Here is a 53,982-nt window from a genome sequence, read left to right on the forward strand (position 1 = left end):
ATATTACTTGCTCGGCAAAAATATATTCTAGGAAGTACTATACAAATAGCCGGTGTGATGGTTAGAGCTGCCATCACTGTTTACGTATTAATATTTATCTCCGCTTCTGTCGAAGCGTTTGTCCTGACTCAAGCAGTATTGGCATTCATTCATTTCTTGGTATCGCGTGCTTTTTGTCTAGGTGAGCTTTCTTCAATCTGGCCTACTGGGGGCGCCAAAGTCAGCGTCGCCGAAATTTTATCAGTGGCAAAAACAGGAGGAGCACTGGTGCTCTTTTCTGCTGCTGGAGCAGCAGTGTTGCAATTGGATAAGCCCATAATATCTGCTTTGTCTTCTACAGCTAGTGTTGCTCCCTACTATCTTGCTAGCTTGTTATGCATGACTCCGATATCGATATTGGCAAGTCCGATAAGCCAGTATTTCCAGCCTATGGTCATTCGTGAAATGACGATGGGGCAGGATGGAAGTGCTATGCGAGTAATTAGAAAATTTGTTCTGTCGACATTTCTTATAGTTGCGCTTCCGACTTTGGTATTATGGCTGTTCAGAGAACAGATCATAGGTGTATGGCTGGGGGAAAACCCTTCTAACGTTCTAGTTTCCAGGTATCTAGAAATTTTGTTACCAGGTGTGGCTATCGGAGCGCTGGGGTTTATTCCGTATTGTCTTCTGCTTTATGCAAGAGATTTTCGCTTTCAAGCCACGCTGTCTGCAACTTTGACTGTGGTCACGTTGATGCTAACCGCGATGGCAGCGGTTAATAAGAATATAGAGGCAATATGTTTTGTGTATTCGGCATACCATGTGCTCTCTACTTTATCTTCGTGGATTAGAGCTGCTAGGCTTCCAGAAACAAAAATCAGTGCGCGGAACTCTGCGATAACAACATTTAAGTTGCTTTTGCTATTTTCTTTGCTGTTTTCAGTGGTTGGCTTCATGTTTTTCGAGAGGTAGTTATATGTTTGATGATAAAGTATTGATGATTACAGGTGGTACCGGTTCTTTCGGTAATACTGTTCTTAATAGGTTCTTAGATACCTCTGTTAGAGAAATTATAGTATTTAGCCGAGATGAAAAAAAGCAAGAAGATATGCGTATCGCGCTGAATAATCCCAAGGTAAAATTTCATATTGGCGATGTGCGGAATTTTGAAAGCATTCGCCGTGCAATGGTAGGGGTAGATTACGTATTTCATGCGGCCGCGCTCAAGCAGGTTCCTTCTTGTGAGTTCTATCCAGTTGAGGCCGTACTCACAAATATAATGGGAACTGAGAATGTCTTGAACGCAGCTATTGATAATAATGTCAAAAGAGTTGTTTTGCTTAGCACTGACAAGGCCGTTTATCCAATTAATGCGATGGGTATATCTAAAGCCATGGGTGAAAAAGTACTCATTGCCAAGTCTCGTACAATACGTGGTAATGGCCCGATTTTATGTGCGACCCGTTATGGGAATGTGATGGCTTCACGTGGTTCGGTAATACCCTTATTTGTCGATAAGATTAAATCTGGATTGCCTTTAACCGTTACAGATCCAAAAATGACACGTTTTCTAATGAGTCTTGAAGACTCTGTTGATCTGGTCCTACACGCTTTCGAACATGGTGAGCAGGGAGATATCTTTGTTCAAAAAGCTCCATCGAGCACCATTGGTGACTTGACAGTTGCCTTGAAAGAACTTTTTAACAGCGATGCTCCTGTTAATGTTATTGGGACAAGGCACGGAGAGAAACTTTACGAGTCTCTGGTTTCTCGTGAAGAAATGGTAAAAGCAAAAAACATGGGGCGTTATTATAGGATCCCGGCAGATAATAGGGATCTAAATTATGATAAATATATTCTTGAGGGACAGCCAGAAGCGAACCTTGTGGATGATTACACTTCACATAATACTGACTTGTTGAATGTTGAAGAGATAAAGTCACTGCTACTTACCTTGCCCTTTATTAGGGACTCACTTGGCCTGTAATCTCATGATTAAGTTAAGTATTATTATTCCTACTCATAATCGTGCAAAATGCGCGATTGAAACAGTCGCCTCTATTTTAGAGTTGCTGGAGGATGTTCAAGTAGTTGTTTGTGACTCTAGTGATGAGGATTTTCTTTCTCATCATTTTTTAGGAGAGTCTTTTGCGTCAAAGGTAAAATATGTCAGAACAGCTAAAAGTATTAGTGTTGTAGACAATTTTAACTTGGGTCTTCGTTCTGCCGACGGAGAGTACCTTGTTTTTCTCGGGGATGATGATTTTGTCTCGCGGGAAATTATGGATGTAGTTAACTGGGCTTCGGAACATGCCGTCGATTCGGTAAAGTTTAATTTCCCGGCCTTATACTACTGGCGTGACTTTTATCACGCGACGAGAGGCGATGTATATTCTGGAACTCTACATGTTGGTGAATATACGGGCAGTGTCAGCCTGTATGATGCAAAGAAATCAGTTGTTCCGGCATTAAACAATTTTGGTGGTGGTGTATTTGGTATGCCAAGAGCCTATGCTGGGATGATTTCATCTTCCTTGGCTAAAAAAATTGTTGATAAACATGGGGCATTGTTTGGCGGTGTTAGTCCTGATATCTACAGCTCCTTTCTAATTTCAATTGAATCCGAAAAGTGTGTGCTAGTTGATTACCCTGTTATTGTTCCTGGCGCGTCTGGTCTCAGTACAACAGGGCAAAGTAATTCCGGTGCCCACTATGGTAAACTCAGAGAAAACCCACACATTTCGGCATTTCAAAATCTTGTTTGGGATAAAAAGATACCTGAGTTCTATTCGGTGCCTACCGTTTGGTCTTATTCCCTGCTAAAAGCTCTTGAGAAAGTTCAAGAAAATAATCCAAAATTTCAAGGAACTCCTAATTTTGGTCGGCTTTTTCTCAAGTGTTTTATTTACTTTCCATCCTCGAGCAGTGAAACGAAATACGCCCTATGTGAGGCTTTTCGTTCATTTGGAAGAGTTAGGGTTGTTTCGCAGTTAATGGTTGCTGTTGGATCTGAGTTTTACTGGGGAATGTCCCGTATTGTCACTCGTTTAAAGTCCAGGTATATCAAGAAGAGTATTAGTGTAATCGACGCTCTTGATACTAGTCTTGATGGTAGCAGGGCGCTAAAAAAATATTTGCATGAGCATCCTGTAAAGCTAAAGCTTCCATCTTTGTGATTTATTTGTATGGGTTTTTATTTTTTGTGTTTGATATAAGCTTTACTGTGTTAGAAAAGTTTCTAGGGGCATGACATGAAGTCTTCGGTCTCTGTAATCCTACCTCATTATAATGCAGCCGATACAATAGGGCGTAGCATCGACTCTGTTATTGCACAGACTTTGTGTGTTGAGGAGATTATAATTGTAGATGACTGCAGTGTTAGTGTGGAAGAGCTTGTTGATATAGTCTCTGGCTACAAGGCTCTGATTAATATTCGTTTGATTTTTTTAAAGAAAAATCAGGGTGCTGCATATGCAAGAAATATAGCCATAAAGAATGCTACTTGTAAATATATCGCTTTCTTGGATTCAGATGATATTTGGCACCCAGAAAAAATAAAGACTCAATATGAATTCATGGAGAAGAATGAAGCATTTCTATCTGGACATGGCTATCTATTCGATATTTCAAGTCGCTCATTCATTAAGGAAGTGTCCTTAAGTAATCGCTTGGTCATGAAGCGCGAATTTATGTGGGGCAATCCATTTTTTACCCCTACCGTAATGGCCAAGAGAGAAGATTTTATACTTTTTGATGAGCGCTATCGTAGAGTGGATGATTACAAGTGCTGGTATGAGAACATGTCCAATGGACACGTTTATATGCTAACTGAAGCTCTAGCTGCGGGTTTTAAGGCGCCAGTTGGAGAATCGGGCCTCTCTGGGTCATTAAGGCTTATGCATAAGGGCTATCTTGACGTCCTTAAGGCTTTGAGGGCGGAAGGAAATATTAGTAGAGCTTTTTTTATTGCAGCCACAACGTGTGAAATATTGAAGTATCCGTTGAGGTTGTTTTTTTCTAAAATTAGAAAATATAAGAAATGAACGATATCAAGAAGGTTCCTAGTTTTGCTGTTTTGCTTGCAGCATATAACGGGATTCGGTGGCTTCAGTCTCAGGTAGAAAGCATACTTTCTCAAGTTGATGTTCGGGTAACAATTTTTATAAGCATAGACCCCTCCTCGGATGGAACTGAGGATTGGTTTAAAGCTGTGTCAGCTCATGATGATAGATTAATTGTCCTGCCTGTAGGCGAAAAGTTTGGAGGCGCAGCCAAGAATTTCTTCAGATTGATTCGAGACGTAGATTTTTCAAAATTTGATTATGTTTCGTTTGCTGATCAGGATGATGTTTGGCTTCTAGATAAACTGTCTACGGCTCACAAAAAAATTTCCTCGTCTACTGCTTCTGCTTATTCTTGCAATGTTACAGCCTTTTGGCCCGGGGGGCGAAAGTTGCTTTTAGATAAAGCACAAAGGCAGCGCAAGTATGATTATCTTTTTGAGGCTGCTGGTCCTGGGTGTGGTTATGTACTAAAAGTTTCCGAAGCTCTTAGGTTCAAAAAATTTCTAATTGAGAATTGGCAGGACGCCAATGTCGTTTCCCTACATGATTGGCTGGTTTATGCGTGGTTCAGATCGGTAGGATTAGTTTGGTTCATAGATCCGGTGCCGAAGATATTATATCGCCAGCACGAGGCTAATCAGGTAGGTGCCAATAACGGCTTGAGGGCTATTAAGGCGCGCTTGTCATTGTTACGTACTGGCTGGTATCGCAATGAAGTTTCAAAAATCGCCAAATTGATTTGGCCTAATGTTCAGAGCTTGCCTGGAGATTTGGTTGAAAGAGGGGATATATCACGTGATTTCCTTGTTTTTAATTTTAATGAAGTGCGCCGTAGATTTCGTGACCGTATTTTTTTGGTGATCATGGTTTTTCTTGGTATTTATTGAGTCGTGATGTTTTTAATATGTATCTTTAATAAGGCAGCAATGCATGTCTTGATGTTGTTTTAAGTAGGCAGCCGATACGGGCACTGGGTAGGTGATTTTATAATTGAAAGCTTTGCTGAAGGTCTGCGCTTCTTGTGTAATAGAAAGTTATTAGTGTCTGGCGATCAAGAGAAAATCTGGCTGTTCTGCTCTATTAATGGATTGAATAATGAAGTTTAATTTTTCTAATTTTTTTTACAGTTGCATCGATATTGTTTTCGCTATTTGCCTTTTTTCCTTTTATCCTGGAGCAATGACGTGGGATAGCCTGGATCAGTTGCGACAGGCAAGGATGGCCGATTACTCGGATTGGCAGCCGCCCGTAATGGCATTTGTCTGGGGGGAGGCTGCTGAACGTTGCTGATGGTCCTGGTGTTATGCTTTGCTTTCATCTTTTACTGCTGTGGAGCACTGCTCTTTTCTTGTTTAAATGGACTCTTGAAGAGGGATATAAACATGGGTTTCTATTTTTACTGATTCCTGCGTTGCCTTGGGTTTTGAATTTTGAGTTTGTTATTTGGAAAGATGTTGGGATGGCCTATTCTTGGGGCGCGGCAATTGCTCTTTGTTTATGCTATAGATCTCGTGAACGGTTTCCCTTGAGTGTTGCGTTTATAGTTTTGGCCTTGTTTGTATATGGCATGCTCGTACGGAGCAATTCGTTGGGAGCTGCTTTTTTCTTGTTTCCATTTTTGGCCGGCCAAATTTTTAAAAAGAAGAGTGTCAAAAATATTTTGGCATTCATGATGGTGGCGACTTTCGGGTTTTTCGTAATTACATTTCTTGTTAATTCTGCTATAGGAGCAAAAAAGTCAAACTCTGTTAGTTATGTAATGTTCGATGATGTGGTTGCTTTAAAACTGAGAGGGGTGGATGTCTCACTAGATTTCTTGACGCAGGATGAAATTTCTACAATTGCATCATGTGAATATTTGAATGAAAACAAGGTTGGCGCTGCATTCTGCATTGATGGAGATCGATTTAAGGAAGTAACGATAAATAATTATCAAGAGTTGAAACTCTCTTGGGTTAAGAGCGTTTTTGATAATTACCCTACTTATGTTGCCTATAGGCTCTCGGCTTTTTCTCAGCTTGTTCGTTCACCTTGGCAGTCAGTATATTATGAGAGTGAATTTTCGCGTAGTTAAGCCGTCGTATGAACTTGATTCAGGTATTCGTTCGGAGTCTGCTCAGGAGAAATTTTTCAGAAAATACGTTGTTGGATTCAAGAAGCTTTTCCCTGGACTATTCAAACCATATGTCTGGATGGTTTTGCTGACGTGTATTGCGTTTCTATTTTGGTTTGACTCGGCGTTTAAAGGCACTTTGTTCTGGCTTCTTCCTGTTTCAGGGCTTTCATATGTTCTGACATATATACCGATCATTCCTGCTGGTGACTTTAGGTATGTATACTGGTCTTGTTTTGTATGTACAATATCAATTTTTTCTTACATTAATGGGCGGACGCGTGCCAGCAAGGTAAGCTAAAGAAAGCTGGAGCTCGAATAACCCGCATGCGAAGCAGGCATGCGAGGGGTGCCATTCGAGATTGAAAAACTCATATTTGAATTTTTAAATATGAGTTTTCCAGCTTAGTTCTGTTAAATCAGCGGAGAGGTGTCTATGGCCAAGATTCTACTAACAGGAGCGTCTGGTTTTCTGGGGCGATCGATCATAGATCAGTTTTCTAGAAGTACTGATTTTCAGTTAGCTGCTGTTTTTCGTCAGCCACCAGTGGAGCTTCCAGGGACAGTTGCGCTTTGTCAGGTTACTGAAATAATCGGAACTACTGATTGGAACTCGTTTTTACCTGGATGCAGTGTGGTGATCCATGCTGCAGCCAGAGTTCATGTAATGAATGAGACTTCCTCAGATCCGCTGACTGAGTTTCGTAGAGTAAATGTTGAGGGAACACTCAACCTGGCTCGACAGGCAGCTTCCGCCGGCGTTCGTCGCTTTATATTCATAAGTTCTATCAAGGTGAACGGTGAAGGAACAGCTACGGCTGCACCTTATTTTGCAGACGCACAGCCAATGCCTCTTGATCATTATGGAATTTCCAAGATGGAGGCGGAACAGGGTTTGCTTAAGATAGCAGAGCAGACAGGCTTAGAGGTCGTCATTATTCGCCCTCCATTAGTGTATGGACCTGGCGTGAAGGCTAACTTCCTGGCAATGATGCGGTGGTTGCAGAAGGGAGTGCCATTACCCTTCGGTGCCATTGGTAATAAACGTAGCCTAGTGGCCTTGGGTAATCTGGTTGACCTGATCAGGGTTTGCATTGAGCACCCGGCGGCAGCAAATCAGATATTCCTGGTCAGTGACGGCGAGGATCTTTCTACCACTGAGCTTTTACGCCGGATGGCAAGGGCATTGAAGGTTCCCGTTCGTTTGATACCTGTGCCTGTCTGGATCCTCTCTGGGGGGGCAGCTCTGCTTGGAAAAAAATCACTCTCTCACCGTCTATGTGGTTCCCTACAGGTCGATATCAGCAAAACACAGAAGCTGCTCGGATGGACGCCGCCCATAACTGTTGATTCAGCTCTCAACGAGACGGCCAAATACTTTCTGACGTTGCGTGATTGAACAGAAACAGAGGTATCATGACCGGTCATGACCTTCTTTAGTTTCTAAGAGGTGGCTCTGGCATCCGGCCTTCTCTTTTTAGTTTCAGGAATTGGATAGTAGATGGCAATTTGGTTATTTTTCCTGGCGACTGCCGGGGCCTCGGTTTTACTCACTTGGGCTGTTCGCCGTTATGCTTTGGCGCGTAGCTTGGTTGATGTTCCGAATGGACGTAGCTCTCATTCGTTGCCGACTCCCCGAGGTGGTGGAGTGGCAATTGTTCTCAGTTTTGTTTTTGCTTTGCCTGTTTTGACAGCTACTGGTTTGATTCCGTGGAGTTTTATCTGGCCACTACTGGGGGCGGGGATTTTTACTGCGGTGGTTGGTTTCCTGGATGATCATGGCCATATCGCAGCTCGTTGGCGCCTGTTGGCGCATTTTTTGGCTGCTGCGTGGGCAATGTACTGGATGAATGGATTACCTCCGTTGCATGTTCTGGGAGTCGAGTTCAAGCTGGGGTACCTCGGTCATGTTCTTGCTGCGTTCTACTTGGTCTGGATGCTCAACCTCTATAACTTTATGGATGGAATTGACGGAATTGCGAGTGTCGAGGCTGTCTCCGTCTGTCTGGGAGCCTGTCTGATCTACTGGCTGAGCGGAAACCAGTCAATGATCTGGCCTCCGTTGTTATTAGCGATGGCCGTTTTGGGGTTTCTTTACTGGAATTTCCCTCCCGCACGAGTTTTCATGGGGGATGCGGGTAGTGGATTCCTGGGTATAACGCTTGGGATTTTTTCAATACAGGCAGCCTGGAGCTCTCCGCGGTTCCTTTGGGTATGGCTGATATTACTTGCGGTATTTATTGTCGATTCGACTTTTACCCTGATTCGACGTTTGCTGCGGGGCGATAAAGTCTATGAAGCTCACCGTAGTCACGCCTACCAATTTGCTTCTCGGCGGTTTGGCAGGCACTTGCCTGTGACACTGGCTGTGTTAGCAATAAATGTATTCTGGTTGTTGCCAATAGCGGTTGCAGTTGGTTTATTTGGACTTGATGGTATTTGGGGTATTGTTTTGGCCTATGTACCTCTGTTGCTCCTCGCTCTCAAGTTTCGTGCCGGAGACTCGGGGAACGACTGCTGATGTTTATGAAATTATCAATGCAGTCCAGTTTTCAAATATTGTCATATTTGACTTCTGTTGTGGCTAAAAAAGGGAGGGGTTGAAGAGGTGATGGCCAGAATAAGAAAATTTTTATTAGGTCTCTCGCGCCGGAAAAAACGTATTATCCAAGTTGCGACCGATCTTTTCCTGATCTGGGGCGCACTGTGGATGGCTTTCTTCGTCCGATTGGGCTTCGACGATTTGAACAATCCGTTCATCGTCCATCTCTGGCTTTTCCTCAGTGCGCCAGTTATTGCTATTCCCCTGTTTATAAGATTCGGAATGTATCGTGCTGTAATGCGTTATTTCGGTAACGATGCATTAATTTCAATCGTAAAGGCCGTCAGCCTTTCGTCCTTGATCCTAGCCCTGGTTGTTTACCTTTATAGTAACCACCAAACCGTTGTACCTCGTTCAATCGTGTTCAACTACTGGTGGTTGAGTCTAGTGATGATTGGGGGCCTGCGGCTGGCCATGCGTCAATATTTCCTCGGTGACTGGTTTGTCGCTAGCCAGCATGTACCTTTTACCAACCGAGACGATGGTTTGCCCAAGGTGGCAGTTTATGGGGCCGGAGCAGCGGGTAACCAACTGGTCGCGGCGTTGCGCCTGGGGCGCATGATGCGGCCGGTGGCGTTTATCGACGATGATGGCAGTATCGCTGATCGGGTCATTGCCGGACTGCAGGTATACAAGCCAAAGCACCTCCAGCAGATGATCGACGAGACTGGCGCGGAAGAAATCCTGCTGGCCATTCCCTCTTCCAACCGTAGCCGGCGTCGGGAGATATTGGGGTTCCTGGAAGGCTTCCCCCTCCATGTCAGGAGCGTGCCGGGGTTCATGGACCTGGCTAGTGGTCGGGTAAAGGTCGACGATATCCAGGAGGTGGATATTGCCGATCTACTCGGCCGAGACGCCGTTCCTGCACAGGATGATTTGCTGGCTCATTGCATCAAGGGACAAACGGTTCTGGTGACGGGGGCGGGCGGGTCCATTGGCTCCGAGCTGTGCCGGCAGATCCTGAGTCTACGTCCGATCACCCTGATACTGTTGGATCATAGCGAGTTCAACCTCTACAACATCTTGGCAGAGTTGGAGCAGCGCCTGTCCCGGGAGTCCCTAGTGGTGAAATTGCTGCCGATCCTGGGCTCGGTGCGCAACTATGAAAAGCTTTTGAGCGTGATGAGCACTTGGAGTGTCGATACGGTCTATCACGCCGCGGCCTACAAGCATGTTCCGATGGTCGAGCACAACATCGCCGAAGGTGTGCTCAACAATGTCATGGGCACCCTCAATACTGCCCAGGCCGCGTTGCAATCGGGGGTCGCCAATTTCGTGCTGGTTTCCACCGACAAAGCCGTCCGGCCAACCAATGTGATGGGTAGTACCAAGCGCCTGGCGGAACTCACCTTGCAAGCGCTGAGCAAGGAACTGGCCCCCGTACTGTTCAACGACTCATCGAAGATTTCACGGGTCAATAAAACCCGGTTCACCATGGTCCGTTTCGGCAATGTTCTGGGCTCCTCGGGTTCGGTCATCCCGCTGTTCCATAAACAGATCAAGTCAGGCGGGCCGTTGACGGTTACCCACCCGAAGATCACCCGCTATTTCATGACTATTCCGGAAGCCGCCCAGTTGGTTATCCAGGCCGGCTCGATGGGGCAGGGTGGGGATGTTTTCGTGCTGGATATGGGCGAACCGGTAAGAATCGTCGAACTGGCAGAGAAGATGATCCATCTTTCCGGGTTGAGTGTTCGTTCGGAAAAGAACCCCCATGGAGATATTGCTATTGAGTTCACCGGTTTGCGCCCTGGTGAAAAGCTTTACGAAGAGTTGCTGATCGGTGACAACGTAGTGGCCACTCAGCACCCGATGATCATGAGTGCCAACGAGGATTACCTGGCTTGGGATGTACTCAAGGTCAAGCTCGATGAACTCCTTGCTGCGCTTGATTGTGATGATTATTCGCGGGTTCGGCAGTTGCTGCGCGAGACAGTCAGTGGCTACACGCCGGACGGCGAAATTGTCGATTGGGTTTATCAGCAGCGACGACTCAAACCCTGACTCTACACAAGCGGTAACTTTCCCGCTTTTGACTTGCTCCCTGTATCTCCTAGGTTTGGAAGGCAGCTTCGGAAAGCTGCTTTCCTTACTGATGTCATGGAGTGTCATTATGCGTATCCCTTATTTCTCCTCCCTGTTCTTCGCAGCCTTGGCCAGTTTTTCGCTTGCCACCCAGGCAGCACCGATCGCCAAGGTGCAGGAAGCCGCCACCGAAGTGGTAGAGCATTCCACCTCCAATTCAACCAGGCTAGACATCAACACTGCCGATGCCACCCTCTTGCAGCGCGAACTGCTTGGCATAGGCGAGGCCAAGGCCAGGGCGATAGTCAGTTATCGTGAGGCAAACGGTCCCTTCGCTTCAGTGGATGAGCTGCTGGAGGTCAAGGGCATCGGCAAGGCCATCCTCGAGCGCAACCGAGACAAGCTCCAGGTCAACTGAGGCGCCCCGTTCAAGACGAAAGCCGATCATTGATCGGCCTTCGCCTTCAGAAGGGATGGCCTCGAGGTCGAATCTTCATCGGCGAGGTAGATTTTTTCCATGAAATAATGGAAATATTATATGTGTAATATTTAATTCGCCAACCTTGCAAGATCGCGAATGCCCATCAGGTTCATTCATCGTCAGGAGTGCAGCTATGAGTTCGGTTCGTTCCCAAGGCAAGGCCTTGATCACGGGAGCTTCATCCGGTATTGGCGCGGTCTATGCCGAGCGCTTGGCGGCGCGAGGCTTTGACTTGTTGCTGGTGGCCCGGGATGAGGAGTGTCTGCATGTCGCGGCTAATACTCTGCAAGCCAGCCATTCGGTGCAGGTCGAGGTCTTGAAATCCGACTTGACCTCCAGGAGGGATCTGCTTGAGGTGGAGCGTCGCTTGCGCAATGACCGGGACATCAGCCTATTGCTGAACAATGCCGGAGTCGCGGCCGATGGCCCCCTGGCTGCTGCTGACCTGGATCAGATGGAGCAGATGATCCAGCTCAATGTGGTGGCTCTGACCCGTTTGGCGAGCGCCGCAGCCGCCAACTTTTCTGCGGCGGGGCGAGGAGCGATCATCAATATCGCCTCCGTGGTGGCCCTGCTGCCGGAACGTTTCAACGCGACCTACAGCGCCACCAAGGCTTATGTATTGAGCCTGAGCCAATCCCTGCAGGCAGAACTGAAAGACACCGGGGTCCAGGTCCAGGCCGTCCTGCCCGGGGTCACTCGTACCGAAATCTGGCAGCGCGCGGGCTTTGATGTATCGGTTATCCCGGCAGAAATGGTGATGGATGCGGGGGAGATGGTCGATGCGGCCTTGAGTGGTTTCGACCAACGGGAATTGATTACCCTGCCGTCGCTGCCCGATGCCGCGGATTGGCAGGCCATGGTGGCGGCGCGTTTGGCCCTGGCCCCCAACCTCTCACGCAGCAGCGCGGCAGCCCGTTACAAATAAGCACGCAACGGAGCGGTTGCCGTTACCGCTCCTGTTCCTTCAAGCCTTCGCGTACCACTTCAAGTATCTGCGCAGCCAGTTGTGGATTTTCCACACTGCGCGACAACATCAGCGCACCTGCCAGAGTCGACATGATCATCAGGCTGCGCTTGGCCTTGTCTTCGCCTTCCAGGGTCGCTTCCACTTGCGCGAGCCTGGCCTTGAGCACCGCGTCGGTGGTGGCGCTGGGTTGGCCGCGCTGGCCGAGCTCCGAGCTCATGGTCGGGAGCGGACAGCCCAGGTGTGGTGACTCCTGGTGCCATTCGGAGAGGTAGTTGTCGATGAATGCCTGCAGGGGATGTTCCTGGGCGAACAGCTTGGCGCAATGAGCATCGAGGTCCTGGGCGGCAGAGCAGAGTGCTTCTTCCACCAGTTCGTCCTTGGAGCTGAAGTGGGAGTAGAAGCCGCCATGGGTGAGGCCCAGGGCTTTCATCAGGGGTTGCAAGCCTGTTGCCCCTATACCGTCGCGACGAAATCGCTCCGAGGCTTCCTTGATGATGCGTTTATGGGTCTGGGCTTTGTGGTCTGTTGAATAACGCATCTGGGAAACCTCCGCAACAAGGCCACTATTTTAACCAGGGTTCAGCAGATCACATCCACTTCTGCACCTGCTTTGGCTGGCTGCTACAGCTTGGCGACAGGTTTTCATGCCAAGCACAGTCAGGGGAGTTGGCACGATAAGTGGTTACTGATCACTCATCCATTGTTGAACAATGCCGAGGCCTTTTCATGAACGTTGGTTTATCCCTGGCGGATCAGATTCGCCTGGAACTGCGTGCGGACATCATCGGCGGTCGTCTTTTGCCCGGCATGCCCCTGGTGGAGAACGAACTGGCCGGTAGCTACAACGCCTCGCGCAACACCATCCGCGAGGCGTTGCATTGCCTCGGGCAGGAGGGATTGACACGTTATGTGCGCCACAAGGGAGTGATGGTCCGCCGCTTGGAAAGGGACGATCTGCGCGATCTGTTCAGGGTGCGTCGAACCCTGGAGTTACAGGCAATCGCCAGCGCCAGGCCGCTGCGCGAGTGCCAGTCGGGCCATATGCTCGATGCTATCGAGGCGGCCGAACTGGCCAGGGACCGAGAGGACTGGCGCGCCGTCGGTACCCATGGCCTGGTGTTCCACCAGCATGTGGTGGCGTTGCTGGACTCACCATTGCTGGACGAGTTCTTCACCAATGTGGTGGCGCAGCTGCGACTGGTGTTTTGCACCGCGCCAGACGAGGCGCTGTTCCAAGCCCCCTGGCTGGAGCGCGACCGGCAGATCCATGGATGGCTGGCCGACGGCGACACGGCGTCGGCCGGAACGGCCATGGCGTGTTACCTGGATGATTCCGAGCGCCTGTTGCTGAACATGTTCGATCCATCCTTGCGTCATTGAACGAGGAGCATAGCGATGTACAAGGACTATCCCGCGGCCTACCAGGTCAGCAAGGGCTCGGCGTTGCAAGTGGACACGGCCTTCTACGAGCGCATTCGGGCCAACCCTGGCCAGCGCATGTTGATCGAGAGTTTCGAGGTGCCGATCCGCACGGGACGTGCCTGGAAGGTGCCAGCCGGTCATGTGTTCCGGGTCACCACGCCCCATGGTCCGCAGGTGGGCGATTTCAACGTCTGGAACGCCCACGATCCGCGCGAGCGCTTATGGGCGGCCCGAACCCGGCAGTTGCAGGGAGCGCATGTCAGTACTCACGATCGGCTCTGGTCGAACCTGCCGTTCCTGCGGCCGCTGGTGACCATCACCGATGACAGCCTGGCCGATTACGGTATCGATGAGCATGGCGGGCGCCTGCATGACTTGCTGGGAACCCGCTGCGATCCCTATGTGAACCGGATGCTCACCGGCGAGGATTTTCACCACCACTGCCATTCCAATCTGACGCGGGCGGTGCTGCCCCACGGCCTGACTGAGTTCGACGTGCATGATGTGCTGAACATCTTCCAGTGCACAGGGCTGAACCACGACGACCTGTACTTCATGAAGGCCTGCCCGGCGGGCAAGGGCGATTACCTGGAGTTCTTTGCCGAAATCGACCTGCTCTGCGCCTTGTCGACCTGCCCTGGCGGGGATTTGTCCCTGCCGATGTGGGGGCCACAGGCGCAGGACCCGCTCAGCGTATGCCGGCCATTGGGGGTCGAGGTCTATCGCCTGGAGCCAGCGTTACTCGAGGGCTGGAACTCGCCTGAACGGGCGGCCTACCAGGGCCTGCATGGTTTGCAGATCGCCAAGCCCGAGTGGGAAAGTTGAGCCCATGGCCCCCTGCACCAAAGGCGCAGGGGGCCATGGGCTCACCGGTCGCGAGCGTCCCTGGCGTCCGCTTCGGCATTGCGTTCGGCCACACGTCGGCGCTGTTCTTCGGTAAGTTCCACCTTGCTGGCGGTATCGCGTAGCAGCATCAGGCCACCCACGATCGAACCGATAGCGACCACCAGAATCAACCAGGCATACCAGGGCATAGGGCTCTCCTTGATGAGGCCGTCTGCCGGAAGCGAGGTTCGCTCCGCAGCGGCTTGTAACGCTTTGAGTCAAAACGTTTTGCAGGGGTTCCATTGTATGCCTGATCGGCCTGGTCGGCAGCGTCTCTAGAGTCCGGTGAGCATGGCATCGGCCGGCGCATTGGCCCGCGACTGCGCGGTGCACTGGAAGTAGATGAAGCCCAGCCCCATGAGGCCGAGGAAGACCACGCCGATCAGCGTATTGAACCAGGCCATGGCCACCAGGCACACCACGGCCAGCAGCAGTGCCAGGGCCGGGACCAGCGGATAACCGGGAGCGCGGAAGCTGCGTGGCAGGCCGGGCTCGGTCCGGCGTAGCCGGAACAGGCTGAGCATGCTCATGATGTACATCACGATGGCGCCGAACACGGCCATAGTGATCATGGCTGCGGTGAGGCTCAGCCCACCGAGGTTGACCAGGCCATCGCTGTAGATCGCGGCGATGCCCACCAGTCCACCGGCGATGATCGCCCGGTGCGGGGTCTGGAACCGCGACAGCCCGGCCAGGGAGGGGGGCAGGTAGCCGGCGCGGGCCAGGGCGAAGAACTGCCGCGAGTAGCCGAGGATGATCCCGTGGAAGCTGGCTACCAGGCCGAACAGGCCGATCCACACCAGCATGTGCAGCCAGCCGGAGTTATCGCCGACCACCGCCTTCATGGCCTGGGGCAGCGGGTCGTTGATGTTCGCCAAACTGCGCCAGTCACCCACGCCACCTGCGAAGATCATCACGCCCAGGGCCAGCACCACCAGGGTCAGGATGCCGCTGATGTAGGCCCGGGGGATGGTGCGCCTGGGGTCCTTGGCCTCCTCGGCAGCCATGGCCGCGCCCTCGATGGCCAGGAAGAACCAGATGGCGAAGGGGATCGCCGCGAACATGCCGGCAACTGCTGCGCTACCGAACTGATCCGTGCCGGCCCAGCCATTGGCGGCGAAGTGGCTGAAGCTGAACGCCGGGGCCACCACGCCCATGAATACCAGCAGTTCCAGGACTGCCAGGACGCAGACCACCAGTTCGAAGGTTGCCGCCAGCTTCACCCCGAGAATGTTCAGGCCCATGAAGACGACATAGGCCGCCACTGCGGCGTGCTTGGGGTCCAGCGTCGGAAACTGCACGTTCAAGTAGGCACCGATGGCCAGGGCGATGGCCGGTGGGGCGAAGACGAACTCGATCAGGGTCGCCAGCCCGGCGATCAGCCCGCCTTTTTCGCCGAAGGCCCGACGGCTGTAGGCAAAAGGGCCTCCGGCGTGGGGAATCGCGGTGGTCAGTTCGGTGAAGCTGAATATAAAGCAGGCATACATGCAGGCGACCAGCAGCGAGGTCACCAGGAACCCCAGGGTCCCGGCCACGCCCCAGCCATAGCTCCAGCCGAAATACTCCCCGGAAATCACCAGGCCGACAGCGATCCCCCAGAGATGCAGCGTGCCCAGGGTGGGCTTGAGTCTTGTGTTCATCGATAGCGTCCTGAACGATTGGAAAGGTCCGGGACAGGGCGTTGCAGCGGTCGTGCCAGGCGGCCACGGGGCGTCGCAAAGTTCGGAAAACCGTCGTATCGAGGATATTCCCCGACCGCGGCCCGTCTTGGGCGTTGCAATCCGGTGCGCTTGGCAGCCTCGCTTTGGGGCAAGGGCCTAGCGTCCCTCACCCGGGTCAGAGCGGCCATGGCGTGAGTCTTTACGCTTTCTTTATGGCCCACCCACCCCCTCGCTCTCGTTCCTTTACAGGCAGCCTGCGGACAATGTCGCCATTCGCGGCGATCGCCGTACCTCGGAGACATTCCATGAACATACTGGACGCGGTGTCGTTGCTGCTGGCGGTGGGCCTGTTCGTTTACCTGCTGATTGCACTGTTGTGCGCGAATCGGAACTAGGAGCGACGCTGATGCACAGTTATGACTATTGGCTGATCCTCGCCTTCTTCGCGCTGGTGCTGGTGCCCGCACCCCGGCTGGGACGCTTCTACTACAAAGTGATGGAGGGCCAGCGTACCTGGCTGACCCCGATCCTGGGGCCGGTGGAGCGTGTGTGCTACCGCATCGCCGGGGTCGATCCCCAGCTGGAGCAGAGCTGGCAGAAGTACAGCCTGGCCTTGCTGGCGTTCAACCTCGCCGGGTTCGCCCTGTTGTTCCTCATCCTGGTGTTCCAGGACCACTTGCCCCTCAACCCGCAACACCTGCCGGGGCAGGAGTGGACCCTGGCCTTCAACACCGCGGTCAGCTTCATGACCAACACCAACTGGCAGGCCTACAGCGGCGAGGCGTCCCTGAGCTACTTCAGCCAGATGGCCGGCCTGACGGTACAGAACTTCGTCAGCGCGGCCATCGGGCTGGCGGTGCTGGTGGCCCTGTGCCGGGGTATCGGCCGGCGCTCGGTACGCACCCTGGGCAACTTCTGGGCCGACATGACCCGTGCCACCCTCTACGGCCTGTTGCCGCTGTGCCTGCTGCTGGCCTTGCTGCTGGTCTGGCAGGGCGTGCCGCAGACGTTCGCTCACTATGTGGACGCCCTGACCGTGCAAGGTCACGACCAGGTGATTCCCCTGGGGCCAGCGGCCAGCCAGATCGCCATCAAGCAACTGGGCACCAACGGCGGTGGCTTCTTCGGGGTCAACTCGGCGCATCCGTTCGAGAACCCCACGGCCTGGAGCAACCTGTTCGAACTGGTATCGATCATCCTGATCCCGGTGGCGCTGGTCTTCACCTTTGGCCATTACGTCAAGGACATGCGCCAGAGCCGGGCCATCATCGCCTGCATGCTGGCGCTGTTCCTGATTGGCGGCGCCACCTCGCTGTGGGCCGAATACCAACCCAACCCGGCACTGGCCAACCCGGCCGTGGAGCAGGCAGCGCCGCTGGAAGGCAAGGAGACGCGCTTCGGTACCACGGCCACGGTGCTGTGGTCGGTGACCACCACCGCCGCTTCCAACGGTTCGGTCAACGGCATGCACGACAGCCTCAACCCGCTGAGCGGCATGGTGGCGCTGATCAACATGATGATGGGCGAGGTGATCTTCGGCGGCGTCGGCGCCGGGCTCTACGGCATGCTGCTCAACGTGCTGATCGCAGTATTCCTGGCCGGCTTGATGATCGGGCGCACGCCTGAATACCTGGGCAAGAAGCTCCAGGCCAGGGAGGTGCAACTGCTGGTATTGATCCTGATGGTCATGCCCATCGGCGTGCTGGTGCTGGGTGCGCTGGCCGCCAGCTTGCCAGGACCGGCAGGAGCGATCAGCAACCCTGGGCCCCACGGCTTCAGCCAACTGCTGTACGCCTACACCTCGGCCAGCGCCAACAACGGTTCGGCATTCGGTGGTTTCAGCGCCAACACCCCGTTTCATAACCTGATGCTGGGCCTGGGCATGCTGATCGGTCGCTTTGGCTACATCCTGCCGGTGCTGGCGCTGGCTGGCAGCCTGGCCCTGAAAAAAACCGCGCCTGTAGGCCAGAACAGCTTTCCCACCCATGGCCCACTGTTCGTGGCCTTGCTGACCATGACCATCTTGCTGGTAGGTGGCTTGACGTTCCTGCCGACCCTGGCGCTGGGGCCAGTCGCCGAACAACTGAGCATGGGCTTCTGAGGATCCGATGATGAATATGCATGTTCCCGCCTCGAACAAGGTCGCCGATGCGGCGGCCAAGGCCAAGCATTCTCCTGCGCCGTCGTCGGCCACCAGCCTGTCCGCCCTGTGGCGCCCGGCACTTGTCCAGGCTTTCGTCAAGCTCGACCCACGGCAACTGCAGCGCTCGCCGGTGATGCTGGTGGTGGAGCTGACCGCGATCCTCACCACTGTGCTGTGCTTGGTGCCCAACACCGCGGTGCCGACTTTCGTCGCCGCGCAGATCGCCCTGTGGCTGTGGTTCACCGTATTGTTCGCCAACTTCGCCGAGGCCCTGGCCGAAGGGCGTGGCAAGGCTCGTGCCGACAGCCTCAAGGCCGGCAGCGAGGGCCTGAGCGCCCGGCGCCGGGGGGCTGATGGCAGCTTCCAGCTGGTGCCAGCGGCCAACCTGCGCAAAGGCGATGTGGTGCGGGTCGATGCCGGGGAAATGATCCCGGGCGACGGTGAAGTGATCGAAGGCATCGCCGCGGTCAACGAAGCGGCGATCACCGGGGAGTCGGCGCCGGTGATCCGCGAGTCCGGTGGCGATCGCTCGGCGGTGACCGGCAACACCCGCCTGGTGTCCGACTGGTTGCTGGTGCGTATCACCAGCAATCCCGGGGAGTCGACCCTGGACCGCATGATCGCCCTGGTGGAAGGCGCCAAGCGCCAGAAAACCCCCAATGAAGTGGCCCTGGACATCCTGTTGATCGGCCTGACCCTGATCTTCCTGCTGGTGGTGGTGACCCTGCAGCCGTTCGCCCATTTCGCCAATGGCAGCTTGCCGCTGGTGTTCCTGGTGGCGCTGCTGGTGACGCTGATCCCGACCACCATCGGCGGCCTGTTGTCGGCCATCGGCATCGCCGGCATGGACCGCCTGGTGCGCCTGAATGTCATCGCCAAGTCCGGGCGGGCGGTGGAAGCCGCCGGGGACGTGCATGTGTTGATGCTGGACAAGACCGGCACCATCACCTTCGGCAATCGCCGGTGCAGCGCCATCCACCCGGCCCCGGGCATCAGCGCCGGGGACATGGCCGAGGCCGCCTTGCTGGCATCCCTGGCCGACGACACGGCCGAAGGCAAGTCCATCGTCGAATACCTGCGCGAACTTTATCCACAGCCCGAGCCGGGCAGCGAACTGCTGGTGGCCGTGCCTTTCAGCGCAGAGACCCGGCTGTCCGGGGTCGACTATCGCGGCCAGGCCTATCGCAAGGGGGCAGTGGACTCGGTGCTGGATTTCGTTGGCCTCAAGCGCGATGACCTGGCTCCGGCACTGGCCCGCGAGATCGACAAGATCGCCCAGAGCGGCGGCACTCCGCTGCTGGTCTGCGCCGCAGGCCGGTTGCTGGGCGCGATTCACCTCAAGGACGTGGTCAAGCCCGGTATCCGCGAGCGTTTCGCCGAGTTGCGCAAACTGGGGATCCGCACCGTGATGGTCACCGGCGACAACCCGCTGACTGCCGCCGCCATCGCCGCCGAAGCCGGGGTCGACGATGTGCTGGCCGAGGCCACGCCGGAGAAGAAGCTGGCGCGCATCCGTCACGAGCAAAACGACGGACGCCTGGTGGCCATGTGCGGCGACGGTGCCAACGATGCCCCGGCGCTGGCCCAGGCCGATGTCGGCATGGCCATGAACGACGGCACCCAGGCCGCTCGCGAGGCGGCCAACATGGTCGACCTGGACAGCGATCCGACCAAGCTGCTGGACGTGGTGCAGATCGGCAAGGAACTGTTGGTGACCCGTGGCGCCCTGACCACCTTTTCCATCGCCAATGACGTGGCCAAGTACTTTGCCATCCTGCCGGCCTTGTTCGCGGCGATTTATCCACAGCTGGGCGTGCTCAACATCATGCACCTGGCCAGCCCGCAGAGCGCGATTCTCTCGGCGATCGTGTTCAACGCGCTGATCATCGTGGTGCTGATTCCCCTGGCCTTGCGCGGTGTGCGGGTGCAGGCCGCCAGTGCCGCCCACCTGCTGCGGCGCAACCTGCTGATCTACGGCCTGGGCGGCATCGTGGTGCCCTTTGCCGGGATCAAGCTGATCGACCTGCTGCTGACCGCCGCCCACCTGGTGTAGGCGGCCGGGATTGACCCATCGAGGATTGAAAAATGTCTAGCGTATTGCGTCCGGCCTTGAGCCTGATCGTGTTGATGACCCTGATCACCGGCGTGGCCTATCCGCTGGTGGTCACTGGAGTGGCCCAGGTCGCGTTCGCGGACCAGGCCAATGGCAGCCTGGTCCGCGATGACAGCGGCAAGGTGCGGGGCTCGGCCCTGATCGCCCAGGGCTTTGCCGGCGATGCCTGGTTCCACCCGCGCCCCTCCGCAGGTGCCTTTGCCACCGTGGCCAGCGGGGCCAGCAACCTGGCACCGAGCAATCCGGCGCTGGCGACCCGGGTGATCGAGGATGCCAACAAGCTCTTGGTGCCCGGGCAGGGCCCGGTGCCCCTGGCGTTACTGACCACTTCCGGCAGCGGCCTGGATCCGCACTTGCCACCGCAGGCGATTGACTATCAACTGGCGCGAGTTGCAGCGGCACGCAACCTGCCAGCCGACCGGCTACGAGCCTTGGTGGCAGAGCACACCGAACGGCCGCTGATCGGCCCGCCGGTGGTCAACGTACTGGCCCTGAACCTGGCCCTGGAGCGGCTGTAATCTGGCGAGCCTGGAAAAGCCCCGAAAGGGGCTTTTGCGATGCTCGAGCCCCAAGGAGTGACGATTGAAACCTATTGTCTTGTCGCAGAGAGATGCCCCATGAGTGATTCCGGTCGCGCCGACGCGCTGCTTGCCGAGCTGCCCCGGGACGGGCGTGGCCGGCTCAAGGTCTTTCTCGGCGCCGCGCCGGGGGTCGGCAAGACCTACGCCATGCTCCAGGCCGCCCACACTCAGATGCGCCAGGGCGTCAAGGTCCTGGCCGGGGTGGTGCAGACCCACGGCCGGGCCGAGACCGAGGCACTGCTGGGCGGCTTGCCGCAACAGCCCCTGCTGCGCTCGGAGTATCGTGGGGTGCTGCTGGAGGAGATGGACCTGGACGGCCTGCTCAAGGCCCGGCCCAAGCTGGCGCTGGTGGACGAATTGGCCCACAGCAACGCCCCGGGCAGCCGCCATGCCAAGCGCTGGCAGGATATCCAGGAGCTGCTGGCGGCGGGCATCGACGTGTTCACCACGGTCAACGTCCAGCACCTGGAGAGCCTCAATGACCAGGTGCGCGGCATCACCGGGGTCCAGGTCCGCGAGACCTTGCCCGACTGGGTACTGCAGGAGGCCTATGAGCTGCAACTGGTGGACCTTCCGCCCCGGGAGCTGCTGGAGCGCCTGCGCGATGGCAAGGTCTATGTGCCGGAGCAGGCGCGGGCGGCTATCGATGCCTTCTTCAGCCAGACCAACCTCACGGCCCTGCGTGAGTTGGCGATGCAGACCGCGGCGGCCCAGGTGGACAACGACCTGGCCCAGGGTTATCGCCGCCTCGGGCAAGCGGCACCGGCGGTGCGCGGGCGGCTGTTGGTGGGCGTCGACGGTGATCTCCAGGCCGAACGCCTGGTGCGCCATGCCAGCCGGGTTGCGCAGCGTCGGTATTTGCCCTGGAGCCTGGTGCATGTGGATAACGGCCGTCTTGGCGACGAACAGTCGCGCTTGCGTCTGCAGGCGGCCCAGCAACTGGCCGAGCGCCTGGGCGGGGAGGTGGTCCTGCTGCGGGCGGGCGAGGTGGCCAAGACCCTGATCCAGCACGCTACCGAGCGCCGGGCCAGCCTGTTGCTGGTGGGGCAGTCGAGCCGTCGCTGGCGCCGGCGCTGGTTCGGCGGCGGGCTGGCGGCACGTTTGCTGCGCAACGCCGATGGCCTGGAAATCAATGTCCTGGACAGCGAGCCATTGCCTAGCCAGCCGAGGTTGCGGGTCAAGCATCCGCTGATGTGGTTCGACTATGCCCTGGCGCTGTTGGCGACTTTGTTGGCCAGTGCCCTGGCCTGGGGCGTGGCCGGAATCCTGGCGCTGCCGAACATCTCCCTGGTGTTTCTCGCCGCAGTGCTGCTGGTGGCGGTGCGCAGCAGCCTGGGGCCGGCCCTGGCCTGCGCCGCGCTGTCGTTCCTGAGTTACGACTTCCTGTTCATCCCGCCGAACTTCTCTCTTTCCATCCAGCGCGAAGAAGACGTGCTGACCCTGCTGTTCTTCCTGCTGATGGCTGCGCTCACGGGTAATCTCGCGGCCCGCCAGCGCCGGCAATTGCAGGCACTGCGCGATACCCAGGAGGAAACCGGCGAGCTGCTGGACCTGTCGCGCAAACTCACGGCTGCTACCGATCGGCAGGCGGTGATCAGCGCTGCGATCCAGCACCTGAACGGGCGCGAGGAGTTGCGTATCTGTTTGTTCAACCGCGATGAGCAAGGTGCCTGGAAGGTCGAGAGCGGTGGCACGCAGCAACTCTCCGAAGCCGAGCGAGCCGCGGCCGATTGGGCCTGGCAGCACGATCAACCTGCGGGGTTGGGCACCGGGACCCTGCCTTTTGGCCGTTGGTGGTGGTGGCCGCTGTCGGTGGATGACGGCCCCTTGGGCTTGTTGGGGGTGTGCCCCAGGGAGGGCGCGATCTTCAGTGATCAACGTCGGCGCTTGCTCACCGCGCTCAGCCAGCCGTTGGCCCAGGCCCTGGCCCGGGCGCGCCTGGCCGAGGACCTGGAGGCGGCGCGCTTGCACGGCGAAACCGAGCAACTGCGCAGCGCCTTGCTGGCCTCGGTGTCCCACGACTTGCGCACTCCGCTGACGTCGATGCGCGGCAGCATCGATAGCCTGCTGGCCTTGGGCGAGGCGATTCCCCTGGAGGATCGCCAGGAACTGCTGGAGGGTACCCGGGATGAGGCCGAGCGCCTGGATCGGTACATCCAGAACCTGCTGGACATGACCCGCCTTGGCCATGGCGCCTTGAAGCTGGCCCGCGACTGGGTCACCCCGGCGGATATCGTCGGCAGCGCGCTCAATCGCCTGCGGGTGGTGCTGGCGCCATTACAGGTCAGTACGCAGTTGCCCCGGGATCTGCCGCTGCTGTATGTGCACGCGGCGCTGATCGAACAGGCCCTGGTCAATGTGCTGGAGAATGCGGCGCGTTTTTCCCCGGTCCATGGCCGCCTGCACCTGGCGGTTCACGCCGACGAGCAGGAGCTGAGTTTCGCTGTGAGCGACGAGGGGCCGGGTATTCCCGAGGAGGAGCGGGCGAAGATCTTCGACATGTTCTACACCGCCGCCAGGGGCGATCGGGGCGGCCAGGGTACGGGCCTGGGATTGGCGATCTGCAAGGGCATGGTGGGTGCCCATGGCGGGCACATCAGTGTCGCCGATGGCATCGACGGGCGGGGTACCTGCATCACCCTGTACCTGCCCTTGCAGGCTCAGCCGGAGCTTGAGGGTGAGCTGTGACGCGCTTGGCGGCAGGGGCGAGGGCTCCTGCAAAAGCCCTCTGGAGGAGATTGGCGTTGCGCTACTCTCTTGTCTCTTATTTGTCTTGAACTGAACCCATGAGCCGGACCGCGACCATCCTGGTCATCGACGACGAGCCGCAGATCCGCAAATTCCTGCGCATCAGCCTGGCGTCCCAAGGATACAAAGTGATTGAAGCCGGCACCGGTACCGAGGGCCTGGCCCAGGCGGCGTTGAACAAGCCGGACCTGCTGGTGCTTGACCTGGGGCTGCCGGACATGGATGGCCAGCAGGTGCTGCGCGAGTTTCGCGAGTGGTCGGCGGTACCGGTGCTGGTGCTCTCGGTGCGGGCCAGCGAGTTGCAGAAGGTCGAAGCCCTGGACGGTGGGGCCAACGACTATGTCACCAAGCCATTCGGCATCCAGGAGTTCCTGGCTCGCATACGCGCCCTGTTGCGCCAGGCCCCGTCCGGAGAAGTCCAGGAAGCGGCGTTGCAGGTGGGGCCCTTGACGGTCGACCTGGCGTACCGCCGGGTGTTGCTCGAAGGCGTGGAAGTAGCCCTGACACGCAAGGAATATGCGGTGCTGGCCCAGCTGGCTCGCCACCCGGGGCGGGTGATCACCCAGCAGCAACTGCTCAAGGACATCTGGGGGCCGACCCATACCGAAGACAGCCATTACCTGCGGATCGTGGTCGGGCACTTGCGCCAGAAGCTGGCAGACGATCCGACCCGGCCGCGTTTCATCGTCACCGAGGCCGGGGTCGGTTATCGCCTGCTGGCGGGGGAGGCTTGAGCTAGGGCTGCTCCTGTTCGTAGCGGTCGAGGGTGTCGCTGGCGATTTCCCGACCCAGGGCGATCAGTTCCGGCGCCTTGTAGAACTCGAAGAAGCGGCACACCCGCTTGGGTACGTTCACCAGGATATCCGGCGGGTAGCCGGCGATCTTGTACTGGGCCAGGGAGGTCTGCATGACCTCGAAGCTCTGGTTGACCAGGTCCAGCAGCGAGGCGGGGCCGACGTTATCGACGATGAACGAGCCGCTGGCCGACCTTGGGGCACCGTCGGTTTCCGGGGCCGCGGCGGGCTGCTGGGACTCAGGTTCGGCGCCTTCGACCCAGGGATTGATCTGCGCCGCATCGCTCCTGAACGCCTCTTGCTCCAGCAGCAACAGTTGCTCGGCCTGCTTGCGCCGGAATGGCAGGCGCGAGCCCAGCGAGTTGATCAGGCTGTCGAAGCGGCTCTTGAAGGCTGGGGGGCGCTGGATCACCGGCAACTGATAGTGCCGCTGGTTGGTGGAGTTGAGATTGACCGCGATGATCAGGTCGCAGTGGCTGGACACCACCGGAACGATCGGCAGCGGGTTGAGCAGGCCGCCATCCACCAGCATGCGATTGCCCTGCATCACCGGGGTGAACAGGCTGGGGATCGCCGCCGAGGCGCGCATGGCCTGGTGCAGGCAGCCTTCCTGGAACCAGATTTCCTGTTGGTTGGTCAGGTCGGTCGCCACTGCGGTGTAGGGGATGCGCAGGTCCTCGATGTTGATGTCACCGACGATCTTGCGAATCTGGCCGAAGACCTTCTCGCCGCGAATCGCCCCCAGGCGGAAGCTCACATCCACCAGGCGCAGCACATCCAGATAGTCCAGGCTCTCGATCCATTCCCGGTACTGGTCGAGTTTGCCTGCCGCATAGATGCCGCCCACCACCGCCCCCATCGAGCAGCCGGCGATGCAGGCAATCTCGTAACCGCGTTTTTCGATTTCCTCGATGACCCCGATATGGGCGTACCCACGGGCACCTCCCGAACCGAGGACCAGTGCGACACGTTTTTTCATGATTCGTCCTTTCGCCAAGCAGGCTGCCACAATGCACCCTTAGCGCCCCGAGGTTCAATCGCGGCTGGCCCGGGAATGCGCCTCGGCACGGCGTCGCGGACTGACGTCGAGCCTCGCGCCACGGCGCCTGCGGCTATATTTTCCTGGAGGTGGCCTTGGCACTTTTCTTCACCGCCACCGTCTTAACCCGTACGACTGTATTCCCATTCTTGAGGTGTCATTGATGAAAGCCTGGATCTGCTTGCCCCTGATTGCATTGGTTCTGACCGGTTGCGCAGGCAAGACCGCCTACCGTGACAGCTGCGGTACCCAGCTGGATGCCGCCTGGCGTGAGCTGGACCTGGCCAAGGCCGAGGGTTTCGCCGGCACCGTGAGCTACTCCAAGGCGCTGTCGCTGCTGACGGGCGCCAAGACCCAGCAGCAGTTCGAAGCCTTCGAAGGCTGCACCAACAAGGCCGAGAAGGCGCGTTTCTATATTCGCGAATCACGTGCCGGACGTTGAAAGGCGACAAGCGCTACGCTAAGCCGGCAAAATCGAAGATCGCGGGCCGCGGGCCGGACGTAATGCCGGTCACCGGCCCGCGATTTCATTCCGGGGCCGGACGAGACGGCACCGGGTTGGTTGAGTTGTGTTGGGGAATCCTTGATGTCTGCCCTGGTTGATCGATTGGTGGCTCGGATCCTGAGCCTGGACGTGAACTTGCTGGCCTGCCAGGCGCGCCTGGCAGCCGCGACGGACGCCGAGGCGCTGCATGACCTGCGTGTCGGGGTACGGCGCTTGCGCAGCCTGTTGCGGCCGTTGCGCGGCTTGCCGGGAGTCGAGCAGCTGGAGCAGGCCGGTGCGCAAGTAGGGCGCGTGACCACGCCGATCCGGGATCGCGAAGTCCTGGCGGCCTACCTGCATCAGCATGGCCAGCATGCCGCCGGCGACCGCCGCACTGTACTGCTGGCCCAGGAGTATCCTGCCGTGGCGGCGGGGCCTGAGCTGGCGCGCCTGGCCATGGTGCTGGATGCATTCCCGCGATTTCTCAGGGCCGCCCAGCGCCAGGAGTTGCTGGGCGGCTTGCGCCCGCGCATCGAGAAGCGCCTGGGCAAGCAGTGGCAGGCCCTGGGCCAGGCACTGGAGGATCCGGCCCACGACCGCCATCGCCTGCGCTTGCTGATCAAGCGGGTGCGTTATGCCGCCGAGTCCTATCCTGAACTGGACCGTTTGCCTGGCCCGGCCATCAAGCGGCTCAAGGCCGCCCAGGCGGCGCTGGGTGATTGGCATGACTGTTGGCAATGGCTGGCCCAGGCCGAGCAGCAGCCGGACCTGCTGCCTTGCGTGGCTACCTGGCGGCGCACCATGCTCAAGGCCGAGGCGCGTGCCGACCGCATGCTGGACAAGCTGTACGGCGATTGCTTCGGTCATTGAGCATCGGCCAGCGGCCTATCTGTCCGCTGCTTTGGCCGGAATGGTTGCTGTAGAGCCTTGGCTCGCTGGTTAAGATCCTTGGGTTCATTCATTTCCTGTAGAGGTTTTCATGCGTTTCTATGATTTGCTCGAAGCGGTTCGCAAGCAGCCCGAGGCCCTGACCATTCCGGCGCAATGGGCCCAGGGGCGGGCCAGCTTCGGCGGTCTGGTGGTGGCCCTGCAGTACGAGGCGATGCGCGCCAAGGTCCCGGCGGACCGCCCGGTGCGCTCCCTGGCGGTGACCTTCGTCGGTCCTGTGGCTCCCGAGGTGCCGGTGAGTTTCGAAGTGGATGTGCTACGTGAGGGCAAGGCGGTCAGCCAGGTCCTGGGGCGGGTGATGCAGGAAGGCCAGGTCGTGACGTTGGTGCAGGGCAGCTTCGGCGCCTCGCGGGAGTCGGTGGTGAGTGTCGAGGCCTTGCCGGCACCCGAAATGAAGCACTGGGACGATTGCCAGGAGCTGCCCTATATCCCGGGTGTGACCCCGGAATTCATGCGCCACCTGGCGATGCGCTGGAGCATCGGCGGCATGCCGTTCACCGGCAATCGCTCACGGGACATGGGGGGCTGGGTGCGTCTGCGGGGCGACGTCAAGGAAGAGCCGGTGACCGAAGCGCATATCCTGGCCCTGGTGGATGCCTGGCCGCCGGCGTTGTTGCCGCACCTGACCAAGCCCGCCGCCGGCAGCACCCTGACCTGGACCATCGAATTCGTCCAGCCGCTGCTGGAGCTGGACACCCTGGACTGGTGCAAGTATCGGGTGGAGATCGAGCATGCCCGCGACGGCTATGGGCATGCCGCTGCCGCACTGTGGAGTGCCGATGGGCGGCTGGTCGCCCTGAGCCGGCAGACGGTGACCATTTTCGGCTGAGCCCCAGTGGCCGTCAGTGCCGGTGGCGTTGCAACCAGGCACGCCACCAGGCGCCGCTCACGACGAAGCGGGGAAAGGTCACGAACTGCTCCACCAGCAAGCGCTGGACCGCGTCCTGGCGATCGGTGAAAGGCTCGCTGGCCTGGGTTTCGAGGCTATGGCCGTGGCGTTGCAGGCCCAGGGCCGCGAGGATGCCGATCACGCCGATGGCCAGGCTCAGCAAGCTCAGGGAAAACACTCCCGAGGCAATCAGCAGGAAACCGACGATGAACAGTGGCACGGCGATCAGGTGCAGCACCAGGTTGGTCGGATGCTGGTGGCTGTTCGGGTAGACCCGCCATTGCCAGGCGGGGAGGTTGGGGTGGCGTTGGCCCATGATGCTCATCCTTAGTGTCTGGAAACTCATGGACCAAGGATAGGGCGCGAGCCGCACGGCGACGAATCAAGGCTGGCTATCGTCTCGATAGCGCAGGCGTGGAGGCGTGGAGGCGTAGAGGCGGGGGCGAGCAGCTCGCCCCCTTTGGCAGGTCTTGTCGCTCAGAGCTTGAGCTGGCCGATGGCCTTGCTCAGTTCGCCGGCCAGGGTGGCCAGCTCGCTGCTGGTCGTGGCGGAGGCCACGGTCTGCTGCACGGTGTTTTCGGTGACGTCACGGATGCTCACCACCGCCCGGTTCATTTCTTCGGCCACTTGGCTCTGCTGTTCCGCCGCGACGGCGATCTGGGTATTGCTTTCGCGCATCTGCGCCACGGCACCGGTGATTTCCGCCAGGGCTTCGCCGGCCTCCTGGGCCTGCTGCACGCAATCATCGGCCTTGAACGAGCTTTCCTGCATGAAGTCCACGGCGTCTCGGGTGCCTGCCTGCAGGGCGGAGACCATGCTGGTGATTTCATCGGTGGAGGTCTGCACGCGCTTGGCCAGGTTACGTACTTCGTCGGCCACCACGGCGAAGCCGCGGCCCATCTCGCCAGCCCGTGCGGCCTCGATGGCGGCGTTGAGCGCCAGCAGGTTGGTCTGTTCGGCGATGCTGTGGATAACGTTGACCACGCCGTTGATCTTCTGGCTGTCCTCGGCCAGCTTCTGGATCATCTCGGCGGTCTGCTGCACGCCGTTGGACAACCCGGCGATGGACTTCTGCACCCGGCCTACCACCTCATGCCCGGAACCGGCCAGGGCATCGGCGGTTTGCGACAGGTCCCGGGTCGCCCCGGCATGCTGGGCGATGTGGTAGACGGTGGCGGACATTTCATTGATCGCCGTCGCCGCCTGGTCGGTTTCGCTTTGCTGGCCGAGCATGCCGTGGCGCACGTCGTTCATGCTCGATGCCAAGCGTGCGGCACCCTGGTCAAGCTGGCGCGCGGTATTGGCCACTGTGTTCACCACCCGCTGGTAGCCGGCTTGCATGGCGTTGAAGGCGCTGGCCATCTGGCCCACTTCGTCCTTGCAGGACAGCGGTACCCGGGCGGATAAATCGCCGGTCTTTTCAACGTGCAGCATCACGTCCTTGAGGGTGTTGAGCTGGCTGAGAAGAAAGCGGATCAGCAACTGCGAAGCGCAGAGCATGGCGAACATCAGGATGAACACCGCGACTGCGTAGTTGGTGAAGCGATCGCCGAACACCTGGGCGAAGCTGGGAGCATGGGCCAGTACGGCGACTTGCCGGCCGTCGGCGCGGCCTATGACCTCAGCGCCTGACAGCGGGTTGTCGCCGAACAGCGGCAGGTGGTTGAGTTCGACCCAGCCGCTGGCGCCATTCAGCTCGGGGACGGGCTGGTCGTTCAGGGCCGGTGTCTGCCCTCGGGAGAAAAACACCAGGTTCTCGGCACTGGGCAGTGGTTTGTCGACAGGCCAGGCATCGAGCAGGCGTGCCTGGGCCTGGGCAGCGGCCTGGGCACTCTGGCTACGGGCCTGTTGTTCCAGCTGCACGGCGTAGAGCACTAATAACAAGGTAGTGACGAAGGCGACCGCATTGACCGCCCAGAATTTGTATTTCAGCGAGATATTGCTAAGCCAGGCACCCATAGAAGGTCTTCTCTGATTGAGCGGAATAGTATTGGCAAGGTGCCATTATTGTGCCGTTATGCGTTAAGAAAAATCTTGATATGCATCAAGCAATTTCTGACAGGCCGAAGAACGCCCGGGCGCAGGCTGTGCTGTGGCGAGCCAGGTCCTCCGGTGTTTCCTGGCGGTGCAAGGCCACTTCACGCAGCACCTCGGTCAGGTAGGCCGGTTCATTCTGGCCATTCTTCGGTTTCGGCCGCAGGCTGCGTGGCAACAGGTACGGCGCATCGCTCTCCAGCATCAGGCGGCCCCGGGGAATCTCCCGTACCAACGGATGCAGGTGGGTCCCCCGGCGTTCATCGCAGATCCAGCCGGTGATGCCGATATGTAGGTCCAGGTCGAGATAGCTGAACAGCGCTCGCTGCTCACCGGTGAAACAATGCACCACGGCTGCCGGCAAACGGTCCCGGAAGTCTTTCAGGATAGCCAACAGGCGCTCGTTGGCATCGCGTTCGTGGAGGAACACCGGCAGTTGCAACTCGGTCGCCAGGGCCAGGTGCTCTTCCAGGACCTTTTCCTGCTGCGGGCGAGGCGAGAAATCCCGGTTGAAGTCCAGGCCGCATTCGCCCACCGCCCGTATCCGCGATTCGCCCAGCAGGGCTCGCAGGCGCCGGGCGCTGTCGGGGTTCCAGTCGCTGGCGCTGTGGGGGTGCAGGCCGGCAGTGGCGAACAGCCTCTGGCCCTCGGGATCCAGTTGTTGGCACAGGTCCAGGGCCTGTTCGCTGCCCTCGACGCTGGTTCCGGTCACGATCAATTGGCAGACACCGGCTTCATAAGCACGATCGAGAACCGCTTGGCGTTTTTCGGAAAAACAGGGATTGGTCAGGTTGACGCCGATATCGATGAGTTGCATGGTGCTATCTCCGCCTGCGGCCGGAAAGCATATCAGAGCTCTGGATTTAATAAGAAAAACCAAGAACTACAACGAGTTGAAGCTGTCTCTTGCTGTCGCAAACAGCAATGGCCCAGCGCTCGCACCGGCCATTTCAGCTGTCTTTCGCACCTTGCCAGCGCCCACGGCGCTTAGTTTCTGGCGATCAACCCCGGAAAACGACGAAGGGTTGAACAGTATTCCATGCGGAGAACGGATGACCCGACCCTCGATCTTGCTCGCTCTGTGCCTGACCCTGCTCCTGCCGTTGCCGGCGGTGGCGCGCCTGGCCGGGCCACCGGAAGTCCAGGCCAAGGGCAAGGTCCGCGACCTGGCGGAAATCCGTAGCAGTCGGGTGCTGCGGGTGCTGGTCAACCAGAGCCGCAACAGCTCCGGTGAAGTCCAGGGCCAGCCCATCGGGGTCGAGTATCATCGCCTGCGGGCTTTCGAGCAGTACCTCAATGGCCATGCCCGCGATGGCCAGGAAATCAGCCTGAAGATCATCCCCAAGGCCAAGGACCAGCTACTGGGCGCCCTGCAGCGCGGAGAAGGGGACCTGGTGGCCCCAGGGGAGTTGCTGGAGGCCCAGCCCGGGCATGCGGTCAGCTCCAGCGATCCGATCGCCAGTAACGTTCCGTTGCTGCTGGTGGGTATCAAGGGGGAGCGGCGTTATACGCGAGTCGAGCAACTGTCCGGCAAGACCCTGACCCTCACCACCGGCAGCGCTGCCGGTGAGGCGGTGAGCCAGATCAACCAGAAGCTGGCCCTGCACAAGCTGGCTCCGATCAAGGTCGAGTGGGTCGATCCCAGCCTGGCGGTGGAAGATGTGCTGGAAATGGTCCAGGGCGGCATCTTCCACCTGACCATAGTCGAGCAGCCGATTGCCGAGCGCTGGGGCAAGATCCTCGGCAAGTTGCGCCTGGACCGGCAGCTGAAGATCAGCGAGCCCGGGGAGGAACACTGGTTCGTCCGGCGTGATGCCTCGATGTTGCGGGCGAGCATCGATCGGTTCCTCAAGACCTACAAGACGCCAGCGGACCAGGATGCGGCCTTCCTGCGTATCTACCGCCGCCAGTACCAGGTGCATTACCCGCTGGCCCGGGCCGATCGCCAGCGCCTGGAGAAGTTGCGACCGGTGCTGCAAAAGCATGCCGGGGAACAGGGCATGGATTGGCTGAACCTGGCAGCCCTGGCCTTCAAGGAATCGGCACTTCAGCCCAGTGCCAGGGGGGGTGGCGGTCCCACCGGGCTGATGCAGATCACACCTTCGGCGGCGCAGCGGGTGGGCGTGAGCAATATCCAATCCGTGGACAGCAATGTGCAGGCCGGAGCCAGGTACCTGGCCATGATCCGTCGCAAATTCTTCGCCAGCCCCAAGCTCAATGAGCGCGAGCGGATGGCGTTCATCCTGGCGGCCTACAACATGGGGCCGGAGCGGGTCCAGGGCATGCGCACCGAGGCCAGGCGTCGCGGGTTGAACCCGAACCAGTGGTTCTTCCAGGTGGAGCGCATCGCCATGGAGCAGGTGGGGATGGGAGCGGTCAGCTATGTTAATAGTGTCAACAAATACTATCTGGCCTTTGATCGCGAACGGGACTCCCTGGAGCCTCGTGAGCGAAAAGTTGTATCGCGCAAATAATCGAAAAATTTGATTGTTATGTCGGAGTATTTCCGCTTTTAACATGATTAAAACTGATTAATATCGCGACCAACTTCTCCCCTTACACAGGACACACAGCATGAGCACTTTGATCAAGAATGTACTGGGAACCCGCGCAGGTTATGGCCTGACCGTCGTGCGCATCCTTGTCGGCATCATCTTCGCGGCCCACGGTTCGCAGAAACTCTTCGGTTGGTTCGGCGGTGGCGGCCTGGCGGGCACTGCCCAGTGGATGGAAAGCATCGGCCTGGCCCCGGGTTACCTGATGGCCTTGCTGTCGGGTGGCACCGAGTTCTTCGCCGGCCTGGCGCTGATCATCGGTTTGCTGGCCCGTCCTGCGGCCCTGGGCCTGACCTTCACCCTGGTGGTGGCGATCTTCTCGGTGCATATCAGCAATGGCTTGTTCATGGCCAACAATGGCTACGAATTCGCCCTGGCGCTGCTGGGCGGTACCCTGGCGGTGCTGATCGAAGGGGCCGGCAAACTCTCGCTGGATGCGACCATCGCCAAGTGATCCTGGCGCTCGATCCGGGTGGGCGCAGCTCCTGCGATTGTCCCGGATCAAGCGCTTGCAAGAATGTCCCAAGGCCTGCCGATGCAGGCCTTTTTTCGTCTTGCTGGAATCTTGACACTGACCGGCCAGCTTCTCTAGGATGCTGCTCATGCGCCGATTTAAACAGCTACTTGCGGGGCGCCAGGCAAGCCGAAAGCTTGCTGCCAGAAGCCAGTCCGGCTTCGAAGTACCGCTAAAGCGCTGGTTCGGTGTTGCCTCTCACCTGCCCGGCAGAAACTTGAGGCAGAGACACGATACGATGAATGCACCACGCCCCCTTGTACGTCTTGCGCCAATCACGGCGAGTCTTTCCCCGCGCAATCCGAAAATCCTCCTCAGCGGTCAGCACCAACCTACCTTGTTGCGTTATCTCGATGGCTGGCCCCGGCGTTCCACGGGACCGGCGGCGTTCCTGATCCAGTTTGTCGAGGACGGTGAATCCCTGGCTCGTTTTGCCAGTGACAATTTCGACTTGGCGGTCATCCCCGCTCCTCAGGCGCATGACGCCGCTGAAGTCATCAAGCAGTTGACCCGTGTCGCCCGGCAAGGGTTGATCGTTCGTCGTTGAGCGTCCTCTCTCTAGTCGGACCCGTATCGGTCGGCGGTACCAAGGGCTCACCAGCGATGGTTCCAGTCCGACTGGCGAGCAGTCATTCACACCACCGAATTGCGCTTCGCCAACTCGGCCAGGGCTACCAGGTTGGAAATGTTGAAGTGCTTAAATAGCCGAATCTTGTAGGTGCTGACGGTCTTGTGGCTGATCAGCAGGTTATCGGCGATCTGTTGGTTGTTCAGCCCATTGGCCAGTAGTTTCAGGACCGTGATCTCGCGATCGCTGAGACGGGAAATAAGCACGCTCTCCCGATCGGTGGCACGGCTGTTCTGCTGCATCAGGTTGAGGGTGTCGTCGGGAAAGTAGATATAGCCGGATAATATGGCTTTGACGGCATGACCCAGTTCGTGGAGGTTTTCGGTCTTGCTCAGGAAACCCATAGCTCCGGCCTGAAGGCAGCGCAAGGCGTAGTTCTTCGACTCACTGGCGGTGACCACCAGGATCTTGAGAGGCTTCTGGATACACCTGATGTGATCGATGACCGAAAATCCGTCCAGGTTGGGAATGCCCAGGTCGAGGATCAGCAGGTCCGGGTTGTGTTGGCGTACCAGTTGCACGGCGTCTGCGCCATTGTCGGTTTCGCCGACTATGGTGTACTGCCGGGTTTCCAGTTCCGACCTGAGCGCCAGGCGGATCAGTGGATGGTCATCGACGATGATGATGCTACCCATCGGTGGCTCCCTTTGATTTTCGGCGGATCGAGAGGCACCTTGAGAGTCCTTGAATTGGAGGGCTCCAGCTGGCGAGCGGCGTGGGATACTGAGAGCGCTGCTGAAAAGGTGCCGTGTCGTCTGAGGCTTTGTCCTCTTGATCAAATGATTGGTCGATTTTTCTGAGATCTAAATCGGACAAATCTGATAGTTGTATAGGGCGGAAGTTGCGGAGCGGCGATGCTCCCTGGTGACTGTGCTTTGCGGTTCATTCAAACAACGTAGCAGCCTGCCGGGCTGGGAGATGACAAGCCAATTGAGTACCAAGCTCATCACGCAGGAAGGTTACGAGGCTCTCAAGCAGGAACTGGATTACCTGTGGCGGGAACATCGCCCGGAAATCACGCAGAAGGTCACTTGGGCGGCTTCGTTGGGGGACCGGAGTGAGAATGCCGACTACCAGTACAACAAGAAACTGCTGCGGGAAATCGATCGCCGGGTGCGCTACATACGCAAGCGTCTGGAGGACATGCGGGTAGTGGGATATGCGCCGGAGCAGGAGGGCCGGGTGTTCTTCGGCGCTTGGGTCGAAGTCGAGAACGAAGCGGCCGAGATCAAGCGTTTTCGCATCGTGGGTTATGACGAGATCTACCAGCGCAAGGACTACATATCCATTGATTCGCCCATGGCCCGGGCCCTGCTGAAAAAGGAAGTGGGAGATGAAGCCATCGTCGTGACCCCGGCGGGCGAGACCTGTTGGTGGATCAACCAGATCGACTACCAGAAGTAGGCTCGCCACCGCAGCGGCGAGCTCTCATCCCTCGCGCAGAACGCTCAATGGGCTGGCGTTGAGCGCTCGCCGGGTGCCGAACACCCCGGCTGCCCCCACCAGCACCGCACCAGCCAGCGGTAGCAGCAACAGCCAGGGGTGCGGGTGCCAGGGCAGGTCGAAGGCGAAGCGGTAGAGCACCAGGCTGACCAGTTCGCAACCCAGTGCCGCCAACAGGCCGCTCATGGCCCCGAGCAGGCCGAACTCGATCCGTCGTGCCTTGACCAGCAGCCGTCGTTCGGCGCCCAGTGCTCGCAGTAGTGCACCTTGGCGCAGGCGTTCGTCGAGAGTGGCTTGCAAACCGGACAGTAGTACCGCCATTCCTGCCGCTAGTACGAACAGCAGCACATACTCCACCGCCAAGGTGACCTGGGCCAGGATGCTGCGCAATTGCTCCAGCAAGGCCTCGATCTGGAGAATGGTCACTGCCGGGAAGGCCCGCGACAGCTCCACCACTTGCTGGTCTTGCCCGGGGCTCAGGTAGAAGCTGGTGAGGTAGGTCGCTGGTAGGTCCTTGAGGGTTCCAGGTTGGAAGATCATGAAGAAGTTCGGCTGGAAGTTGTCCCAGTTGACGCTGCGCAAGCTGGTGACCCGGGCTTGCCGATTCACACCGGCAACGGTAAAGGTCAACTGGTCCCCCAGTTTCAGTTTCAGGCTTTCGGCCACCTTGGCCTCCACCGATACACCAGGCAGTGCCTCATCCGCCTGGGGCGAGGACGACCACCAGCTTCCTGCGGTAATTTGGTTGCCCGCGGGCAATTCGGCAGACCAGGTCAGGCTCAGGTCGCGTTGCACCGCTCGATCGCCACTGGACTCCTTGGTGACGATCTGCTGCACCGCTTCGCCATTGATGCTCACCAAGCGTCCGGGGACCACCGGGTACAGGGGCGCGGATGGAGCGGACAACTGCAGCAGGCGTTCGGTGAAGGCTTGCTTGTCGGCTGGCAGGATATTCAGGGCGAAGTAGTTGGGAGCATTTTTCGGTAATTGGTTTTGCCAGGTATCCAGCAGTTCTGCCCGCAACAGGGCGATCAGCGCCATGGACAGCAGGATCAGGCCGAACGCCATGGATTGCCCGGCGGCGGCCAGGGGATGGCGCAGCAACTGGCCCAAGCCCAGGCGCCAAGGCAGGGAGGAGCGAGCCAGCAACCGGCGCAAGCTCTGCAGCGCCAGCAATAGCAGGCCGCCCAGGGCCAGCGCGGCGACCAGCCCGCCACCCAGCAGGGCGAAGGTCAGGATCAGATCCAGGCTCAAGCGCCACATGATCAGACCCAGGGCCAGCAGCGCGACCCCATAGATCAGCCAAGTGCTGGGTGGGATCGGCAGCAGGTCGCGACGCAGGACCCGCAAGGGCGGCACGCGGCCCAGCGCTGCCAGGGGCGGCAAGGCGAAGCCGGCCAGGGCCACCAGCCCGGTACCGATGCCGGCAATGGCCGGCAGCAGGCCTCCCGGAGGAACATCGGCAGGTAGCAGCCCGTGCAGCAGGTAGAACAACACCAACTGCGCCAGCCATCCCAGCAATGCGCCACTGAGGCTGGCCAGCAGACCGAGCAATGCCAATTGGGTCGTGAACAACAACAGGGTTTCCCGGCGCGATAGCCCCAGGCAACGCAACAAGGCGCTGGCATCGAAACGGCGCGCAGCGAATCGGTTGGCCGATAGCGCCACCGCGACTCCCGAGAGCAGTACCGCCACCAGGCTGGCCATGTTCAGGTAACGCTCGGCCTTGCCCAGTGCGCCGCCGATCTGCTGGTTGCCATCGCGTGCATCCTGCAGTCGCTGGTTGGCTTGAAGCCCCGGCTTGACCTGCTGGCGGTAAGCCTCCAAGGCAGGTGCAGGGCCGCGCCAGAGCTCCTTGTAGCTGACTCGGCTGCCGGGCTGGACCACGCCGGTGGCTTGCAGGTCATCAAGGTTGATCAGCGCACGGGGCGTCAGGCTATAGAAGTTGCCGGCACGATCCGGCTCGTAGGTCAGGACCCGGGCCAGGCGCAAGGTCTTGCTGCCGACGTCGATGCTATCGCCGATCTTCAAGTTAAGTGCGGCCAGCAACCGCGGCTCGACCCAGGCTTCGCCGGGCCCGGGAGTCCCGCCAGGTATCTCGCTGGCATAGGGGGCTTCGGCGCTCTTGAGCTGGCCGCGCAACGGGTAGGCGCTGTCCACCGCCTTGATGCTCGACAGCTGGATACCGTTGTCCGTGGCGATGACACTGGAGAACTCGACGATACTGGCGTGTTCCAGGCCCAGGGCGCGCCCGCTGTCGATCTGTTGCGGGTGTGCTGGCGAGCTGCCTTCGAGCAACAGGTCGGCGCCCAGGAATTCGGTGGCCCGCAACTGCATCGCTCCGTTCAGGCGGGCGCCGAAATAGCCAATGGCCGTGCTCGCCGCAACGGCCACCAGCAAGGCGAAGAACAGGACCCGCAGCTCACCGGCCCGGGAATCACGCAGCAATTGGCGCAGGGCCAGGCTGAAGACTCGCAACAGGGACAGGCGTGCCATCAAGGCTCCAGGGGGGCGACCAGCGAGCCCGCTTCGAGACGGATCAGGCGCTGGCAACGGTGGGCCAGGCGCTCATCATGGGTCACCAGCACCAGGGTGGTACCGCTCTCCCTGTTGAGTTCGAACAGCAGGTCGCTGATACGCTCTCCGGTATGGCTATCGAGGTTGCCGGTGGGTTCGTCGGCGAACAGCACGTCAGGTTCGGCGGCGAATGCCCGGGCGATGGCCACCCGTTGCTGCTCTCCACCTGACAACTGGCGCGGCGAGTGACTCAGGCGTTGGCCCAGGCCGACCCGGCGCAGTAGCTCGGTAGCGCGTTCGCGAGCATCGCGGCGGCCATCCAGCTCCATGGGCAGCATGACGTTCTCCAGGGCGTTGAGGCTGTCGAGCAATTGGAAGGATTGGAAGACGAAGCCTACATGCTCGGCCCTGACGCGGGCCCGCTGATCTTCATCCAGTTGGCCGAGGCTCTGGCCGGCGAGGATGACCTGGCCACTACTGGGCAGGTCGAGGCCTGCCAGCAAGCCGAGCAGGGTGGACTTGCCGGAGCCCGAGGCACCGACGATGGCCAGGCTGTCGCCCTGGTCGAGTTCCAGGCTGAGCTCGTGGAGGATAGTCAGCTCGCCTTCCGCGCTGGGAACCACTTTGCTAAGGTTCCGCGCAGTGAGAATGCTTGCGCCCATGGAGAATCCGATGCGTGTATGGTTTTTGAGTGCCGGCCTGGCCTTGATGTGCATGGTCCAGAACGCAGCGGCGGGAACGGTCCTGATCGTGGGCGATAGTATCAGTGCGGCTTTCGGCCTGGATACCCGCCAGGGCTGGGTGGCACTGTTGGAAAAGCGCCTCGACGACCAAGGTTTCGGCGCCAGGGTTATCAATGCCTCGGTCAGCGGTGATACCAGTGCCGGAGGCCAGGCACGGCTGCCGGCGCTGCTTGCGGAGCATAAGCCGCAGGTGGTGGTGCTCGAACTCGGAGGCAATGACGGCCTGCGAGGCCAGCCCCCCCAGCAATTGCAACAAAATCTTGCCTCGATGATCGACAGTTCCCAGGCCGCGGGGGCCAAGGTGCTGCTTCTGGGCATGCAACTACCACCCAACTACGGCGTGCGTTATACCCAGGCTTTCGCCAAGGTCTATGGTCAACTGGCCAGCGACAAGAAGGTGGCCCTGGTGCCGTTTTTTCTCGAAGGGGTCGGCGGTCACCCGCAGATGATGCAAGCGGACGGTCTGCACCCGGCGGCAGTGGCCCAGGACAAGTTGCTGGAAAATGTCTGGCCGACGCTAAAACCGCTGCTTTGACGCTTTTCTAGTGGCGGTGTTTCGGCTAATGTTGCGCCCCCGATTTGGAGCCCCCGATGCCGCGTCCCGCCTGGTCCCTGTTTGCCTATCAACTGATCGAGCCTGATGAACAGCTTGACCTGTTCGCTTGTCAGGAGGTCAGGGTGCATCTGGTGACGCGTCAGCTGGAGTTGGGCGGTTCCGCCGACCGTACCTTGTGCGGCACGTTGTTGCCGGCGCAACCGCGTTGGTCGAGCGTGGACAGGACGATTTTCCAGGACCAGCGACTCTGCCCCTTGTGCCGGGCGATCCTCGAGTCGCAGAAACGTGGCACTCCGCCGATCTGGCCCGAGCTACGCTTCGAGTTGTAGGCGGCCGCTAGCGGGTCGTTTCGGCAGGGATTGCGTATGTGCGCTTGTCTCCCCCGGCCTGGCTCCCGGAGTCTTGGGGCGGGGTGTACAATCGTGTTTCTTTCATTGGTTGTACATGCGAAGGATTATCCGGATGTTGCCGCGCCTCCCTGTCCTCACCCGTTGCCTGTCACTTGCCGCATTGTGTGTGGCTGGCCCTGTTGCCGCATTGGAATTCCCCCTGCCTCCTCCCGGCGAAGATATCGTCGGCCAGGTACAGGTGATCAAGGCCAAGTACGAAGACACCTTCGCCGACCTGGGCACGGCCAACGACCTGGGTTACCTGGAGATGGTGGCGGCCAACCCGGGTGTCGATCCCTGGTTGCCGGGTGCGGGCACCGAGGTGATCCTGCCCACTCGCTTCATCCTGCCCCCGGGGCCGCGCGAAGGTATCGTGATCAACCTGGCGGAGTATCGGCTGTACTACTTTCCAAAGGGGCAGAGCGTGGTCTACACCTTCCCGCTGGGGATCGGTCGAGAAGGCTGGGGGTCGCCGATCGCGCATACCAGCATCACCGCCAAGACGCCGAACCCGACCTGGACGCCGCCTGCCTCGATCAGGGCGGAGCACGCTGCCGATGGCGATCCGTTGCCTGGCGTGGTGCCGGCCGGGCCGGATAACCCCCTGGGGCCGTTCAAGTTCACCCTGGGCACGCCCGGCTACCTGATTCATGGTTCGAACAAGAAGTTCGGGATTGGCATGCGCACCAGCCATGGTTGTTTCCGCATGCTCAACAACAACGTATTGCAAATGGCCGGTATGGTCCCGGTGGGAACTTCCGTGCGTATCATCAATGAACCCTATAAGTTCGGTATCAGTGCCGGCAAAGTCTATCTTGAGGCTCATACGCCATTGGATGATAAAGGCAATCCTTCGGTGGTCGACAAGCACACTGCGGTAATCAACGCCTTGCTCAAACGCGAAGACCTGGCTAACAACCTGCGTATGAACTGGGATGTGGTACGCGATGTAGTGGCGGCCGAAGATGGCTTGCCGGTAGAGATTGCCTTGCCAACGACTGCTCCCGCGACATCGTTGTCCAGCACACCTTTTGAAATGCCGCAGTAAGCGGCTCAAGAGAACCCGCCGCGGCCTGTTGGCTGCGGCGGGTTTTTTATTGCCGAGGCAAAAGCCAGGCAATAAAAAAGCCGACCCAAAAAATTGGATCGGCTCGATAACAATCCCGAGGGACTATTACTTGCGGCTAGCTTTTTCCAGCATACGCAGAGCGCGCTCGTTAGCTTCGTCAGCAGTCTGTTGTGCTTTTTGAGCAGCAGCCAGAGCTTCATCAGCTTTACGATAGGCTTCGTCTGCACGAGCCTGAGCACGAGCTGCTGCGTCTTCAGTAGCAGTCAGACGAGCTTCGGTTTCTTTGGATACGCTGCTGCAACCGGTAGCCAGAACTGCGGCCAGAGCCAGAGCAGAGAATTTCAGAACGTTGTTCATCGTGTTCCCCTTCAAGGACTTTCTATTAGTGGCTATCACCTCAAAACGAGGAAATAGCCGGCGTACATACTACCCATTACTTGTAGTAAGTAAACTGACGTAGCGCAAGAAGCAAAAAAAATTCTAGGTGGTGAATCTTTTTCGATCAACTCCACAAACCGCCTGTATAAAAAATATTCAACGCAGAGGCCTTGCAGGGCATGAGTGCTGCTTGTTTGCCAGCATTGATCCCGAAATTTTTCCAGGCGCAGTTTCGGGCGCTAGACTAAAGTCGGTCTATATTGTGTCGATGACACTTTTGTGCAGATCTCGATCAAGCTCTTTATGTGTACGGGCGGTGACTTTAAGAGCGCTGCTTCGTCTTAAGTTTCAGCATCCGGCGATGTGTCACTGCCAGGTATCTTGAATCAGAGCCAGGCGGGGATGGCAAACGGCCATCAGGTCCTTTTTTCTGGTCTGTGACGGGTATGGCTTGAGCATTCATGCCAAGGGCGCCTAATATTTTGTAACGTGCTCTCTTGGTGCAAGATTCTACTCGGCGCCTGACAGGCACGAGGTGGCGTAAGTTGTTCCTTCGCCGGAAAAACATCGGTAAGGTAGGGGTCAGCATTCCAGACCCGCAAGGAGTAGTGATGAGCGAGGCGTTGTCCATCCACCATGACCAGGTTGGTCATCAGTTCGAGACCAATGTGGACGGTCATCGTGCCTACCTGACCTATATGGACCTGGGTAAGCAGACCCTGGATATCTACCGCACCTTCGTGCCCAACGCCCTGCGGGGGCGTGGCATCGCTGCGGCGCTGACCGAGCAGGCCCTGGAGTACGCCGACCGCATGGGCTACACAGTGATCCCATCCTGCTCGTATGTGGAGCGCTATATGGAGCGCCACCAGCGCCACGCGGCAAAGCTCTGAACAGGGTGATAATGAAAAACGCCGGGCTTGTGCCCGGCGTTTTCGTATCTGGCGAAATCAGCTGCGCTTGCGTTGCGGCAGGACATCCTTGAGCTTGGCATGCATGCTGCGCAAGGTCTTCTCGGTGCTTTCCCAATCGATGCAGGCATCGGTGATCGACACGCCGTATTGCAGCTCCGACAGGTCCTTGGGGATCGCCTGGCAGCCCCAGTTCAGGTGGCTCTCCACCATCAAACCGATGATCGACTGGTTGCCTTCGAGAATCTGGTTGGCGACGTTTTCCATCACCAGTGGCTGCAGCGCCGGATCCTTGTTGGAGTTGGCGTGGCTGCAGTCGATCATGATGTTCGGCTTGACCTTGGCCTTGTTCAAGGCCTGTTCGCAGACCGCGACGCTGACCGAATCGTAGTTCGGCTTGCCGTTGCCGCCCCGCAGGACCACGTGGCCGTAGGCGTTGCCCTTGGTGGTGACGATGGACACGCCGCCCTCCGGGTTGATCCCCAGGAAGCGGTGAGGGCTGGAAACCGATTGCAGGGCGTTGATCGCGACGGTCAGGCCGCCATCGGTGCCATTCTTGAACCCTACTGCCGAGGACAGGCCGGAAGCCATCTCGCGGTGGGTCTGGGATTCGGTGGTGCGCGCGCCGATGGCCGACCAGCTGATCAGGTCCTGCAGATATTGCGGGGAGATCGGGTCCAGGGCTTCGGTGGCGGTAGGCAGGCCCATTTCAGCCAGGTCCAGCAACAGCTGGCGGCCGATGTGCAGGCCATCCTGGATCTTGAACGAGTCGTCCAGGTAGGGGTCGTTGATCAGGCCTTTCCAGCCAACGGTGGTACGAGGTTTCTCGAAGTACACCCGCATGACCAGGTAGAGAGTGTCGGAAACTTCGGCGGCCAGGGCCTTGAGTCGTTCGGCGTACTCATGGGCCGCCTTGATATCGTGGATCGAGCAAGGCCCGATGACGATGAACAGACGGTGATCAGTGCCATCGAGGATGTTGCGGATCACTTCGCGACCGCGGGTCACGGTGCGCAAGGCGGTGTCGCTCAGCGGAATGTCTCGCTTGAGTTGATCGGGAGTGATCAGGGTCTCGTTGGAGGCGACGTTAAGGTCGTTGATCGGTAAATCAGCCATCGTGTTACTCGTCAGGTCACGGATGCCGGCCGCCAGCGATCCCCGAGAGCGGCGGAGCACAGCGGATTTGGGCGCGTCGGGGAGCCGAACCTTAGCGCGTTACCCGGGGGCTCGACAATGGGCAGGGTGCGGTTTTATGGGGCTATGGCTGTATGAATGCCTGGTGTACCCGGTCCTCGGAATAATCCTGCGCGTGGCGCTCGACCCAGTCCAGGGCCAGTGCCTCGATACATTGCTGTTCGCTCTGGGGCTCGTGCAGGCGACAGTAGCGAGCGATCTGGCAAACCTGTTCACTCATGCGTGCGCCGAACAGCGTCTGTTCGTCGACGAAGGCGATGCCCACCAGGTAGCCACGCTTGCGCTTCAGGCACCAGGCCACATAGCCGTTATAGCGGGCATACTCACCCAGGGTCGGCATGTGCACTTCAAGCGCGGTGCCGCGACGCCAGGCGCGATGGTAATTGCAGGCCATGCCGCCGAGGCTGATAGTGTGCAGCCGCTGGCGCGAAATGCAGGCATGCTTGCGCAGGGTCAATTCAACCGGAACATCATCAGGATGAGGCAGAAACCGTCCCATGACCGCAGACTCCGAGTGTCGTCCAACTGACATTGTTTCCCGAAGTATAGTGGCCCAATTGGAGCTGACCGATTTCGACGTCGACCAGACCTTGCTGGGGCTATCGGGGGTTTCCCTGGTGATCTTCACCAGCCCCGGCTGTTCCGCCTGCCGTTGGGCACGGCAGCAGTTACCCAGGCTGGATTTGCCGGTCGATCGTCTGTGCTGGATCGATGCCGGTGACAATGGCGGCGCGGTGGAGCGTTACCAGGTGTTCCACCTTCCAGCATTGTTCGTGGTGCGCGATGCTCGGTTTCATGGGGGCATAGAATCGCGGCTGACGGCTGGAGAGCTTGCCCTGGGCCTGGATCAGGCGCTTGAACGATTACCAGAGGAGTTGCCGTGATGGATGCAGTTCGCAAGCCGCGTGTGGGCATTATCGGGACCGGGGCGATCGGCGGTTTTTATGGGGTGCTGCTGGCCCGTGCCGGTTTCGACGTGCACTTTCTATTGCGCAGTGAATTTTCGGCCGTCGTCGAACAGGGGCTGCGCTTGACCAGCGCGGTACATGGCACCTTGACCCTCGATCCAGTGCAGGCCTACGCCAGCGCCGAGCAGATGCCGCCTTGCGATTGGCTGCTGGTGGGCGCCAAGACCACCAGCAACCTGCAACTGGCACCGGCGATCATCCAGGCTGCCGCCCCGGGAGCCAGGGTCCTGTTGTTGCAGAATGGCCTGGGTGTCGAAGACCAACTGCGTGGTGCTTTGCCCGACTCGCTGCATCTATTGGGCGGCTTGTGCTTCATCTGTGTCCATCGTGCCGGCCCCGGGCAGATCGAGCATCAGGCCCTTGGCGCCGTGAACCTGGGCTATCACAGCGGTCCCGCCGGCGACCCGGCGCTGCGCCAGGCGATCGTCGAGGAGGGGGCCGGGTTGTTCCGTGAAGCCGGGATCGATTCCCAGGCTATGGGCAACCTGCAGCAGGCGCGTTGGCAGAAGCTGGTGTGGAACGTGCCGTACAACGGCTTGTCGGTGCTGCTGCGGGCGAGTACCACGCCGCTGATGGCCGACCCGGACTGCCGGCAGTTGATCCAGGATTTGATGCGAGAGGTATTGCAGGGAGCTGCGGCCTGCGGCTACGCCATTCCCGAGGCCTATGCCCAGCAGTTGTTCAAGTCCACCGAGCTCATGCCCGACTATTGGCCCAGCATGTACCATGATTTCCTGCAGCGGCGCCCCCTGGAACTCGGGGCCATCTACGCTGCTCCGCTGGCTGCCGCGCAGGCAGCGGGTTGCGAGCTGCCGAAGATCCGGGCGTTGTACCAGGCCCTGGGTTTCATCGATCGACATCCGGCCTGAGGCCGGCCCATCACCTCAACTAGGAGCGAATATGGCAAAGGGACTGGACGGCAAGCTGGTGGTAGCGATCTCTTCGCGGGCACTGTTCGACCTCAGTGACAGCCATAAGGTCTACCTGGCCCAGGGGGTGGAGGCCTACCGGCAATACCAGATCGAGCACGAGGAGGAGATCCTCGAACCCGGTGATGCCTTTCCCCTGGTCAAGAAGCTCCTGAGCCTGAATGCCAGCCTGGGGCGGGCGCGAGTCGAGGTGGTACTGGTATCACGCAACAGCGCCGACACGGGCCTGCGAGTGTTCAACTCGATCCAGCATTATGGCCTGGGGATTTCCCGGGCTGCCTTCGTTGGCGGGCGCAGCCCCTATCCTTACCTGGCGGCCTTTGGCAGCGACCTGTTTCTTTCCACCCATGCCGAGGATGTGCGCAGTGCGCTGGAGGCCGGTTTTGCCGCGGCAACCATTCTTTCCGGTGGCACCCGGAGGGCGGAGAACGGCGAGCTGCGTATTGCCTTCGATGGTGACGCGGTATTGTTTTCCGATGAGTCGGAACGCATCTACCAGTCCGGCGGTCTGGAGGCGTTCCAGGCCAGCGAGCGCCAGTCGGCCCGCGAGCCTCTGCCAGGTGGGCCGTTCAAGGGATTCCTGGCGGCGCTCAACCTGCTCCAGGGCGAGTTCCCCGGCGATGCCTGCCCGATTCGCACGGCACTGGTCACTGCACGTTCGGCCCCGGCCCACGAACGGGTGATCCGGACTTTGCGCGAGTGGAACATCCGCCTCGACGAGTCGCTCTTTCTCGGTGGCCTGGAAAAGGCCGCCTTCCTCGAAGCCTTCGCCGCCGACGTGTTCTTCGACGACCAGGCCGGTCACTGCGAGCTGGCGCGAGAGGTGGTAGCCACCGGTCACGTGCCCCATGGCATCAGTAACCAAGCCAAGGCCTGAGCCCCCCGGAATCCGGGGCTCGCACACCTCCAGGCACTGCTAAGCTGAATCAATCTCCGCCAGATTGGCAGTTGAGGAGGTCGTATGATTCGTTCGATGCTGTATGCCACGGACCTCGGTGTGTACGCCCCCTATGTGATGCAGCACGCCCTGGAATTGGCTCGAACGTTCAATGCCGACCTACACGTGGTGCACGCCGTCGAACCCATGGGGTTGTTCGCCGAGTCGGTATTGCAGAGCTATCTGGACGAGCAGTCGCTGAACGAGTTCCATCGCCAGGGGCTGAACACGGTGATGGCCAATATCGAGCAGCGGGTGCTGGACAGCTTTCGCGAAGAACTGGGGGAGGGCATGCAGGACCTGACCCTGATCCAGTCGGTACGTGTCCTGCAGGGAGACCCCTCGCAGGTGATACTCGAGCAGACGGCGAAACTCTCGGTGGATCTGTTGATCGTAGGAAGTCACAGCCATGGGGTGGGGGCGCAAACGCCGTTGGGCCGCACCGCCGCGCGGGTCTTGCAACTGGCCAAAGTGCCGGTTTACCTGGTCCCCCTGGTGCAGCGGCGACGCCAGGGCGACGCCTGAGGACGGAATGGAAAATTCTGAAGAAAAGTTCTAGATTTATTCTCCTGACCATTAATATAGTTATATACCGTCGCTGATACCCGTGGCGCCTACCTGCTTTGAGGGATTGATATGAAGCTTCAACAATTGCGCTACATCTGGGAAGTGGCGCACCACGACCTCAACGTTTCCGCTACTGCCCAAAGCCTCTACACCTCGCAACCGGGTATCAGCAAGCAGATCCGCCTGCTCGAGGACGAACTGGGTGTCGAGGTCTTCGCCCGCAGCGGCAAGCACCTGACCCGCGTGACCCCGGCGGGCGAGCGAATCATCAACACCGCTGGCGAGATCCTGCGCAAGGTCGAGAGCATCAAGCAGATCGCCCAGGAATTCTCCAACGAAAAGAAGGGCACCCTGTCCATCGCTACCACCCACACCCAGGCGCGTTATGCCCTGCCTCCGGTGATCAGCAGCTTCATCAAGCAGTACCCGGATGTGGCCCTGCACATGCACCAGGGCTCGCCCATGCAGATCGCCGAGATGGCTGCCGACGGTACCGTGGACTTCGCCATCGCCACCGAGGCGCTGGAGCTGTTCGGCGACCTGGTGATGATGCCGTGCTACCGCTGGAACCGCTGCGTGGTCGTGCCCCAGGGCCACCCGTTGACCAAGCTGCCGAAGCTGACCCTCGAGACCCTGGCCGAATACCCTATCGTGACCTACGTGTTCGGCTTCACTGGCCGCTCCAAGCTCGACGAAGCCTTCAGCCATCGCGGCCTGACGCCCAAGGTGGTATTCACCGCCGCCGACGCCGACGTGATCAAGACTTATGTGCGCCTGGGCCTGGGCGTGGGCATCGTGGCCAAGATGGCCGTGGATACCAAGCTCGATAGCGACCTGGTGGTACTGGATGCCAGCGAGCTGTTCGAGTCGAGCATCACCAAGATCGGTTTCCGTCGCGGTACCTTCCTGCGGGGCTTCATGTGCGACTTCATCGAGAAGTTCGCCCCCCACCTGACCCGCGAAGTCATGGCCAAGGCCATCCAGTGCCATAACAAGCAAGAACTGGAAGAGCTGTTCGACGGCGTCGAGCTACCGGTCCACTGATTTCCCGCCGGCCTAGCGCACCTCGGTGACAGTGAACTGTTGCCGAGAGCCGGCCACCACGATTTCCACTTCATCACCCTCGAACTTGCCAAGCAGGCCCTGGCCCATGGGCGAGCGTGGAGTGATCACCGTCACCATCTGGCCGACCACCTGGACCTTCAGCCCCGCTGCGTCGGGCCCGAGGAACAGCCACTGTTCGCGCCCGCGCTCATCTTCCAGGCCCAGCAGGCTCCCGACCTGGATGCTCGATTGCGCATCGCCGGGGCGCAAGACCAGGTTCTGCCAGAGCCCCAGGGCCTGGCGGATTTCCTCGACCCGCCTGGATTGACCGGCGGCCAGGTACGCGGCTTCAAGCCCCAGGGTGTCGTACTTGTTCTCGGCGACGCTCTCTTCGTGGGTTGCGGTTTCGTAGGCGGTTTGCGCCGCTCGCAGGGCGATCAGCAGATCGTCCTGGAGCTGTTGCAAAATCAGTTGGTAGACGGACTGTTTATTCATGGTCAATTACAGAACTGCAGGACGTTGGCCCGGCTCTTGTCGCTCGGCGCGGTCTGGTCCTGCTGCAGCCAGAACTGGCACTTGGGGTTGGACAGGTTGCGCGGGTTGCTACGGGCGTTCTCCAGGGATTGCAGTTCCTCGTTCTTGCGCAGGTTTTCCTGGTATTGCTCGAACAGGCGGTTGGGCTGTTCGGGGGCGGCCACGGCGGGTTTGCCCAGCTGTTGCACGGCCTGGGCCACCGGCGCCAGTTGCTGGCTGAACAGAAAGTGCGAGGCCAGCCAGCAGGTCAGGGCGATCGCCAGGAACCCCAGCCACAGGCCCAGGGCGATACTGGCGCTGAGCGCCAGGGCATTGAAGCCGATGCGCAATGGGCGGCGGGCGGGCGGACGGTGCGACATGGTTGCCTCCTGGCGGGCAAGGTTGAACGAGAGCTGATTGTCGCACGAAGATTAATCGAGGTCGGCTCTTCTGCGCAGGGGCATTTATGCGGACAATCGGCGCCTTTGCCAATCGGGGACAGGAATGAAAGCCTCCTGGGACATTTTTTGCAGCGTGGTCGACAACTACGGGGATATCGGCGTGACCTGGCGTCTGGCCCGGCAGTTGGTGGCCGAACATGGTTGTGCCGTGCGCTTGTGGGTCGATGACCTGCGCGCCTTCGAGCGGATCTGTCCGGAGATCGACATGGACAAGGACCGCCAGCAGCAGGACGGGGTCGAGGTCCGGCATTGGCCGGCCCAGTGGCCAGGTGAAGTCGCGGCCGATGTGGTGATCGCTGCGTTCGCCTGCCAGTTGCCCCACGCCTATATGGAAGCCATGGCCGATCGTGAACGGACGCCCTTGTGGTTGAACCTGGATTACCTGAGCGCCGAGGACTGGGTCGGGGGCTGCCACGGGCTGCCCTCGGTGAAGTTTCGTGGCGTGCAGAAGTACTTCTTCTTCCCGGGATTCCAGGCGCAGACCGGCGGGCTGCTGCGCGAGAACGGCCTGCTGGCGCGACGCCGGGCGTTCCAGGCTGACCTCGAGGCCCAGGCGGCATTCCTTCGCCAGCTTGGGGTGGTGCCAGCCAGCGATGCCCGGTTGATGTCGCTGTTCGCCTATGAAAATGCCGGCCTGGCCGGCTGGCTGGATGCCCTGGCCGCCGATCGGCGCCCCACCCATTTATTGGTGCCCGAAGGGCGCATCCTCGGTGATGTGCAACGCTGGCTGGGCGTCGACTCCTTGGCCGTGGGCAGCGTGCTGGCCCGGCAATCGCTGACGCTCCAAGTGCTGCCTTTTATCCGCCAGGAAGATTATGACCACCTGCTGTGGTGCTGCGATTTCAACGCAGTACGGGGCGAAGACTCTTTCGTGCGGGCGCAATGGGCGGGGCGGCCGATGCTCTGGCACATCTATCGCCAGGACGAAGACATCCACCTGGACAAGCTCGAGGCGTTCCTTGCGCTCTACACCCGGGGGCTGTCAGCCGAGGCCGGGGCGGCGGTGCTGGCCCTGTGGCGGGCCTGGAACACCGAGGGGCAGATGGCCGATCCCTGGGAAAAACTGCTGCGACACTGGCCGGAAATCGCCGCGCATGCCGAACAATGGTGTCTGGAACAGGGCTTGCAGGCCGATCTTGCTGCGGCGCTGGTGCAGTTTTACCTAAATTGGATATGATACGCGGCCTAGATTTTTGTAAATCCCATCCAAATTCGGATATTCGCAATGAAAACTGGTAAAGAACTCAAACCCGGTACCGTGATCCGTATCGACAACGATCCTTGGCTGGTTCAGAAAGCTGAATTCACCAAGTCCGGTCGTAACAGCGCGATCATGAAGACCAAGCTGAAGAACCTGCTGACCGGTTACAAGACCGAAACCGTTTACGGTGCGGACGACAAACTGGACGACGTGATCCTGGATCGCAAAGAAGCGACCCTGTCGTTCATCAGCGGTGACTCCTACACCTTCATGGACACCACCGACTACACCATGTACGAGCTGAACTCCGAGGACATCGAAGCCGTTCTGCCGTTCATCGAAGAAGGCATGACCGACGTCTGCGAAGCCGTGTTCTTCGAAGGCCGCCTGGTTTCCGTTGACCTGCCGACCACCATCGTGCGCCAGATCGACTACACCGAAGGTTCCGCTCGCGGCGACACTTCGGGCAAGGTGATGAAGCCTGCCAAACTGAAGAACGGCACAGAGCTGAGCGTTGCCGACTTCATCGAGATCGGCGACTGGATCGAGATCGATACCCGCGAAGGCGGTTCTTACAAAGGCCGTGCCAAGGTTTAAACCTGGCCCGTTCTTGTAGATGAAAAAGCCCGACCTTGAGTCGGGCTTTTTTGTGCCTGCAATTCGTCGTTTCAGACGCTTACGTGCAGGCGAACCTCGACATTGCCGCGGGTGGCGTTGGAGTAGGGGCAGACCTGGTGAGCGGCATCTACCAGGCTTTGTGCCTCGTCCCGGGCCAGGCCGGGCAGGTTGACGTGCAGGTCGATGTCCAGGCCGAAGCCGCCGGGGATCTGGCCGATGCCGACATGGGCGGTGATCGAGGCGTTGTCTGGAATCTTGCGCTTGCTCTGGCTGGCCACGAACTTCAAGGCGCCGATGAAGCACGCCGAGTAGCCGGCGGCGAACAGCTGCTCCGGATTGGTTGCCTGTCCACCCGCACCGCCCAGCTCCTTGGGAGTGGCCAACTTGACGTCGAGGATGTTGTCGCTGGAAACGGCACGACCGTCACGGCCACCGGTGGCGGTTGCAACTGCGGTATAGAGAGTCTGCATGGTGAAAGCCTCGTTCTGGTTTGTAGGTGCTAATTATTGGTGCGCTAAGTAATCTGGGGAAAATATATTGCGCTAATATTTAGTGCACAAGATAAATTTTCGTGTAAAACCGTCCATAGGGCGCTTTTAATGGCTAACCGATTGATTAGTAACGAAAATATTTTTTGACGAAGGACCAGCCCCTAGGCGGGGCCGGTAGGCTCTGCGGAGGGCTAGAGGCTTTCTTGCAGATTACGGCGCAGGGCCAGCAGGTCTTCCTGCAACTGGCGCAGTTGCGCCACCGTCTGGCCGCTGGCGCCGAGGATGCATTGTGGTATTGCCTGGGCCTGGGCTTGCAGGGCACGGCCCTGTTCGGTCAGTTGGAGGATCACCACCCGTTCGTCTTCACGGCTTCGCGTACGGCTGAGCAGGCCCTCGGCCTCCAGGCGCTTGAGCAGTGGGGTCAGGGAGCCGGGGTCGGTGAGCAGGCGCTGGCTGATTTCGCCGACAGTCAGCCCATCCCGCTCCCAGAGCACCAGCATCGCCAGGTATTGTGGATAAGTCAGCCCCAGGCGCTGCAATAGCGGTTTGTAGACCTTGGTCATCAGCAAAGAGGTGGAATGCAGGGCGAAGCACAACTGGTTGTCCAACAGCAGTGGATCGCAGGCGGGCGAGGTGGTGCGTTCGGTGGTCATGTCGAAGCCTTGATCATTGATGGTCCTGAATCTAGCGGGCGAATCTTTAATGCGCCAGATGAATTTCGCCAGGGCTCAGCCCATGGTGCTCTGCAGGGCCAGGTCCCATGGCGGAATAGGGCTGAACCGGCTCTTGAGGTACTCCAGCAGCAGACGGCTGCGGGCATTGGGATGCTGCTCCATGCGCAAGGCATAGATGCCGGCGGTTTCCGGCTTGGGCAAACCGCCGTTGCAGAACAGCGGCACCAGCTCCCCGCGCAGCAGATATTCGCTGGCCAGCCAGGTCGGCAGGTGGGCGATGCCCAGGCCGGCCAAGGCCCCGGACAGCAGGGCCTCGGCGTTGTTGGCACTGAAACGGATCCGCCGCGGACGATGAGTCTGCAGTTGGCCGTCGAGCTCGAAGCGCCAGGCGAACAACGGAGCCAGGCCGTCCCAGTCCAGGCCATCATGCTGGTCGAGTTCGGCCGGGTGGACCGGGGTGCCGCGGCTCTTCAAGTAGGCTGGGCTGGCACAGGCGATCCGCACGATGCTGGCCAGGGTCGTGGCCACCATGCGCGTGTCCACCTGCTGTCCGGCCCGCAGTACCAGGTCGACCTTGCCCAGATGCGAGCCTTGCATGTCGACGAAGCTGTCGATCAAGTGCAGTTGCACGTCCAGGCCCGGGTACAGCATCAGGAAATCCGCGATGGCCGGGGCCAGGTGGCGGCGGCCGAAGGCGGCAGGAGCATCGATGCGGATCAGCCCCTCCGGCGCATGGCTCAAGGACACTGCCTCGGCCCTGGCCAGTTGCAGTTCGGCGACGATGCGCCGGGCCCGCTCGGCGAATGCCAGGCCGGCCGCGGTGGCTACTACGGCATGGGTGGTACGCATGAACAGCGTGGTGCCCACGGCTTTTTCCAGGCCGTCGATACGCCGGGCCACTGCCGAAGGGGTCAGGGGATGGCGGCGGGCGGCGGCGGAGAAGCTGCCGGCTTCCAGTACATCGAGAAACAGCCCCAGTTGTTCAGTAAGGGTATTGGGATTCATGGTCAGCTCGCCTATGCGAAAACAGCAAAGCCATTGTGCGTTGCTGTGCGTTTCCGTACCAGCGGTGACTGCGTAGCATGCAAGCCTCGAGTGAGGAGAGCGGTCTTGATCGATTTAGTGATGTATCTGCTATTGGGCGCGGCCCTGGGGACGGTCGGGGGCCTGTTCGGCATCGGTGGCGGGTTGATCGCCATCCCTGTGCTGGGGGTGTGGTTCGGTCTGGACCAGCAACTGGCCCAGGGCACGGCGCTGGTGATGGTGGTGCCGAACGTGATGCTGGCGCTGTGGCGTTATCACCAGCACAACCGTATCGAGGCCCGGCATGCCTTGCCCCTGGCGCTGATGGGCTTCAGCTTCGCCTGGCTCGGTTCGATCTGGGCGGTGGGTATCGACCCACAGAAAATGCGCACCATCTTCGTGGTTTTCCTCCTGGCCCTGTCCGGCTACAACCTGTTGCGGCTGTTCGGCAATGTTCCCGCGACAGCTTCCTCGATGCGCTATTCCTGGCCTTGGTTGGGAGCGCTGGGAGCGGCTTCCGGGGCGCTCGGCGGGCTGTTCGGGGTCGGCAGCGCGGTAGTGGCCACCCCGGTGCTGACCAGTGTCTTCGGCACCTCCCAGGTGGTGGCCCAAGGCTTGGCCCTGGCCCTGGCCCTGCCCAGCACCGGGGTGACCCTGGTGACCTATGGTCTGCATCACCAGGTGAACTGGCTGGTGGGCCTGCCCTTGGCGGCCGGTGGCTTGCTGAGCATCAGTTGGGGCGTGAAGGTCGCCCATGCCTTGCCCGAGCGCCTGCTGCGCGCATTGTTCTGCGCCTTCCTGGTGATGTGCGCAGTGATGCTGGGACTCAGGACTTGAAACCCTCGACGATATGCTCGGCCAGGCATTCGGTGATCGGCGATGGCTGGTTGAGGTTGCGTACCAGCATGATGCTGGCCTCCGGTAGCAACGGCAGGCCTTCGGCCTCTCCCAGGATGCGCAAGTCAGGTGTGATCAAGCTCTCCAGTTGGGCAGTGACCGCCAGCCCCGCGCTGACCACCGCCATGATCGCCGACAGGCTGGAGCTGTTGTAGGCGATGCGGTAGTCGAGGCCGCTGGCATCCAGGGCGTTGCAGGCCCACAGCCGGCAGAAGCAGTCGCTGTTGAACATCGCCAGGGGTAGCGGTGTTTGCCCCGGGGGCTCGAAGCACTCGGCCGCGGCCCAGACGAAACGCTCCTTGCGCAGCAACTGGCCGATTTCGTTGCCCGGCTCGCGAGTGACGATGGACAGGTCCAGGTCCTGGTGCTGCAACAGTTGCTTGGACGATTCGCAATGCACCTCGATCTGGATCAACGGGTAACTCTGGGCGAATCGCGACAGGATGCCCGGCAGGAAGCGCATCACGTAGTCATCCGGAGTGCCGATGCGCACCAGGCCCACCATATGCGGCTCGCGCAGGGTATTGAACACCTCGCTGTGCAGCTTGAGGATGCGCCGGGCATACCCCAGCAGCACCTGGCCTTCGGCGGTGAGCTTGACCTGGCGGCCGTCACGCTGGAACAGCTGGCGTTGCAGCACGTCCTCCTCCAGCCGTTTCATCTGCATGCTCACCGCTGACTGAGTACGGTTGACCCGCTCGCCGGCCCGGGTGAAACCACCTTCATCGGCGATGGCGACGAAGGTGCGCAGCACTTCGGTATCGATGCTGGGGAACTGGGACAT

57 protein-coding genes are annotated in these 53,982 nt (G+C 59.2%); 38 read left to right on the forward strand and 19 right to left on the reverse strand.

Annotated elements, in window-relative coordinates; genetic code table 11:
- The 11 genes from AC3WK8_RS12360 to AC3WK8_RS12410 all read left to right on the forward strand — a co-directional run.
- The coding region (locus tag AC3WK8_RS12360) for a lipopolysaccharide biosynthesis protein (protein ID WP_158250053.1) at positions 1-954 on the forward strand (954 nt) is incomplete at its 5' end.
- Positions 955-958: 4 nt separating this feature from the next.
- Entirely contained in the window at positions 959-1,969 is a 1,011-nt protein-coding gene (locus AC3WK8_RS12365) for a polysaccharide biosynthesis protein (protein ID WP_085596780.1), read from the forward strand.
- Between the two features lie 4 nt (positions 1,970-1,973).
- Complete coding sequence (locus AC3WK8_RS12370) at positions 1,974-3,158, forward strand: glycosyltransferase family 2 protein (RefSeq protein ID WP_103324891.1); 1,185 nt, start codon at positions 1,974-1,976, stop codon at positions 3,156-3,158.
- 75 nt (positions 3,159-3,233) lie between these two features.
- Positions 3,234-4,025 carry a glycosyltransferase family 2 protein gene (locus AC3WK8_RS12375; protein ID WP_103324892.1) on the forward strand — a complete coding sequence of 264 codons (792 nt, stop codon included), beginning with the start codon at positions 3,234-3,236 and terminating at the stop codon, positions 4,023-4,025.
- Positions 4,022-4,933 carry a glycosyltransferase gene (locus AC3WK8_RS12380; protein WP_103324893.1) on the forward strand — a complete coding sequence of 304 codons (912 nt, stop codon included), beginning with the start codon at positions 4,022-4,024 and terminating at the stop codon, positions 4,931-4,933. The genes AC3WK8_RS12375 and AC3WK8_RS12380 overlap by 4 nt, the downstream gene beginning before the upstream one ends.
- 416 nt (positions 4,934-5,349) lie before the next feature.
- Positions 5,350-6,120, forward strand: a complete 771-nt coding sequence (locus AC3WK8_RS12385) for a hypothetical protein (protein ID WP_146043258.1) — start codon at positions 5,350-5,352, stop codon at positions 6,118-6,120.
- Positions 6,121-6,595: 475 nt separating this feature from the next.
- On the forward strand, positions 6,596-7,558 hold the full coding sequence (locus tag AC3WK8_RS12390; RefSeq protein WP_103324894.1) for a UDP-glucose 4-epimerase family protein: 963 nt from the start codon (positions 6,596-6,598) through the stop codon (positions 7,556-7,558).
- 102 nt (positions 7,559-7,660) lie between these two features.
- Complete coding sequence (locus AC3WK8_RS12395; protein ID WP_103324895.1) at positions 7,661-8,680, forward strand: MraY family glycosyltransferase; 1,020 nt, start codon at positions 7,661-7,663, stop codon at positions 8,678-8,680.
- A gap of 90 nt (positions 8,681-8,770) precedes the next feature.
- Entirely contained in the window at positions 8,771-10,765 is a 1,995-nt protein-coding gene (locus AC3WK8_RS12400; RefSeq protein ID WP_103324896.1) for a polysaccharide biosynthesis protein, read from the forward strand.
- Positions 10,766-10,874: 109 nt separating this feature from the next.
- Positions 10,875-11,204 (forward strand): ComEA family DNA-binding protein, encoded by a 330-nt coding sequence (locus tag AC3WK8_RS12405; protein ID WP_085596773.1) that lies wholly within the window; start codon positions 10,875-10,877, stop codon positions 11,202-11,204.
- Positions 11,205-11,400: 196 nt separating this feature from the next.
- The gene (locus tag AC3WK8_RS12410) at positions 11,401-12,195 is read left to right on the forward strand and encodes an SDR family NAD(P)-dependent oxidoreductase (RefSeq protein WP_103324897.1); all 795 of its coding nucleotides are present in this window, start codon (positions 11,401-11,403) and stop codon (positions 12,193-12,195) included.
- A 22-nt stretch (positions 12,196-12,217) separates the two neighbouring features.
- Here the strand turns inward: AC3WK8_RS12410 and AC3WK8_RS12415 are convergent, their stop codons facing one another.
- Positions 12,218-12,775 (reverse strand): TetR/AcrR family transcriptional regulator, encoded by a 558-nt coding sequence (locus AC3WK8_RS12415; RefSeq protein ID WP_103324898.1) that lies wholly within the window; start codon positions 12,773-12,775, stop codon positions 12,218-12,220.
- Between the two features lie 188 nt (positions 12,776-12,963).
- On the opposite strand from AC3WK8_RS12415, the gene AC3WK8_RS12420 reads away from it, so the two are divergent.
- Positions 12,964-13,617: a GntR family transcriptional regulator gene (locus AC3WK8_RS12420; protein ID WP_022640110.1), complete on the forward strand. Its 654-nt coding sequence runs from the start codon at positions 12,964-12,966 to the stop codon at positions 13,615-13,617.
- 15 nt (positions 13,618-13,632) lie between these two features.
- Positions 13,633-14,484, forward strand: coding sequence for an urea carboxylase-associated family protein (locus AC3WK8_RS12425; protein ID WP_103324899.1), 852 nt, complete (start codon positions 13,633-13,635; stop codon positions 14,482-14,484).
- A 41-nt stretch (positions 14,485-14,525) separates the two neighbouring features.
- Here AC3WK8_RS12425 and AC3WK8_RS12430 read toward each other — a convergent pair whose 3' ends face one another.
- Entirely contained in the window at positions 14,526-14,693 is a 168-nt protein-coding gene (locus AC3WK8_RS12430) for a DUF2897 family protein (protein ID WP_085596768.1), read from the reverse strand.
- Between the two features lie 126 nt (positions 14,694-14,819).
- Positions 14,820-16,184, reverse strand: coding sequence for an ethanolamine permease (gene eat, locus AC3WK8_RS12435; RefSeq protein ID WP_103324900.1), 1,365 nt, complete (start codon positions 16,182-16,184; stop codon positions 14,820-14,822).
- Between the two features lie 326 nt (positions 16,185-16,510).
- On the opposite strand from eat, the gene AC3WK8_RS12440 reads away from it, so the two are divergent.
- The 6 genes from AC3WK8_RS12440 (at position 16,511) to AC3WK8_RS12465 (ending at position 24,524) form a co-directional block, all read left to right on the forward strand.
- A complete protein-coding gene (locus AC3WK8_RS12440) occupies positions 16,511-16,600 on the forward strand; it encodes a potassium-transporting ATPase F (RefSeq protein WP_022640106.1) in 90 nt (29 codons plus the stop codon).
- Between the two features lie 11 nt (positions 16,601-16,611).
- The gene (gene kdpA / locus AC3WK8_RS12445) at positions 16,612-18,306 is read left to right on the forward strand and encodes a potassium-transporting ATPase subunit KdpA (protein WP_103324901.1); all 1,695 of its coding nucleotides are present in this window, start codon (positions 16,612-16,614) and stop codon (positions 18,304-18,306) included.
- Positions 18,307-18,316: 10 nt separating this feature from the next.
- Positions 18,317-20,401 (forward strand): potassium-transporting ATPase subunit KdpB, encoded by a 2,085-nt coding sequence (kdpB, locus tag AC3WK8_RS12450; protein WP_103324902.1) that lies wholly within the window; start codon positions 18,317-18,319, stop codon positions 20,399-20,401.
- Positions 20,402-20,433: 32 nt separating this feature from the next.
- Entirely contained in the window at positions 20,434-20,979 is a 546-nt protein-coding gene (gene kdpC, locus AC3WK8_RS12455) for a potassium-transporting ATPase subunit KdpC (protein WP_103324903.1), read from the forward strand.
- 99 nt (positions 20,980-21,078) lie between these two features.
- Positions 21,079-23,730: a DUF4118 domain-containing protein gene (locus AC3WK8_RS12460; RefSeq protein WP_103324904.1), complete on the forward strand. Its 2,652-nt coding sequence runs from the start codon at positions 21,079-21,081 to the stop codon at positions 23,728-23,730.
- A 98-nt stretch (positions 23,731-23,828) separates the two neighbouring features.
- Positions 23,829-24,524 (forward strand): response regulator, encoded by a 696-nt coding sequence (locus AC3WK8_RS12465; RefSeq protein ID WP_103324905.1) that lies wholly within the window; start codon positions 23,829-23,831, stop codon positions 24,522-24,524.
- A 1-nt stretch (position 24,525) separates the two neighbouring features.
- Here the strand turns inward: AC3WK8_RS12465 and AC3WK8_RS12470 are convergent, their stop codons facing one another.
- Complete coding sequence (locus AC3WK8_RS12470; protein WP_022640100.1) at positions 24,526-25,563, reverse strand: patatin-like phospholipase family protein; 1,038 nt, start codon at positions 25,561-25,563, stop codon at positions 24,526-24,528.
- Positions 25,564-25,786: 223 nt separating this feature from the next.
- Between AC3WK8_RS12470 and AC3WK8_RS12475 the strand changes: the two genes are divergently transcribed.
- The 3 genes from AC3WK8_RS12475 to AC3WK8_RS12485 all read left to right on the forward strand — a co-directional run bounded on the left by AC3WK8_RS12475 (position 25,787) and on the right by AC3WK8_RS12485 (position 27,884).
- Positions 25,787-26,065 carry a hypothetical protein gene (locus AC3WK8_RS12475; RefSeq protein ID WP_022640099.1) on the forward strand — a complete coding sequence of 93 codons (279 nt, stop codon included), beginning with the start codon at positions 25,787-25,789 and terminating at the stop codon, positions 26,063-26,065.
- Between the two features lie 144 nt (positions 26,066-26,209).
- Positions 26,210-26,977 carry a CHAD domain-containing protein gene (locus AC3WK8_RS12480; protein WP_103324906.1) on the forward strand — a complete coding sequence of 256 codons (768 nt, stop codon included), beginning with the start codon at positions 26,210-26,212 and terminating at the stop codon, positions 26,975-26,977.
- A gap of 109 nt (positions 26,978-27,086) precedes the next feature.
- Complete coding sequence (locus tag AC3WK8_RS12485; RefSeq protein WP_022640097.1) at positions 27,087-27,884, forward strand: acyl-CoA thioesterase; 798 nt, start codon at positions 27,087-27,089, stop codon at positions 27,882-27,884.
- 13 nt (positions 27,885-27,897) lie between these two features.
- Here AC3WK8_RS12485 and AC3WK8_RS12490 read toward each other — a convergent pair whose 3' ends face one another.
- The 3 genes from AC3WK8_RS12490 to AC3WK8_RS12500 form a co-directional block, all read right to left on the reverse strand.
- A complete protein-coding gene (locus AC3WK8_RS12490) occupies positions 27,898-28,260 on the reverse strand; it encodes a DUF962 domain-containing protein (protein WP_103324907.1) in 363 nt (120 codons plus the stop codon).
- Positions 28,261-28,421: 161 nt separating this feature from the next.
- A complete protein-coding gene (locus AC3WK8_RS12495; RefSeq protein WP_103324908.1) occupies positions 28,422-29,903 on the reverse strand; it encodes a methyl-accepting chemotaxis protein in 1,482 nt (493 codons plus the stop codon).
- 85 nt (positions 29,904-29,988) lie between these two features.
- The gene (locus AC3WK8_RS12500; protein ID WP_022640094.1) at positions 29,989-30,795 is read right to left on the reverse strand and encodes a TatD family hydrolase; all 807 of its coding nucleotides are present in this window, start codon (positions 30,793-30,795) and stop codon (positions 29,989-29,991) included.
- 235 nt (positions 30,796-31,030) lie between these two features.
- On the opposite strand from AC3WK8_RS12500, the gene AC3WK8_RS12505 reads away from it, so the two are divergent.
- From AC3WK8_RS12505 to AC3WK8_RS12515, 3 genes are all read left to right on the forward strand, one after another.
- A complete protein-coding gene (locus tag AC3WK8_RS12505) occupies positions 31,031-32,452 on the forward strand; it encodes an MltF family protein (protein WP_103324909.1) in 1,422 nt (473 codons plus the stop codon).
- Positions 32,453-32,552: 100 nt separating this feature from the next.
- Entirely contained in the window at positions 32,553-32,987 is a 435-nt protein-coding gene (locus AC3WK8_RS12510; RefSeq protein WP_103324910.1) for a DoxX family protein, read from the forward strand.
- Between the two features lie 298 nt (positions 32,988-33,285).
- The gene (locus AC3WK8_RS12515; protein ID WP_085596884.1) at positions 33,286-33,594 is read left to right on the forward strand and encodes a hypothetical protein; all 309 of its coding nucleotides are present in this window, start codon (positions 33,286-33,288) and stop codon (positions 33,592-33,594) included.
- 86 nt (positions 33,595-33,680) lie between these two features.
- Here AC3WK8_RS12515 and AC3WK8_RS12520 read toward each other — a convergent pair whose 3' ends face one another.
- Complete coding sequence (locus AC3WK8_RS12520; protein ID WP_085596756.1) at positions 33,681-34,310, reverse strand: response regulator transcription factor; 630 nt, start codon at positions 34,308-34,310, stop codon at positions 33,681-33,683.
- 295 nt (positions 34,311-34,605) lie between these two features.
- On the opposite strand from AC3WK8_RS12520, the gene greB reads away from it, so the two are divergent.
- A complete protein-coding gene (greB, locus tag AC3WK8_RS12525) occupies positions 34,606-35,079 on the forward strand; it encodes a transcription elongation factor GreB (RefSeq protein WP_031320264.1) in 474 nt (157 codons plus the stop codon).
- A 24-nt stretch (positions 35,080-35,103) separates the two neighbouring features.
- On the opposite strand, the gene AC3WK8_RS12530 is transcribed toward greB, so the two are convergent.
- Positions 35,104-37,614 carry an ABC transporter permease gene (locus AC3WK8_RS12530; protein WP_103324911.1) on the reverse strand — a complete coding sequence of 837 codons (2,511 nt, stop codon included), beginning with the start codon at positions 37,612-37,614 and terminating at the stop codon, positions 35,104-35,106.
- On the reverse strand, positions 37,614-38,297 hold the full coding sequence (locus AC3WK8_RS12535; RefSeq protein ID WP_031320263.1) for an ABC transporter ATP-binding protein: 684 nt from the start codon (positions 38,295-38,297) through the stop codon (positions 37,614-37,616). The genes AC3WK8_RS12530 and AC3WK8_RS12535 overlap by 1 nt, the downstream gene beginning before the upstream one ends.
- A gap of 10 nt (positions 38,298-38,307) precedes the next feature.
- Here AC3WK8_RS12535 and AC3WK8_RS12540 point away from each other — a divergent pair, with 10 nt between their 5' ends.
- The 3 genes from AC3WK8_RS12540 (at position 38,308) to AC3WK8_RS12550 (ending at position 40,371) form a co-directional block, all read left to right on the forward strand.
- Positions 38,308-38,913, forward strand: a complete 606-nt coding sequence (locus tag AC3WK8_RS12540; protein WP_103324912.1) for an arylesterase — start codon at positions 38,308-38,310, stop codon at positions 38,911-38,913.
- Between the two features lie 56 nt (positions 38,914-38,969).
- Complete coding sequence (locus AC3WK8_RS12545) at positions 38,970-39,263, forward strand: hypothetical protein (RefSeq protein ID WP_007931378.1); 294 nt, start codon at positions 38,970-38,972, stop codon at positions 39,261-39,263.
- 133 nt (positions 39,264-39,396) lie between these two features.
- Positions 39,397-40,371 (forward strand): L,D-transpeptidase family protein, encoded by a 975-nt coding sequence (locus AC3WK8_RS12550; protein WP_085596753.1) that lies wholly within the window; start codon positions 39,397-39,399, stop codon positions 40,369-40,371.
- A 126-nt stretch (positions 40,372-40,497) separates the two neighbouring features.
- Here AC3WK8_RS12550 and oprI read toward each other — a convergent pair whose 3' ends face one another.
- Positions 40,498-40,749, reverse strand: coding sequence for an outer membrane lipoprotei OprI (gene oprI / locus AC3WK8_RS12555; protein WP_003448337.1), 252 nt, complete (start codon positions 40,747-40,749; stop codon positions 40,498-40,500).
- Between the two features lie 632 nt (positions 40,750-41,381).
- On the opposite strand from oprI, the gene AC3WK8_RS12560 reads away from it, so the two are divergent.
- Positions 41,382-41,663 (forward strand): GNAT family N-acetyltransferase, encoded by a 282-nt coding sequence (locus tag AC3WK8_RS12560; RefSeq protein ID WP_022640086.1) that lies wholly within the window; start codon positions 41,382-41,384, stop codon positions 41,661-41,663.
- Between the two features lie 57 nt (positions 41,664-41,720).
- Here AC3WK8_RS12560 and AC3WK8_RS12565 read toward each other — a convergent pair whose 3' ends face one another.
- Both AC3WK8_RS12565 and AC3WK8_RS12570 read right to left on the reverse strand, forming a co-directional pair.
- Positions 41,721-42,797: a 3-deoxy-7-phosphoheptulonate synthase gene (locus tag AC3WK8_RS12565; protein WP_022640085.1), complete on the reverse strand. Its 1,077-nt coding sequence runs from the start codon at positions 42,795-42,797 to the stop codon at positions 41,721-41,723.
- Between the two features lie 142 nt (positions 42,798-42,939).
- A complete protein-coding gene (locus tag AC3WK8_RS12570; RefSeq protein ID WP_103324913.1) occupies positions 42,940-43,374 on the reverse strand; it encodes a PilZ domain-containing protein in 435 nt (144 codons plus the stop codon).
- Here AC3WK8_RS12570 and AC3WK8_RS12575 point away from each other — a divergent pair.
- The 5 genes from AC3WK8_RS12575 (at position 43,373) to cysB (ending at position 47,320) form a co-directional block, all read left to right on the forward strand.
- Complete coding sequence (locus AC3WK8_RS12575; RefSeq protein WP_085596751.1) at positions 43,373-43,759, forward strand: YbbN family protein; 387 nt, start codon at positions 43,373-43,375, stop codon at positions 43,757-43,759. The two genes, AC3WK8_RS12570 and AC3WK8_RS12575, sit on opposite strands and share 2 nt — an antisense overlap.
- Entirely contained in the window at positions 43,759-44,712 is a 954-nt protein-coding gene (locus AC3WK8_RS12580) for a putative 2-dehydropantoate 2-reductase (protein WP_022640082.1), read from the forward strand. Before AC3WK8_RS12575 ends, AC3WK8_RS12580 begins: the two co-directional genes overlap by 1 nt.
- Before the next feature lie 31 nt (positions 44,713-44,743).
- Positions 44,744-45,649: a 5'-nucleotidase gene (locus tag AC3WK8_RS12585; protein WP_022640081.1), complete on the forward strand. Its 906-nt coding sequence runs from the start codon at positions 44,744-44,746 to the stop codon at positions 45,647-45,649.
- 84 nt (positions 45,650-45,733) lie between these two features.
- Entirely contained in the window at positions 45,734-46,234 is a 501-nt protein-coding gene (locus AC3WK8_RS12590) for a universal stress protein (RefSeq protein ID WP_022640080.1), read from the forward strand.
- 111 nt (positions 46,235-46,345) lie between these two features.
- Positions 46,346-47,320 carry an HTH-type transcriptional regulator CysB gene (cysB, locus tag AC3WK8_RS12595; protein WP_022640079.1) on the forward strand — a complete coding sequence of 325 codons (975 nt, stop codon included), beginning with the start codon at positions 46,346-46,348 and terminating at the stop codon, positions 47,318-47,320.
- Between the two features lie 12 nt (positions 47,321-47,332).
- Here cysB and AC3WK8_RS12600 read toward each other — a convergent pair whose 3' ends face one another.
- Complete coding sequence (locus AC3WK8_RS12600; protein WP_103324914.1) at positions 47,333-47,815, reverse strand: GreA/GreB family elongation factor; 483 nt, start codon at positions 47,813-47,815, stop codon at positions 47,333-47,335.
- A 2-nt stretch (positions 47,816-47,817) separates the two neighbouring features.
- A complete protein-coding gene (locus AC3WK8_RS12605) occupies positions 47,818-48,213 on the reverse strand; it encodes a hypothetical protein (RefSeq protein ID WP_103324915.1) in 396 nt (131 codons plus the stop codon).
- A 124-nt stretch (positions 48,214-48,337) separates the two neighbouring features.
- Between AC3WK8_RS12605 and earP the strand changes: the two genes are divergently transcribed.
- Positions 48,338-49,471, forward strand: coding sequence for an elongation factor P maturation arginine rhamnosyltransferase EarP (gene earP / locus AC3WK8_RS12610; RefSeq protein ID WP_103324916.1), 1,134 nt, complete (start codon positions 48,338-48,340; stop codon positions 49,469-49,471).
- A 48-nt stretch (positions 49,472-49,519) separates the two neighbouring features.
- Positions 49,520-50,092, forward strand: a complete 573-nt coding sequence (locus tag AC3WK8_RS12615; RefSeq protein ID WP_053133142.1) for an elongation factor P — start codon at positions 49,520-49,522, stop codon at positions 50,090-50,092.
- A 71-nt stretch (positions 50,093-50,163) separates the two neighbouring features.
- Here AC3WK8_RS12615 and AC3WK8_RS12620 read toward each other — a convergent pair whose 3' ends face one another.
- The 3 genes from AC3WK8_RS12620 to AC3WK8_RS12630 all read right to left on the reverse strand — a co-directional run bounded on the left by AC3WK8_RS12620 (position 50,164) and on the right by AC3WK8_RS12630 (position 52,283).
- A complete protein-coding gene (locus AC3WK8_RS12620) occupies positions 50,164-50,583 on the reverse strand; it encodes an organic hydroperoxide resistance protein (RefSeq protein ID WP_103324917.1) in 420 nt (139 codons plus the stop codon).
- Between the two features lie 212 nt (positions 50,584-50,795).
- Positions 50,796-51,257, reverse strand: coding sequence for a MarR family winged helix-turn-helix transcriptional regulator (locus AC3WK8_RS12625; RefSeq protein WP_103324918.1), 462 nt, complete (start codon positions 51,255-51,257; stop codon positions 50,796-50,798).
- Positions 51,258-51,332: 75 nt separating this feature from the next.
- Complete coding sequence (locus AC3WK8_RS12630) at positions 51,333-52,283, reverse strand: LysR family transcriptional regulator (RefSeq protein WP_085596745.1); 951 nt, start codon at positions 52,281-52,283, stop codon at positions 51,333-51,335.
- A gap of 105 nt (positions 52,284-52,388) precedes the next feature.
- On the opposite strand from AC3WK8_RS12630, the gene AC3WK8_RS12635 reads away from it, so the two are divergent.
- Positions 52,389-53,138: a sulfite exporter TauE/SafE family protein gene (locus AC3WK8_RS12635; protein WP_103324919.1), complete on the forward strand. Its 750-nt coding sequence runs from the start codon at positions 52,389-52,391 to the stop codon at positions 53,136-53,138.
- Here AC3WK8_RS12635 and AC3WK8_RS12640 read toward each other — a convergent pair.
- The gene (locus tag AC3WK8_RS12640) at positions 53,128-53,982 is read right to left on the reverse strand and encodes a LysR substrate-binding domain-containing protein (protein WP_103324920.1); all 855 of its coding nucleotides are present in this window, start codon (positions 53,980-53,982) and stop codon (positions 53,128-53,130) included. The genes AC3WK8_RS12635 and AC3WK8_RS12640 overlap by 11 nt on opposite strands.

Source organism: Pseudomonas sp. FW507-12TSA (assembly GCF_058781435.1).

Bases quoted from the DNA above. Each gene is read 5' to 3' on its own strand.
- AC3WK8_RS12365 (WP_085596780.1), top strand. From the start codon at position 959: ATGTTTGATGATAAAGTATTGATGATTACAGGTGGTACCGGTTCTTTC.
- AC3WK8_RS12370 (WP_103324891.1), top strand. From the start codon at position 1,974: ATGATTAAGTTAAGTATTATTATTCCTACTCATAATCGTGCAAAATGC.
- AC3WK8_RS12375 (WP_103324892.1), top strand. From the start codon at position 3,234: ATGAAGTCTTCGGTCTCTGTAATCCTACCTCATTATAATGCAGCCGAT.
- AC3WK8_RS12380 (WP_103324893.1), top strand. From the start codon at position 4,022: ATGAACGATATCAAGAAGGTTCCTAGTTTTGCTGTTTTGCTTGCAGCA.
- AC3WK8_RS12385 (WP_146043258.1), top strand. From the start codon at position 5,350: ATGCTTTGCTTTCATCTTTTACTGCTGTGGAGCACTGCTCTTTTCTTG.
- AC3WK8_RS12390 (WP_103324894.1), top strand. From the start codon at position 6,596: ATGGCCAAGATTCTACTAACAGGAGCGTCTGGTTTTCTGGGGCGATCG.
- AC3WK8_RS12395 (WP_103324895.1), top strand. From the start codon at position 7,661: ATGGCAATTTGGTTATTTTTCCTGGCGACTGCCGGGGCCTCGGTTTTA.
- AC3WK8_RS12400 (WP_103324896.1), top strand. From the start codon at position 8,771: ATGGCCAGAATAAGAAAATTTTTATTAGGTCTCTCGCGCCGGAAAAAA.
- AC3WK8_RS12405 (WP_085596773.1), top strand. From the start codon at position 10,875: ATGCGTATCCCTTATTTCTCCTCCCTGTTCTTCGCAGCCTTGGCCAGT.
- AC3WK8_RS12410 (WP_103324897.1), top strand. From the start codon at position 11,401: ATGAGTTCGGTTCGTTCCCAAGGCAAGGCCTTGATCACGGGAGCTTCA.
- AC3WK8_RS12415 (WP_103324898.1), bottom strand. From the start codon at position 12,775: ATGCGTTATTCAACAGACCACAAAGCCCAGACCCATAAACGCATCATC.
- AC3WK8_RS12420 (WP_022640110.1), top strand. From the start codon at position 12,964: ATGAACGTTGGTTTATCCCTGGCGGATCAGATTCGCCTGGAACTGCGT.
- AC3WK8_RS12425 (WP_103324899.1), top strand. From the start codon at position 13,633: ATGTACAAGGACTATCCCGCGGCCTACCAGGTCAGCAAGGGCTCGGCG.
- AC3WK8_RS12430 (WP_085596768.1), bottom strand. From the start codon at position 14,693: ATGCCCTGGTATGCCTGGTTGATTCTGGTGGTCGCTATCGGTTCGATC.
- eat (WP_103324900.1), bottom strand. From the start codon at position 16,184: ATGAACACAAGACTCAAGCCCACCCTGGGCACGCTGCATCTCTGGGGG.
- AC3WK8_RS12440 (WP_022640106.1), top strand. From the start codon at position 16,511: ATGAACATACTGGACGCGGTGTCGTTGCTGCTGGCGGTGGGCCTGTTC.
- kdpA (WP_103324901.1), top strand. From the start codon at position 16,612: ATGCACAGTTATGACTATTGGCTGATCCTCGCCTTCTTCGCGCTGGTG.
- kdpB (WP_103324902.1), top strand. From the start codon at position 18,317: ATGAATATGCATGTTCCCGCCTCGAACAAGGTCGCCGATGCGGCGGCC.
- kdpC (WP_103324903.1), top strand. From the start codon at position 20,434: ATGTCTAGCGTATTGCGTCCGGCCTTGAGCCTGATCGTGTTGATGACC.
- AC3WK8_RS12460 (WP_103324904.1), top strand. From the start codon at position 21,079: ATGAGTGATTCCGGTCGCGCCGACGCGCTGCTTGCCGAGCTGCCCCGG.
- AC3WK8_RS12465 (WP_103324905.1), top strand. From the start codon at position 23,829: ATGAGCCGGACCGCGACCATCCTGGTCATCGACGACGAGCCGCAGATC.
- AC3WK8_RS12470 (WP_022640100.1), bottom strand. From the start codon at position 25,563: ATGAAAAAACGTGTCGCACTGGTCCTCGGTTCGGGAGGTGCCCGTGGG.
- AC3WK8_RS12475 (WP_022640099.1), top strand. From the start codon at position 25,787: ATGAAAGCCTGGATCTGCTTGCCCCTGATTGCATTGGTTCTGACCGGT.
- AC3WK8_RS12480 (WP_103324906.1), top strand. From the start codon at position 26,210: ATGTCTGCCCTGGTTGATCGATTGGTGGCTCGGATCCTGAGCCTGGAC.
- AC3WK8_RS12485 (WP_022640097.1), top strand. From the start codon at position 27,087: ATGCGTTTCTATGATTTGCTCGAAGCGGTTCGCAAGCAGCCCGAGGCC.
- AC3WK8_RS12490 (WP_103324907.1), bottom strand. From the start codon at position 28,260: ATGGGCCAACGCCACCCCAACCTCCCCGCCTGGCAATGGCGGGTCTAC.
- AC3WK8_RS12495 (WP_103324908.1), bottom strand. From the start codon at position 29,903: ATGGGTGCCTGGCTTAGCAATATCTCGCTGAAATACAAATTCTGGGCG.
- AC3WK8_RS12500 (WP_022640094.1), bottom strand. From the start codon at position 30,795: ATGCAACTCATCGATATCGGCGTCAACCTGACCAATCCCTGTTTTTCC.
- AC3WK8_RS12505 (WP_103324909.1), top strand. From the start codon at position 31,031: ATGACCCGACCCTCGATCTTGCTCGCTCTGTGCCTGACCCTGCTCCTG.
- AC3WK8_RS12510 (WP_103324910.1), top strand. From the start codon at position 32,553: ATGAGCACTTTGATCAAGAATGTACTGGGAACCCGCGCAGGTTATGGC.
- AC3WK8_RS12515 (WP_085596884.1), top strand. From the start codon at position 33,286: ATGAATGCACCACGCCCCCTTGTACGTCTTGCGCCAATCACGGCGAGT.
- AC3WK8_RS12520 (WP_085596756.1), bottom strand. From the start codon at position 34,310: ATGGGTAGCATCATCATCGTCGATGACCATCCACTGATCCGCCTGGCG.
- AC3WK8_RS12530 (WP_103324911.1), bottom strand. From the start codon at position 37,614: ATGGCACGCCTGTCCCTGTTGCGAGTCTTCAGCCTGGCCCTGCGCCAA.
- AC3WK8_RS12535 (WP_031320263.1), bottom strand. From the start codon at position 38,297: ATGGGCGCAAGCATTCTCACTGCGCGGAACCTTAGCAAAGTGGTTCCC.
- AC3WK8_RS12540 (WP_103324912.1), top strand. From the start codon at position 38,308: ATGCGTGTATGGTTTTTGAGTGCCGGCCTGGCCTTGATGTGCATGGTC.
- AC3WK8_RS12545 (WP_007931378.1), top strand. From the start codon at position 38,970: ATGCCGCGTCCCGCCTGGTCCCTGTTTGCCTATCAACTGATCGAGCCT.
- AC3WK8_RS12550 (WP_085596753.1), top strand. From the start codon at position 39,397: ATGTTGCCGCGCCTCCCTGTCCTCACCCGTTGCCTGTCACTTGCCGCA.
- oprI (WP_003448337.1), bottom strand. From the start codon at position 40,749: ATGAACAACGTTCTGAAATTCTCTGCTCTGGCTCTGGCCGCAGTTCTG.
- AC3WK8_RS12560 (WP_022640086.1), top strand. From the start codon at position 41,382: ATGAGCGAGGCGTTGTCCATCCACCATGACCAGGTTGGTCATCAGTTC.
- AC3WK8_RS12565 (WP_022640085.1), bottom strand. From the start codon at position 42,797: ATGGCTGATTTACCGATCAACGACCTTAACGTCGCCTCCAACGAGACC.
- AC3WK8_RS12575 (WP_085596751.1), top strand. From the start codon at position 43,373: ATGACCGCAGACTCCGAGTGTCGTCCAACTGACATTGTTTCCCGAAGT.
- AC3WK8_RS12570 (WP_103324913.1), bottom strand. From the start codon at position 43,374: ATGGGACGGTTTCTGCCTCATCCTGATGATGTTCCGGTTGAATTGACC.
- AC3WK8_RS12580 (WP_022640082.1), top strand. From the start codon at position 43,759: ATGGATGCAGTTCGCAAGCCGCGTGTGGGCATTATCGGGACCGGGGCG.
- AC3WK8_RS12585 (WP_022640081.1), top strand. From the start codon at position 44,744: ATGGCAAAGGGACTGGACGGCAAGCTGGTGGTAGCGATCTCTTCGCGG.
- AC3WK8_RS12590 (WP_022640080.1), top strand. From the start codon at position 45,734: ATGATTCGTTCGATGCTGTATGCCACGGACCTCGGTGTGTACGCCCCC.
- cysB (WP_022640079.1), top strand. From the start codon at position 46,346: ATGAAGCTTCAACAATTGCGCTACATCTGGGAAGTGGCGCACCACGAC.
- AC3WK8_RS12600 (WP_103324914.1), bottom strand. From the start codon at position 47,815: ATGAATAAACAGTCCGTCTACCAACTGATTTTGCAACAGCTCCAGGAC.
- AC3WK8_RS12605 (WP_103324915.1), bottom strand. From the start codon at position 48,213: ATGTCGCACCGTCCGCCCGCCCGCCGCCCATTGCGCATCGGCTTCAAT.
- earP (WP_103324916.1), top strand. From the start codon at position 48,338: ATGAAAGCCTCCTGGGACATTTTTTGCAGCGTGGTCGACAACTACGGG.
- AC3WK8_RS12615 (WP_053133142.1), top strand. From the start codon at position 49,520: ATGAAAACTGGTAAAGAACTCAAACCCGGTACCGTGATCCGTATCGAC.
- AC3WK8_RS12620 (WP_103324917.1), bottom strand. From the start codon at position 50,583: ATGCAGACTCTCTATACCGCAGTTGCAACCGCCACCGGTGGCCGTGAC.
- AC3WK8_RS12625 (WP_103324918.1), bottom strand. From the start codon at position 51,257: ATGACCACCGAACGCACCACCTCGCCCGCCTGCGATCCACTGCTGTTG.
- AC3WK8_RS12630 (WP_085596745.1), bottom strand. From the start codon at position 52,283: ATGAATCCCAATACCCTTACTGAACAACTGGGGCTGTTTCTCGATGTA.
- AC3WK8_RS12640 (WP_103324920.1), bottom strand. From the start codon at position 53,982: ATGTCCCAGTTCCCCAGCATCGATACCGAAGTGCTGCGCACCTTCGTC.